The sequence below is a fragment of the Pseudovibrio sp. Ad13 genome (genome assembly GCF_001623225.1).
Lineage (GTDB): Bacteria > Pseudomonadota > Alphaproteobacteria > Rhizobiales > Stappiaceae > Pseudovibrio.
This window is the reverse complement of the sequence record NZ_LMCC01000012.1, coordinates 57,672-115,342: the sequence shown is the minus strand read 5'-3', so window position 1 is coordinate 115,342 and position 57,671 is coordinate 57,672. Positions and strand designations below refer to the sequence as shown.

Sequence of the window (57,671 nt, the reverse complement as noted above, 5' to 3'; positions counted from 1 at the left end):
ACCTCCTCTGTGAACCCTATAGACCCGCTGAATTTTAATGAGACTGCGGCCTCACCACCAGCTGACACGCCTTCCCCGGACAATCTTGTACTGCCGGACATTGATCCCTTAGTCCTGCCAGAAAACGAGCTGCAAGCTCCGGATCTCACCGGACCTGCCGGACAGGTTCTGGATCCATCCCTGTCAGAGCTGTCTGAGTTGGAGCAAACCATCCGGGATCTGATCTTTTCTGAAGATGAAATCGAGCAAGCTGGTTTTAGTTCGCGGCAAGTGGATGCCCTGGCAGAGGCTTACTCCTTACGCAACTTCCGCCCTGTCTGGTTTGAAGACCAGTCTTTGACGCCGCTTGCCAACCGTTTGATTGACGAGATTCGCAAGGCCCCAACCCATGGGCTTGATCCGCAAGCCTATGGTGTCCGGCAGCTGGCTTCCATTCTGGATGTGATGGAAGCGTCCAACGCAACGGCCACTTTACGTGAGATCGCTGTTGTTGAACTGCAGCTGACCCACGTTTTTGCCAGTTACGGCGCCCACCTTGCTGGCGGCGTTGTGCGCCCGACTAAGGTGCTGAAGAATGTATTTATCACCCCGCAGGTTCCAAAGCTGAATGACATGCTTACTCAGCTGGAAGAAACCCGGTCTGTTGAGCAGTTGTTTGCCAGCCTTGAGCCAGAGGCCCCGTCCTACGATCTTTTGAAAGACCAGCTGGCCCGATATAACGCGGCCCTCACCTCTGATTACCCTGTCTACATCGAAGATGGCCCGAGCATCCGGCCCGGTGACACAGGCGCACGGATTTCGCAGCTGGAGAAACGCCTACAAGCCGAGGGCTATGCACCCTACTATTCCGGATACTCCGGAACGAGCGAGCAAGAGGTGGCACCCGCCTATTACAATGATGACATGGTCGCGCTCGTAAAAAGCTTCCAAAAGCGTCACGGTCTGAGTGTGGATGGGGTTGTTGGCAAGAAGACCCGGGCAGCATTGAATGCCTCACTTACAGACCGCCGCGATCAAATCCTTGTTAATCTGGAGCGCATGCGCTGGGATGATCCGCTTCCTTCTGGCCGCTATGTAAAAGTCAACGTGGCTGAACAGATTGTTCGGGTGATGGAAGGCACGGACGTGCTTTATGAAACCCGCACGGTGGTAGGCAAGCCTCGCCATGCCACGCCTTTGTTCTCTGATACTTTTGAGTATGCAGAGATCAATCCCACCTGGGGGGTGCCATGGTCCATTGCCACCAACGAGTACCTACCCAAGCTGCGCAAGAATGCGTCTGCCTTGTCTGGCAGCGGGATCAATGTTTACAAGAATGGCCGCCGGGTTGATCCGACAGCGATCAACTGGAATGCGGTCAGCAAACGTAGGTTCGGGTATCAGCTCCGCCAGAAGGCTGGACGGAAAAACGCTCTCGGTGCGGTGAAGTACATGTTCCCGAACAAGCATAATATCTATCTGCACGACACACCGTCCAAGCGCTTGTTTAACAAGGATCAGCGTGCGTTTAGCCATGGCTGCATCCGGGTGCAGGATCCATTTACATTCGGGGAGGTGCTGCTTTCCGGTTCCGGCCATAGCCGCGCAAAGATGGAGAAGCTGCGCGCCCGGGGCAAAACCGTTCGCCTGAAACTGAAAGAGACCGTGCCAGTGCATCTGCGCTACTACACAGCTTTTGCCGGAGATGATGGGGAACTTCAGTTCCGGGAAGACATCTACAAGCAGGACAAAGCGATTCTGGAGGCTCTGCTCACCTCGCAAGATGCATTCAAGATAAAGATGGCCTCAACTTACTGACCTGACAAATATGCGCAAATTGCCACGTCCCTTATCAGGGATATGGTTAATAGTGCATATTTGAATTAGCTGTGCTAATATATCCCCAATAGAACTGCATTTCATAATTCAAACGGGGGTTGATTATGCTGAAGCAGGCTATGGGTGCAATGATTGTGGCAAGTGCTATCTCAAGCCCGATCATTTTCCTTGCGGTTTACTTGTTTATGAACTCTGCATGAGTTCATACCCATCGATTCAGATGGTGCTGACGAAATCGAGAGTTCCCAAAAATCTAAGGGCAGCGCTTGGCGCTGCCTTTTTCTTTGCGTGAATATCACTCATCTAAAAGAGTTAAATCGGCAAGCTGGTCGTTTTGTGTTTTTGGCAAGGTGATGTTGGGATGACGGTGGCGGCTCTGTGGGGCAGCACTTCAAGCGGCAGTGCCTCTTGCCGTCATGCCGGATGGAGCGACGCGGAGATCCGGTATTCAGTGCTATACGTGACGAGGTGGGAAGCTGGTTCCCGCATCGCGCTTCGCTTGCACGGGATGACGACTTGGGGTAACCGCCTACGCCTTACAAAACTTATCCCCCTCACCTAAAAGCTGCCTTACTCTGTGTCTTGTGCCCACGCATTCGGGCAGGAGTGGACCGTCCATTCCGCGGCGTGGGTGGGGTTGGGCTGCTGGTACGAGGTAACGTATCGTGTCAGGAGGTCCGGTGAAGCGCCATACCCTATTGAGACCACAGTGGTAGTAGGGAGTTTGGGGTCGTTCCGGAGGGCGTCCGGTGGTGACAAGAAATTGTCGATGACAGGGAAACCTGTCAGTGACACGGGAACGTGTCATTCACGTCTGTCCGAGAGGGAGCCCGCGTGTTCATGATAAAAGGCCCGGGCGAGGCGAACAGCTGATGCCGAAGAAACATATCTAACAAGTAGCGCAGGCAAAGCCTGTTCGCCTTGCTCCACCCGTTTAACGGGATCCTCAAACACAAACACCGCCGGGATTGCCCAGCGGTGCTCAAAGTGCTTGAGGCGCAGATGTCAAATCTACGCGTATTCTTATCCGAAAACCGGAGCCGCTTTTCAGAAACAGGCTTTAGTCATCCAGATAGTCAGCACACTTTTCCGGAACCTGATCGCCCCACGGCATAATCGGTACGGTAGACGTAGAGTTCTTAGGACTGCCTTCTACGAGCTTGTCGGAATAGACCAGATAGACCAGCACGTTTCGCTTTGCGTCACAGCCACGGACAATGCGCATTTTTTTGAAGAACAGGGACCGGCTCTGGCGGTAGACTTCATCGCCTTGCTCAAACTTGCTTTTGAACTTGATGGGTCCAACCTGACGGCAGGCCAATGAGACATCGGAGGTTTCTTCTTCCAGTCCGAGCCATCCGGAGAAGCCACCTTTTTCAGGAACGGTGAAATGACAGGCGACCCCCTCTACTTCCGGGTCATCCAGTGCATAGGTCGCCAGCTTGTGGTCCGGGCTCAGGAACTTCCAGACGGTTGACTTCTTGAAGATCAGATCCGGCTCCTGTGCCTGTGCAGCGGTGCCAAGCATCCCCAGCGTTACTCCAAGAACGACCGTCGCGGTGCTCACCATTTTCAGGACTGATTTTCCAAGCGCAGAGATCTGCACGGCTCCCCTCCATTTTCAAAAGAACAAATCAAATCACTCCCGATATAGGAGGTTTTTTGGCAACTACCAGCAAGAGAACCAGAGAATTTTGTAAAACCTACCGGAATCCGTTGGTTTTGCCCCAATAAGGCCATAGAATAGCTTATCTCTAAGATTTCTCTGAGGAAACCAGTATTGCGGGCTATGACCATTTCCAGACTCCCCTTCGCGCACTCATGCGCAGCCGTGGCTCTTGCCCTTGGCGCCTCCCTTATTTGGACCGGCAGTGCGTTTGCACGCCCTCAGGTGTGCGACAGGCTTGAGACGGAGTTTATCGAACTTTCTGAGCAGGTCGAAAGCAATGGCAGCTCCAACAGCTGGCAAACGGCCTATGAAGAGCAGCTGGTTCATATCCGCAACGTACAATTTCAGATGTCCAACTTCGGCTGTGATGGCTCTTTTGGTCCTGCACAATGTCAGCAGCTGAGCTCCTCTCTTCAGCAGATGAATGAGAATCTGACCTATCTGGACAGTCAGAGACAGCAGGAACTGTATTCCAGCGTTTTGCAGGACCGGCTTACTGAAGTGAAGCAGGCGCTGGTTGATCTTAATTGTTCTGATCGTTCTGACCAGCAAATCCAACCACTGACACCGCCACCAGCGCAGGCCAATCAGCCTTTGCAGCTGGAGCCTCGTTCGACCGCTGGTTTCTCCTCTGGTGGTCAGCAATATGCGACCATGTGCGTGCGCAAGTGTGATGGCTACTACTTCCCGATCAATCCGAATTCCAGTGCGGAAGATCTGGCGGAAGATGGAGAGATTTGTCAGGCACTGTGTCCAAGTCAGGACACTGAGCTGTATGTCTTCCAGGTTCCTCAGGAAACACCTGCCCAGATGCGGTCTTTGTCCGGTGCGCCTTATACGTCGCTTGCCAATGCCTATCTGTTCAGACAACAGAATAACCCGGCCTGTTCCTGTGATGCAGCGGGTGGTCAGCCTGGCAATCTGGAGCCGACACCTGCGATCCCACCTCTGGAGCAGGCACTTCCGGGTAATCAGCTGGAAGATCTGACACCGGGTGCAACAGCAACATACCCTGCCATTCCGAACCAGAGTGAGCTGCGTCAGACCGTAGATGCAACAGAGGCCCAGAGTGATATCTCCGAGCCTCCACTTGTTCAGAAGAAATTTGTGCCGCGCGAGGTTGAACCGCGCACAGGCCCTATCAGGAAAGTCGGTCCAAAGTTTTTTCCCGACCGATAAGAGGTAGCATGTTCTTCAGGTCTGGACCGTGTGCCAGACCTGTGATTGCCTTGCGCAGTGGCATAAACAGACCTTTGCCTTTGCGGCCTGTCTCGGCTTTGACAGCTTTGGTCCACTCGCCCCATGTTTCCTCGGTCCATGGCTTTTGCGGCAGCAGAGCCTTGGCCTGAGCGATGAAGTCCTTGTCTTCCTCGGCAATGTCTGGCGTGGCGGACCCAACGATCAGCTCCCACCATTTTTTCGCATCGCTTACGGTGGAGCAATTCTCTTTAACGGCTGCCCAGAACGCGTCATCCCCTTCAACGCCATCTGCTTTCAGGCGGTCGGCGACATCAGCAAAGCTCATGGCATGGACGAGTTTTGCAGTCAGGTGACCCACATCTTCCGGGTCAAACTTTGCAGCTGACTTGGAGATGCCAGAGAAGTCGAGCATGTCTGCCAGAGCTTCCATGGTTGGAGCAGGTTCAACTGCGTGGCTGGTGCCTGTCAGCACTGCAAGGGAGCAGACTGCCATTGGCTCATAGCCCTCTTCCCGCAGTGAGCGGATAGACAGGGCGCCAGAGCGTTTGGAGAGCCCCTCACCTGAGGCAGTGGTCAGCAGGTTGTGGTGACCAAACTCAGGAACTTGTGCCCCCAATGCCTGGAATATGGCAATCTGAACACCAGTATTGGCAATGTGGTCTTCCCCGCGAATGACGTGCGTGATGCCCATATCCGCATCATCCACGATGGATGGCAGCGTGTAGAGGTAGGTTCCATCTGCACGGATCAGCACAGGATCAGACAGGGAGGCAAGATCAACGGTCTGACGACCACGGATCACATCATCCCAGTGCACTTCTGTTCTGACAGTGGAGAATGCATCATTTTCTGCATGGTTTGGCAGTTTGAAGCGCCAGTGTGGTTTGCGGCCTTCTGCTTCATATTCAGCGATCTGCTCATCCGTGAGCTTCAGGCCAGCACGATCGTAAACAGGAGGACGGCCCAGAGCACGTGCACGGTTACGGCGGCGTTCCAGCTCTTCCGGCGTCTCGTAGCATGGGTACAGGAGGCCTGCGTCTTTCAGCTTGGCAGCTGCTACATCATACAATGCAAACCGCTCGGATTGTTTTTCCACGCGATCAGGGTTGATACCCAGCCACTTCAGATCTTCGGCAATGCCCACTGCATACTCTTCTTTGGAGCGTTGCACGTCGGTATCGTCATAGCGCAGAACGAAATTGCCGCCCTGCTTTTTAGCAAAGAGATAGTTGAAAAGCGCCGGGCGCACATTGCCGATATGGATGTGGCCAGTCGGAGATGGCGCGAAGCGAACAGTAACACTCATGGCTGAGCCTTCTCATCAATAAACAAGTTTGACACTCGGGTATCGCGTTGGCTGGTACGGGTCAACCAGCCAATCTCCGATACCTACGGAATATCTCGGGTTTTAGGTTCAGTTACCGGCTTTTGCTGAATTCAAGCTGGAGAACGAACCAGCATCAGCTGCGGCTTTACGGCAAACAAAACCAGGCCCAGGCCGAAGCAATAGAGGCTGGAGAATGCAAACTGAGTGTCCAGCTCAATACCGTTATCCAGCAGAACGCCCATCAGTCCGGGAGCCAGCGCGGAGGCGAAGACCATCATGGCGGAATATACTGCACGGATGGACCCCAGATGAGCTGTTCCATAAAGTTCGGCCAGAACAGCAGAGGCAATCGCCCCCCAGGAGCCAACGGTTATGGCGAGGATGATCATCGCAATCGGCACAAAGTACTCTTCGCCGCCAAAGGCAAACACGAGCACACTCACACCAAGAGGAATAACAGAAAGCGGGAGCAATGAGACGGCAGAGAAACGGTCAATCAACATACCAGCAGTCATAGAGAACACAGCACCAGCCGCTGCATAGAGTGGCAGATAGGATGGGATCACAGTCCGTGCCCAGCCCTTTGCTTCCATGAAGTGGACCTGATGGAACATGAGGCCCGTGACAAGAAACGGCACAGCGAGCACGGCTGTCATAACCACCCAGAACCGCCAGTCAGACATCACCTGCTTTCTGGTCCAGCTCACAGCAGGACCATTTGAGCCTGAAGACTCAAGCGGGTTTTCCGGTGTCCGGTCTTTCTTGAGGGTCAGATAAGCCAGAGGAAGGAAGAAGACGAGAAGCGTTATGCCCGCAACGGACCAAAGATCCCGCCATGAGAATGCGACCATGAGCGAGACAGCGGCCAATGGCAAAAGCGCTTCGCCTGCCATGTTGCCAAAGGAGGCCAGGCTGAGTGCCTTCCCTCTGGAGCCATGAAACCAGCGCGACATGGCTGTCTGCGAAGTATGGGGGAGCATGCCCTGCCCGAACAGGCGTAGGCCATAGAGGCAAATTGCAAGTAATATGATGGAGTTATGCCAGCTCATTAAGAAACTGAATCCGGCAAGAATAATAATTGCAGCACACCCGACGACCACAGGGCGATAATAATCGACTATCCTGCCCAAGTAGATGAGCGTTGCAGCACTTGCCAGTGTCGCGAACATGTAAATTGAGCCGAAATCACCGTGAGAGAGGCTATAGGTCTCACGGATCTGGGAGGAAAATTGCGCGATGAAGAAGGTTTGACCAAAGCTGGAGCCAAACCCGAGCAGAAACCCGCCCGCGACCCAGCGCAGGTTGCGCTGGAGAAATTGGAAGAAAGTCATAGACTTAACCTAAAAAGCGTAGAAAGTGATTCAGGCAAGGCGTGATGCTTGCCTGAGCACCAGAGATCAAGTCCAGAGCGCGGCTTGCTTGTTCTTAAAGTAAGATCTCAAGCCGCGTGTGGTTCTAGGTTCGATCCCGGAAACGGTTGGTGATTGGGTAGCGACGATCGCGCCCAAAGTTCTTTAGTGTGATTTTAACACCCGGCGCAGCCTGACGACGCTTGTACTCTGCGATGTAAAGAAGGTGTTCGACTCGATGGATGGTTCCTACAGAGTGGCCGCGCTTGGCGATCTCGTCAAGGCTCAACTCTTTTTCAACGAGACAATGCAGGATGTCATCCAGAACATCGTACTCTGGCAAGCTGTCCTGATCGGTCTGATTTTCACGCAGCTCAGCTGTTGGCGCTTTGACGATGATGTTGTTCGGGATCACCTCACCCGCCGGCCCCATAACACCTGCCGGATGGTTTTTGTTGCGCCAGTCAGACAGACGATAAACCTCGGTCTTGTAAAGATCCTTGATCGGGTTGAAGCCGCCATTCATATCCCCATAAAGGGTGGCGTAGCCGACAGACATTTCTGACTTGTTGCCGGTGGTCACAACCATGGAGCCGAATTTGTTGGAAACAGCCATAAGGATGACACCGCGAGAACGGGACTGGAGATTTTCCTCGGTGATACCGCTCTCAGTGCCGGCAAATACGCCAGCCAGCGTCTGCTGGAAGCCCTCGACAGGCTCTGCGATTGGAATGGTATCGTACTTCACCCCAAGTGCATCCGCGCAGGCCTTGGCGTCCTTGATGCTTTCCTCGGAGGTGTAGCGGTATGGTAGCATGATGCAGTGAACACGATCAGCGCCCAGAGCGTCAACGGCCATGGCCGCACAGATCGCACTATCAATACCGCCGGACAGGCCAAGTACAACGCCCGGGAAGCCGTTTTTATTCACGTAGTCTTTGAGGCCAAGGACACACGCAAGCCAGTCTGCTTCCTGTGTATCTGGCATTGGAACGATGCGAGTTGGTTTTGCGAACCACAGACCTTCTGCATCTTTATTGAAGTCGAGGTAATCTGTTTCCTCGGTGAATTGACCGAGTTGCATCACCAATGAGCGATCATGATTGAGGGCGAAGGATGCGCCATCAAACACGAGCTCATCCTGACCACCAACCTGATTGCAATACACGAGCGGAAGGCCCGTTTCGACAACACGAGAGAGCATGATCTGCATGCGCTCATCAATTTTATCGCGGTTGTATGGCGAAGCATTTGGAACCAGCAGAATTTCAGCGCCTGTCTCTTCCAGACATTCGCAAACCTCATCGGACCATGTGTCTTCACAAATCGGAACGCCAATGCGTATACCACGGAAATTCATCGGCCCCGGATTGGGCCCAGCATCAAAGACACGCTTTTCATCGAAAACGCCATAGTTTGGCAGATCGACCTTGTAACGCAGGCCCTCAATGTTGCCGTTGTCGAGCAGTGCGACGGCGTTGTAGAGCTTATCCTCTTCGGCCCATGGGAGGCCAACGAGCAGTGCGGGACCACCATCAGCCGTTTCTTTGGCCAAGCCTTCCAGTTCACGCTTACAGGCAGCTACGAAGGCTGGCTTCAAGACCAGATCCTCTGGCGGATAACCAGCCAGAAACAGCTCAGAATACAAAACCAGATCAGCGCCTTGTTCGGCGGCTAGCTTTCGGTGATGACGCACTTTCTCAGCATTACCGGAGATATCACCAAGGCAAGGGTTGGCCTGTACGACGGCCAAACGGAACTGGTCTTTAATCATCATATAAACTTCAAAGGCTTTAGTGGATGGAAGGGGTGGCCCTGTTTGCTTCGAGCTTTAATAGCTTTGATTCTCGTGTACCGCGTTTTTGTAGCAGAGAAAAGTCGATCCATCACATAGTTGACGGTTGAGGAAAGGATTCACAGGGTGAAAATCAATCTGACGACTTCTTCTTCACCTGCCCAGAATCTTTCGCCTTCGCCATGAGGTCCAGATGCTGTTGCAACCTTGTACCCATTGGCATCTGTGCCATGTCCCTGGCCTGAATAGGCTCATCCCCCTGCATCACGATGGCCTTCAGGCGATCATACAGAATTGCGGGCGCGATTGGTTTGGCAAGGAAGTAATTTACGCCAGCATTGCGCGCCGCCACAACAACGGAACGGCGGGAATCAGCCGTGATGACGATTACCGGGGTCTTGGCAATTTCAGAATCTTCGTCCTGCCTGAGAATACGGAGGAAGTCATTGCCATCAATCGGGTGCATGATCCAGTCGCACAGCACAATATCAGGCCTGCGATCGAGCAGAATTGCGATCGCGTCGGCCCCGTCGCCTGCTTCGTAGATGGAACGCACGCCAAAGCCGGAGATCATAGTGCGCAAGATGGAACGCATGTAGTTGTTGTCATCCACAATAAGGATTGAATAGCCAGACAACAAAGAATCGCTCTGAAGCAACAAACTCTCCCTGAGGGCGAAAAAACCTAGAAAAACATCGGGCAGCGAAAGGCAGGAGGCACATAGTTCCAATTTTCTATGTGCTTCGCATATAAATATTTATCAAAAAAAGAGGGGCTGCACAATGTGCAACCCCTGATCATCATATGATACTCTAGATAGAGTTAAGTGTTCACTGCAAGGCGTGTATCAGATTCTTTTCTGAGGTTCTCTGCGATTTTGAACGCCAGCTCCAGAGCCTGATCCGCATTGAGGCGAGGATCGCAATGGGTGTGGTAACGATCACCGAGTTGTTCTGCGGACAGTGCGCGTGCACCACCGGTACATTCGGTCACATTACGGCCAGTCATTTCGACGTGAACACCACCTGCATGAGTGCCTTCAGCGCGGTGTACCGCGAAGAATGCTTCTACTTCACGCAGAATACGCTCAAACGGACGTGTTTTGTATCCATTTGCAGTGATGGTATTTCCGTGCATCGGGTCACAAGACCAAACAACTTTCTTACCCTCACGCTCAACAGCACGTACCATAGCTGGAAGATGTTCGAACACCTTGTCCTGGCCGAAACGGGTGATCAGTGTCAGACGACCAGCTTCGTTTTCAGGGTTCAGAACGTCGATCAGCTTGATCAGCTCTTCAGGATCAAGAGATGGACCACATTTGAGGCCAATCGGGTTCTTGATGCCACGGAAGAATTCAACATGTGCATGATCCAACTGACGCGTACGATCACCGATCCAGAGCATATGGCCGGATGTTGCGTAACATTCGCCAGTGGTGGAATCGATGCGTGTCAGCGCTTCCTCGTAGCCCAGAAGCAATGCTTCATGGCTGGTGAAGAAATCGGTGGAACGCAGCTGTGGTGTATTGTCGGGATCAACACCGCAAGCACGCATGAAGGAGACAGCGTCGGAAATACGATCGGCCATTTCCTGATAACGATGTGCCTGCGGGCTGTCTTTTACGAAGCCGAGCATCCACTGATGGACGTGATCCAGATTGGCAAAGCCACCTTGCGCGAACGCACGGATCAGGTTCAACGTCGCAGCAGACTGACGGTAGGCTTTCACCTGACGCTCAGGGTCTGGAATACGAGAGTCTTCGTTGAACTCGATACCGTTGATGATGTCACCACGGTAGCTTGGCAGTTCAATATCGCCCTTCTTCTCAATATTGGAAGAACGCGGTTTTGCAAACTGACCAGCAATACGGCCCACTTTTACAACTGGCTGCTGCGCACCATAAGTGAGCGCCACGGCCATTTGCAGGAATGCTCTAAAAAAGTCGCGAATGTGATCAGCGTGATGCTCTGCAAAGCTCTCCGCACAATCACCACCTTGCAAGAGGAATCCACGCCCCTCGGCAACATCAGCGAGCTGCGCTTTCAACTTGCGCGCCTCACCTGCAAACACGAGCGGCGGATAAGTTGCTAGGCGACTTTCAACGTCTGCCACTGCTTCCTTATCTGGATAGTCCGGTACCTGCACGATCGGTTTTGATCGCCAGGAATCCGGTGTCCATTTGTCCGCCATTTTAAAACTCCATCAATACGGAATGCTGCCAGCGCGCCCTATGCGCCTCTCTTTGGCAGCGTTAATTCTTTGAGCTGTTCTCATCATGAGACAAAAGCCCAGAAAGGCTTATACACGCAGCCCGTTTATCTGACTAGGGGGACGTATACGTTGTTTTATCGCTGTAGGTTGAGGATACCTCAAAAAAATCAGGCCCTATGAGAATCCATCAAACCAATCTGCTTTAGAGCTACTATGTTCTAATAAATTAGATCTTGATAGATAATTATTTCAAAGCACCCTTCAAGATCGCAGATGAACACTTGTGTAAAGATACATGAAGCGTTCACACTCGCGAACCATGAACCTAATTTCAGCGATTTAAATATTGAGCATTCACAGATTTCAGCAGATCGTCAATCGTGCCCGCAAGTTCTTTGGACAGAACAATAGCACGCGGATAAAACGGCTCTGCGCGATCATTTAGAATTGGTACACGATCCCAGCCGTCCGTGGTTTCCATGAAGTGCAATAAACCTTCACGACCCCACAGGCGATGGAATCCAGCCATGACGCAGTCAACATAGCTTTGCAGGATTGGGTGCTCGTCATTGCCCCAGTGCGCGTACTGATCCTGCACCTGATAAAGGAACGTGTCTGATGGCATCTGCCTGCCACAATCGGGCACGAAACTATCATCACTGAGGGATTTGCGGTTATAATGCCATTCACGTTTATCCAGCGCAGGCAGGTTTGCTTTTGTATCAAGCACAATCGCACCACGAATGACAGAGCCCTCTTCACGACGGACACCCAATGCGCAGACACCAACGCCTGACATGCGGCCATTGCCTTCTTTGCCTTTGGAGCAGCCACGCCATTCCCGCTTCCAGCCACTCAGCTGTCCAGCAACCACAGTCGTGCCTGCGGGCAATGTTTCTTCATTTACGAGTGAGCCATAACCAAAATAGCAAATCTGGTCCTGTGTGAGGTCAGTCACGAGTATTCCTATCAAAACGAGAAAGATGCCCTGCTCCAGATGCAGGACAAAAAAGAACCGCTAGCAAAGGCCAGCGGTTCTTTGGAAGTCAACTAAAGTTTAATTCTTGCGGATACGCTCAGATGGTTCGCGCATTGTCACCAATTCTTCTGCAGCAGTCGGATGCACCGCAATGGTACGGTCGTAGTCCGACTTGGTGGCGCCCATGGACAGGGTCACGCCGATGATCTGGATAAGTTCGCCAGAGTCTGGACCCATGATGTGAATGCCGAGGATTTTGTCGGTATCCGCATCCACCAGCATCTTAAGGAACATCTTGCCAGGTTTGCCAGAAAGGGTGTTCTTCATCGGACGGAAGGATGAGGAATAGATATCGATGTTGTCGAAGCGCGCCTCAGCTTCTTCCTGCGTCAGACCTGCCGTACCAATCTCAGGCTGAGAGAAGACTGCGGTCGGGATCATAGAGTGATCGACATGCCACTCGTTGCCACCATAGGTGCTGTCTGCAAAGGCATGGCCTTCACGGATCGCAACTGGCGTCAAGTTGGCACGGTTGGTGACATCGCCCACAGCAAAGATACTTAGCACAGAGCTCTGGCTCTGCGGAGTAACGACAATTGCACCTGCTTTGTCGAGTTCAACGCCAGCTTCTTCAAGACCGAGGCCTGCTGTGTTCGGGCGGCGACCGATCGCATAAAGCACCTGATCGGCTTCAATCACTTCGCCGGCGTGGGTGGTCACTGTCAGACCGCCCTCATGCTTCTCAATGGATGCAATGGTGGACTTGGTTTTGACGGTGATACCTTTTTCTACCATCTGCTCATGCAGACCGGTACGCACGTCCATATCGAAACCACGCAGGATTTCTTCACCGCGATACAAAAGCGTGGTCTCAGATCCCATGCCGTTGAAGATGCCAGCGAACTCGACAGCGATGTAACCGCCACCGACAACAATGGTTCGCTTCGGGAACTCGGAAAGGTGGAATGCTTCATTGGATGTGATGGTATGCTCGCAGCCGACAAGACCTGCATCAACGTTCGGCGTTGCGCCAACAGCTACAAGGATACGTTCAGCTGTGATGACTTGATCAGTTGATAGCAAGCGAACAGTATTCGGGCCTTCAATCACTGCGCGGCTGTCGTGCAGTTCAACGCCGGACTTATCCAGGTTGCGGCGATAAATGCCTTCCAGACGGGTGATTTCCTTGTCTTTATTCTCGACAAGCTTATCAAAGTCGAAGGTTGGCGTGCCGTTCAGGCTCCAGCCATACCCGTCCGCGTTTGCGAATTCCTCGGTGAATTTCGATGCATAAACAAAGAGTTTTTTGGGAACACAGCCGCGGATAACGCAGGTCCCGCCATAGCGAAATTCTTCAGCAATACCGACACGGGCGCCATGGGTTGCTGCGATGCGCGCTGCACGTACGCCGCCAGAACCGGCCCCAATAACAAAGAGATCGTAGTCGAAATTAGTCATTACAGCCCACTTTCGTTTGCAATAAACCTTATGCAACGACGTTTCGTTACGCTCTAAGGTCTTGTCTTATAAAAACGTAGGCTCAGATTTGGGCCAGATACGCCCAAATTTCAAGGGGCGTATCTGATCTAACTGTTCATTTTGGATTGCGATTTCGTGATCGCTTATTGAGCAGCCATTTCAGCAAGTTTCTTCCGTGAAATTGCAACCATATCGGTGCTGACTGCATCACTCCACTGCTTTGCAGCACCGATCGTCAATGCAGATAGCGTACCCGACAGGTCAGCAAGACGCTTACCGGTGTCGGAGTTGTAGAAGGTTGCGATTTCATTGAGCTGCTCTTCAGAGAAGCGACGAGCCCAAACTTCGTAGATCACACGATCCAGCTCCTGACGGCGCGGGATAAGTTCAACAGCAGCCTCATTCACAGCGATGTCGATCTCAGCACTCATTGCCGGGTTGGAACGAATAAACAGGGTACGAGTACGCTCTGCAACATCTGGAAGGATGTTATCGAAGTTCTCGATGGATTTTGTTGCACGAACAGCCGCTTTTGCAGCTTCGATGTGGCTTTCAGAAATAGAATTGTCCTGAGCCATAACCGGGCTGGAAATCAGCACACCAGCAACAACCAGTGATGCAACACCTGCAATTGCTGCAGACTTGAACTTAGCGAGCATAAAATGGCTCCCCTATATTTTAATCAGCTGTCCTAAAATGACTGTCGGGACAGCTTAAGGTTCCAAGACACGAATTTCATCAGTACCGGCAACATAGGCCCGCACTGCCATATCAATAAACAACCCGTGCTCAACGACACCTGGAATAACCTCCAGGCGTTTTGCTAGTGACTTCGGATTGCTGATTGCCTGTAGGTGGCAATCAAGAATGTAGTTGCCGTTATCGGTTACAAGTGGCTTTTCCCCTGCCATACGCAGGATCATCTCACCTTGCAGCCCCTCAGCGTCCAAGCTGTTTTGCATCATCTGGCGAGTGGCCTCAAGCCCGAACGGAACAACCTCCACGGGAAGCGGGAACTTTCCGAGGGTATCAACAATTTTGCTCTCATCAGCAATCACAAGCATGCTTCCGGAAGCAGCCGCAATTATTTTTTCACGAAGCAGCGCTGCGCCGCCGCCTTTGATAAGGTTCAGCTGCGGATCAATTTCGTCCGCCCCATCAATAACCAGATCCAGCACTGGCGTTTCATCCAGTGTGGTCAACGGCACTCCAAGCTCGTCGCAAAGAGCTTGGGAATAAGATGAGGCTGGCACGCCGATGATCTCAAAGCCATCCTTCACCATCTCTGCCAGAAGGCGGATCAGTTCATTGACTGTTGATCCAGAACCTATCCCCAGCTTCATGCCGGGCTTAACTTCCTTGAGTGCTGCAGCTGCGGCCTGCGCCTTCAAACTCATTGCCATCTGACTAATTTCTCTTCCCCGGACCCAAAGCTTGTTCGGAAACGTTCACAGACAAGAACAATTCTGCCTAGTTATTGCGCTTGGGTCTACTGTGACATAACTCCTGCTGATTACCATGAGGTGTGTGTCCCGCCAAGCAGCAATCCACCCAACACACTATAGGTTTTCCTCGCAAATTGACTTCACGGTGAATTTCGGTAGTGTGGCGCGGATTTTCTCAACAGAAACGAGCTTAAGTATGACAACACCAGTTCTGGTTTTCGACCTAGACGGTACTCTCCTGGAGACCATGGGAGACCTCACAGCGTCGATGAATCATGTTTTGGTAGAAGCCGGGTTTGAAGCCATTGAGCCTGAACGGGTCAGGAAAATGGTCGGCGCTGGCGTGAAAGTGCTGATGAGCCGTGGGCTCGAGGCGAGCAAGATTGAAGTGACAGATGAAGTTCTGGAACCATTGCTTGCTAAGTTTATTCGCTACTACGAGACTCATATTGCAGATAAGACCCATGCTTTTCCGCAGGCGCTGGAAACAGTTGCGCGGCTGAGAGCTGTTGGCTGGAAAACAGCTATCTGCACAAACAAACTGGAAAAACTGGCTAAACCGCTGGTTCGTGCCATGGACATGGAACACCTGTTTGACGCTGTTGTGGGCGGAGACACCTTCTCCAAGAACAAGCCGGATGCGATGCCAGTCTTTGGTGCAATCGACATTGCCGGTGGCTCCCGCGCAGGCTCCATTTTCATTGGCGATTCCAAGGCTGACATCAGCGCTGCACGTAACGCTGGCCTGCCCGTGATCGCGGTGGATTTCGGTTACACAGACATTCCTGTCCGCGAACTGGGGCCTGATGTGGTGATTTCTCACTACAATCAGCTGGAAGCGGCAGTCAAAGAGTTGAGTGCTGAGAACGCACCGACCTAACTCTCTGATATAGATACAAGATACTCTGCCGCCCCTGTTTGTTCAGTGGGCGGCAGTTTTGTTTACAGCCGCAAATCCGTCTCAATTCCCCCACGTAAATCCCATCAATAAATCACTGCTTGGTTCGATTTTTCGCTCAATGCAGTCACATTCCCCTGCGAAACATTCAGTCAATCGGAAAGCTCTGTTTTCCAGTAAATGAACATCAACACGGGAACACTGCGCCACATCAGGTGCAGGTCAATGGCTGCATGGTTAAAGCTTCACTCGTTTCGCTGTTTGCGATCATTCTGGCTAGTGCGCTTGCGCAACTGGCGAGCTCTGCTTTGCTAACAAGCTTGCCGCTTCAGATCGCCAGCATTGGCGGCTCTGCCTCTCAAGCTGGCCTTGTGGCAGGGGCTTACTCTCTTGGTTTTATGGTTGGGTGTATGCGTGGTGTGCGCATGATCAACCGGATCGGACACATCAGAGCCTTTGCTGGCGCTGCTGGTTTGACAGCTCTTCTCGTTTTGCTTTTCAAGAACACAGAGAGCATCATTTTCTGGACTGTACTCCGGTTCTTCATGGGGGCGGCATTTGCGGTTTTGTTTGCCACAGCTGATGCATGGCTGAATGAGTCTATCAAAGACGAAGTTCGTGGGCGTATTTTATCTGTGAACTCCATTGTGATTGGTGCAATGGCCATTCTCTCACAGATTTTCGTTGCCAAATTCACCGAGGTTCCTTTGCAAATGCTGGAACTGCTCAGCGCTGTACTGCTTGCAGCTGTTGTATTGCTCTGCATGACCCGCTCTGTGCCACCACGCACATACAAAGCCAAGCGCATTAAGTTCAAAGAGATTTGGGCTCAGTCTCCTGTGGCTGTGCTGGGTGCTTTTGCTTCCGGTGCTATTGTCACCAGTCTTTTGACGATTGTGCCCTACTCCCTGTCCAAGGCCGGGGTTGGAGGCAGCACCACAGCTCTTATGATTGCGATGATCTATATTGGCCGCCTGATGTTCCAATGGCCGTTTGGCTCTCTTGCTGACCGCATGGATCGCAGATGGCTCATTCTTGGTTCTTCTGCACTGATCACCGTCATCATGGTTACCTTCCTGATTGCTGATCCGTTCACTGGCTGGAACTCTGGCTTCCTGCGTAATTATCATCTGCTGAGCATGCTGGGTCTGGTGCTGGTTGTTCTTGGAGGTCTCTCCTTCCCGCTGCAATCCATCTGCGTGGCACACGCATTTGAACGGAAACCGGAGAGCAGTGTTGCGTTGTCGACCTATCTGCTTTTCATCTGGGCTGCGGGCAGTGTTGCAGGTCCAACACTCATCAGTATCCTTGCACCAGTACTTGGTTCCAAGACGCCTGATCTCATTTTGATTGGTCTTAGCGGTTCACTTGCTCTGTTCACTGCGTATCGGCTTTATGTGGCGAAGCTGTTCTTTGTTCGTCGTTCGACACGTAAACAACTCCTAAGTGTGAGTAACATGCCTTATGCAAGTTATCACCAAGCTCAACCCTCTGAAAAATATAAGTAATGCGAAGTCATTGGTATCAACAGGACCGCCTCCTGCGATATATTTGGAATTCTTTTGGGAAAAGTTTCTTCAGGGGCTTGCGAGAACCCGTCAAAGGCCCTAAACACCTCCTCACGCCACACGGCGTACCACCCTGCGGGGGCGATTAGCTCAGTTGGTAGAGCGCTTCGTTTACACCGAAGATGTCGGGAGTTCGAGTCTCTCATCGCCCACCATTCCTTCTTATGAAGGCTTTCAGTCTCCCGATTATTCGCGGAGGCTTTTTTATTTTCTTCCGTTGTTTTCCTTGTACATACACTCTGCCTCCCCATATTGCCCCAGAGGGTTTAGAAACATGTTGTGCCTTGGCGTTTTCGTGGTGCACATCACAACTCTTTGTTTTGAAGCAGAAATTCTTTGAAAGTCTGAAACAGTTTTTCTAAGATGGGCTTCTGAAATTTGGGCAGTTTTAAAGATCAGGACCACGTCTATGAACCGGATATTTTTGTTTATCGGCAAGACTTTTGCAGCGTCTGTGATGCTGTTCTTTTTCGTGGTTGTTTTCCAAACCGTGATGTATGGCGGCCCGGCACGTGATGTTGCAGCCTTTATCTCGGGCGCAGGCGGCGTTTCTTACACTTCTTTTGTCGCGATCCGAAATCGGAACGCCTGATTAAACTATTCGATCCGTGTTAAGAAAGGGAGCCGAGCCCCCTTCTCTGTCCTTCTTATATCTTCAGATCTTCGCCTGTACCGAAGTTGTCGGCGACATAATCCAGATCCTTATCACCACGCCCCGACAGATTGACGAGGATTGTCTCTCCCGGACACTCCTTGGCGAGCTTCATCGCATATGCGACTGCGTGAGAGCTTTCCAGTGCAGGAATGATCCCCTCATAACGCGAGAGTGCCCAGAAGGCTTGCAGGGTCTCATCATCGGTCGCTGAGCTGTAGTGCACCTTACCGATATCATGCAGGTAGGAGTGTTCAGGTCCGACACCTGGGTAGTCCAAACCAGAGGCAATTGAATGCACTGGCGCAGGGTTGCCTGCTTCATCTTCCAGAACACGGCACTTGAAACCATGGAGCATGCCCGGCTTGCCGAACGTCATGGTTGCTGCGTGCTGTCCAAGCTCAGGCCCTTTGCCCATTGGCTCGACACCATGCAACTTGACTGACTTATCCTGAATGAAGCCAGAGAAGAGGCCCATTGCGTTTGAGCCGCCACCAACACATGCCACAGCATGGTCTGGCAGATTGCCGGTCATCTCGGTAAACTGCTCACGGGCCTCGATGCCTACGATCTGCTGGAAGTCACGTACCATACGCGGGAATGGGTGCGGGCCTACCACAGAGCCGATTGCGAACAGCGCCTCATCGGCCTGCTCCAGATAGGATGTGAACGCAGAGTCCACTGCCTCTTTCAGCGTGCGACCGCCGAAACCAACCGGTACGAGCTTTGCACCCAATAACTGCATGCGGACGACATTTGGATGCTCTTTCTCGATGTCCACTTCACCCATGTGAATTTCGCAGTCTAGCTCAAAGTAAGCTGCAGCTGTTGCTAAGGCCACGCCGTGCTGGCCTGCCCCGGTTTCTGCAATGAGCTTCTTCTTGCCCATATGTTTTGCCAGAAGTGCTTCTGCCATGCAGTGATTGAGTTTGTGGGCGCCGGAGTGGTTCAGGTCTTCCCGCTTTAAGTAAATGTTCGCGCCTGAGCCAATCCGGTTGGACAGGTTGCGTGCATGCGAGATGGGGGTTGGGCGGCCCTGAAAGTGCTTGCGGATGTAGCGCAGCTCATTGATGTAGGAGGCATCGCCAGAGATCTTTTCGTAGGCTTTCGCGATCTCTTCGAACTGAGGCACCAGCTCAGGCGGCAGGAATGCACCCCCATACTCACCGAAGTAGCCTTCTTTGTTCGGGAACTCTTTTAAATAATTGTCCATCAGCTCACGCTCTCCCAGCCCATTATCTATATGTATGGGACTGATGCTACTTTAAGCCGTGCGGGGCAATCCATCTGGTAATTGGAACTAGTCACTGATTTCTTGGCAGATAAACAAGCACTTAAAGCACCGCATGGCCTTCCATGCAGTGTTGGAACAGAATTCCCGGAAGCCGGGATGAGCAAGGCGGCAGGCAATACCTGCGCTGTTTGTTAGTAATGTTTCTTCGGCATTGGCTACACGCCTTGCCCGGGCTTTCTTATAATGAACAACGTCGCCTCTTTTGCCTATAAGGCACGATAGTCAGTTTCCTGAAAAGACAATGGCTTACCCAGACACGTTTCCATGCCCGAACAGTTCCCCTGTCTTTGACAAACGCATCTGCAAAAGCAGGTTTTACTGCCGGTACATCGCATCTATCACCGCGTGATACCCTATAGTCCTGGGCCCTTCCCCTCAAACCATGCGGTCACGTTTGAAGTTCGGTTCACCGGACCACTGAAAGGTGCGTTACGTCTTCCAATAGCCCCGCCCAACCTACGACAAACTGACGGTCGCTCCGCCAGCAGCCCGTTACGTAGGCATGCGCTTAGTATGGGCATGGTTTTGAGCCAGGGGGATAAGTTTTTACACACCCGCATACAAAAACAAAAAAGCCCCAGCACATGGCCGGGGCTTTTCGCATTCCAGAGAGAACTCTGAATTACTTCAGGTCAACGCCGTAGAAGATGTGACCACCGAATGGATCGATCTTGTAGTTTTCGACCTTCACAGAAACTGGCTCAGAAACAACAGAGTGAGCGATGGTTGCCCATGGAGCTTCACGCTTGAAGACCACCTGTGCCTGCTCATAGAGCTTGGTACGCTCAGCAACGTCTGCAGTTACTTTCGCTTTTTGGATCAGGTCTTCAAACTCAGCGTTACACCATTGAGCGCGGTTTGAACCACCAACGCCGTCACAGCCAAGAAGAACTGCAAGGAAGTTGTCCGGGTCACCATTGTCACCAGTCCAGCCCAGAAGAACAGCACCGTCACGGTCTACCTCTTTAGAGCGCTTCAGGTACTCACCCCACTCGTAGGAAACGATCTCAACGTCAACACCAGCCTTTGCGAAGTCGCCCTGAATAACTTCAGCCATACGACGTGCGTTCGGGTTGTAAGGACGCTGAACAGGCATCGCCCAGATCTTCATCTTCAGATCTTTAACGCCTTCCGCTTCCAGAGCAGCTTTTGCAGCAACCGGATCGTACTTGTCATCCTGAAGGTCAGCGTTGTAAGACCAGATAGTTGGTGGGATTGGGTTGGATGCCACTTTACCTGCACCCTGGAACACTGCGTCCAGAATTGCCTGCTTGTTGACAGCCATGTTCAGAGCCTTACGGACCTTCACGTTGTCAAACGGTGCAACCTTGGTGTTGTAAGCCAGATACCCAACGTTCAGGCCTTCCTGCTGCATGAGGTTGATCGATGGATCATCCTTCATTGCTGCAATGTCAGCTGGGTTTGGATAAGGCATTACGTGACATTCGCCAGCTTTCAGCTTCTGATAGCGCACGGACGCATCAGGAGTGATCGCGAATACCAGATTGTCGATTGGTGCTTTGCCAGCCCAGTAGTCCGGGTTTGCTTTATAGCGGATCAACGCATCTTTCTGATAACCAACCAGCTGGAATGGGCCGGTGCCAACAGGGTTCTGATCGAATGCATCCTGATTGTCCATCATCTTCTCTGCGTATTCAGCAGAGTGAATGGAAGCAAAATCCATCGCAAGGTTTGCGATCATTGGAGCTTCTGGACGGGTCAGAACGAACTTCACAGTGTAGTCGTCTACCTTCACGATCTCTTTGATGAGATCAGGCATGGACATGGCGTTGAAGTATTCGTAATTACCGCCGGAAACGCTGAAATATGGGTTTTCTTTGTTGCCCTGACGGTCGAAGGAGAAGATCACGTCGTCCGCGTTGAAATCACGCGTTGGAGTGAAGTCTTTAGTGGTGTGGAATTTTACGCCCTTACGCAGCTTGAAGGTGTATTCCTTACCATCTTCAGATACGTCCCAGCTTTCAGCCAGTGCCGGAGCGATGCTTGTTGTACCGCGCTCAAATTCAACCAGCTTGTTGAAGATCTGGCGGGAAGACGCATCAAATGTTGTGCCTGCTGTGTAGAGCGCTGGTGTGAAGCCCTCAGGAGAACCTTCTGAGCAGTATACCAGTGTTTTGGCCATGCTTGGTGCAGCAAACGCCATTGTTGCAGCCAACACACTGCCCATAAGAATTGATTTTTTCATTTCTCGTGTCCCCAATCACCTAAAGTGAATGCAAAAGCCAAGGCCTTTGATCATTTATCGAAGCTGCTTGATGCAGTTCTTCTCATAGGATTTTGCAGCGCCACACCGCAGGCTCACCTCAAGCCTACGAACCTCTCCTCAAAGAAGAAGCCATGTTCAGAATGATTTCAGGAAGAAATAGCGCGGATAGAGCACAAAATAAGCCCCCCTCCGCTGCATCGTGTCCTCCCCAGCACACCCCATATGCAACAGCTGCAAACGGGAGTACCTTATACGTAATTCTCGGTAAAATCTCCTCTTAATTGCGCATTTTTCAAAGAAATTGTTTCAACATTGCACTGAATTGGGAAAATCGTTAATGAAATGACAAAGGGCGGCTCCCCGATGGGAACCGCCCTTTTATTTTTCAAACTACACAATCAGCTTAGTGAGAAGCAGCAAGCCGCGCTTTGATGTGAGCGATGTCTGCCTGAGGCGTCGCGTTGAACAGTGTCTGTGTATACTCATGCTGAGGATTTCCAAACACTTCGTCGCGCGTGCCGTACTCAACCACTTCGCCATAATACATCACCATGACCTTGTCCGCGATGTAGCGCACTACAGACAAATCGTGGGAAATGAACAGGTAAGTCAGGTTGAATTCATCCTGCAAATCTGCCAGCAAGTTCAGGATCTGAGCCTGAACGGACAGATCCAACGCTGAAACAGGCTCATCAAGAATGAGGAGTGACGGGTTGAGAACCAGTGCACGACCAATCGCAATACGCTGACGCTGACCACCAGAGAACATGTGCGGATAGCGGTTGAAATGCTCAGGACCAAGACCGACCTTGACCAGCATTTCCATCGCCTTGTCGCGGCGCTCGGCTGGAGACATGGTGGTGTTGATCATCAAAGGTTCAGTCAGAACGTCACCAACACGCTGGCGCGGGTTCAAAGACCCATACGGGTTCTGGAACACGATCTGCACCTTGGAACGCATGTCCTTGGACAGCTTTTCCTTTGAGATATCGATCGGGTTGCCCTCAATACGGAGCTCGCCTGCAGTTGCCGGATCGATCAAAGTCAGGATACGCGCCAGTGTGGACTTGCCACAGCCGGATTCTCCCACCACAGCAAGCGTTTTGCCGCGTTCCAGACTAAAGCTGATGCCCTTCAGAGCACGGTTAACATGCTCTTTTCCAAAGATACCTTCTTTGGTGCGATATTCGCGAACCAGATTACGCGCTTCGAGGATGATATCGTCAGCCATTATGCAGCTCCTTCATCGCCGAGGTGAAAATCAGAGACCGTTGGCAAACGATCACCTGTTGCGTTTTCAGGAAGCGCGGAAAGCAGAGCCTTGGTGTACGGGCTCTTCGGGCTTTCAAAGAGTGAGAGAACATCTGACTCTTCCATCTTCTTGCCTTTGTACTGAACCACCACACGGTCAGCCGTTTCAGCAACCACTGCCATGTCATGAGTGATCATGATCAGGCCCATGCCGCTTTCTTTCTGCAGATCAAGGAGCAGATCAAGGATCTGCTTTTGAATGGTCACGTCGAGCGCAGTTGTTGGCTCATCAGCGATCAGCAGCTTTGGCTTACACGCAATCGCCATAGCAATCATCACACGTTGACACTGACCACCAGACATCTGGTGCGGGTATTTTTTCAGCGCCTTCGCGGACTCAGGCATCCCAACAGAGTCGAGCAATTCAATAGCCCTTTCTCTTCGAGAAGTTCTGCTAAGCTTGGTGTGCTCTTTGAGGGTCTCATCAATCTGAGCACCGACAGTGAAGCATGGATTCAAGCTTGCAATTGGCTCCTGGAAGATCATGGAAATGTCTTTACCAATGATCTCGCGGCGCTTTTTTGCAGACATGGTCAGAAGGTCATAGCCTTCGAACTCCAGCTTGTCCGCCCACAGATGACCGTTGTTGGCCAGCAGGCCCATAACAGCCAACATGGCTACAGATTTACCAGATCCACTTTCACCAACAACAGCAAGAACTTCACCTGCGTCAACGGAATAGCTCACGCCATCCAGAGCCCGGAAACGTCCATCAACCGTGTCGAATTCAACCGTTAAGTTTTCAATTTCAAGAAGGGCCATCGTCAGCTCCTCTTCAGTTTAGGATCGAGAGCATCACGCAGGCCATCACCGATCAAGTTGATTGCCAGCACTGTGGTTAAAATCGCAATACCTGGGAAGGTGACAACCCATGGCGCACGCAGGATGAACTCGCGAGATTCAGCAAGCATTGTGCCCCATTCCGGCTGAGGTGGCTGAGCACCCATACCGAGGAAGCCCAGAGCCGCTGCATCAAGGATCGCGGTGGAGAAGGAAAGCGCTGCCTGCACGATGAGTGGAGCCATACAGTTTGGCAGCACAGTCACGAACATCAAACGCAGAGTACCAACACCGGAAACACGCGCGGCCATCACATACTCACGGCTCATTTCGGACATCACTGATGCTCGGGTGAGACGCACATAGTATGGCTGCTGCACGATTGCGATCGCGATCATCGCGTTGAGGAGCGATGGGCCGAGAATAGCAACAAGCACCAAGGCCAGCAGCAAGGACGGGAATGCCAGAATGATGTCCATGATACGCATGATGATGGTATCAACCCAACCACCAAACGTACCGGCCACCAGACCGAGACACACACCAACAACAAGCGCAACAGATACAACCACCACACCAATGAATAGCGAGAACTGGCTGCCGTAAATCAGGCGAGACAGCAGGTCACGACCCACAGCATCTGTGCCAAGAACGTAAGACCAGCTTCCACCTTCCTGCCATGCTGGTGGCAGGAGCAGCGCATCGCGATACTGCTCGATTGGTGAATGAGGTGCAATAAAAGCTGCTCCCACAGCAATCACAACAAGCGTCAGGAAGAAGATCAGACCCGCAACAGCCCCTTTGTTGGTGCGGAAATGTCTCCAGAAATTGACGATAAGTTCAAACCGGGTATCCGGTCCGGAATTTTGTGTCACGTCAGCCATGATTTACTCCGTATGCCGAATTTTCGGATTAACCAGACCGTACATCAGGTCCACAATCAGGTTCACGATCATGACGATTGCAGCAATCATCAAAAGACCGCCCTGCACAACCGGGTAGTCACGACGGAAAATACTATCAACCATCCACTTGCCGATTCCCGGCCAGGAGAAGATGCTCTCTGTCAGGATTGCGCCGCCAAACAGCACGCCGATCTGCAAACCAATAATGGTGATGACCGGAATGAGCGCATTACGCAGAGCATGAATGCCGACCACGCGGAAGTTGGAGAGACCTTTTGCACGTGCAGTACGCACATAATCTTCATCCAGAACTTCCAACATGGCAGAGCGCGTCTGACGCGCAATAACTGCCAGTGGAATAGTGCCCAGAACGATGGTTGGGAGAATCAGATGGCTTACAGCCGAGGTGAATGCACCTGGCTCATCTGAGAGCAATGTGTCGATCAACATGAAGCCTGTAACAGGCTCAATCCAGTACAACAGAGAGATACGACCTGAAACAGGTGTCCACCCCAAAATGCCGGAGAAGAAGATGATCAGCAGCAGGCCCCACCAAAAGATTGGCATGGAATAACCGGCCAACGCTGTCGTCATAACAGTGTGGTCCAGCGCCTTACCGCGCTTTACAGCTGCGATAATACCAGCAGGAAGCCCGACGACGATTGCAAACAGAATTGCACAGAGGCCAAGCTCTACCGTTGCCGGAAAGAGCGTCATAAACTCCTGAAGAACAGGCTGTTTTGTGACGATAGATACGCCAAGATCGCCTTGAACCAAATTGCCCAAGTAAGTGAAATACTGTTGCCAGATCGGTTCATTGTAGCCGAACTGCACCATAAGTTCTTGATAGCGCTCAGGGCTTACACCGCGTTCGCCAGCCAAGAGCAGAATTGGATCGCCTGGCAGCAGGCGAATGAAGAAGAACGAGGTCAGAGTAACCCCGATAAAGGTCGGGATGAGCAAACCCAGTTTTTTTAATATGAGACGAAGCATACTTCAGTCACACCAATCAGAGGATTGTTTATCCGCAAGCCACCACTTGCGGTATGGAAGACTTTTCCAAAAAAGTATCCCGGCGAATACATCGCCGGGATACAAATTGTCCAGCGGAAAATTATTTCTACTTCAGATCTACGCCATAGAAGTAATGGCCACCAAACGGATCAATCTTGTAGTTTTCAACACGAACACTGATCGGCTCAGAGACAAGAGAGTGCGCAATAGTTGCCCAAGGCGCCTCACGTTTGAATACTACCTGAGCTTCCTCATAAAGTCTTGTGCGTTCATCTACGTCAGATACCTGTTTGGCTTGTACAACAAGATCATTAAATTCATCATTACACCACTGCGCACGGTTGGAACCGCCCACTGCATCGCAAGACATCAGCACTGCAAGGAAGTTGTCCGGGTCACCATTGTCACCAGTCCAACCCAGCAGAACTGCGCCGTCACGATTGATGTCAGAAGAACGCTTAAGGTACTCGCCCCACTCGTAGCTGACGATCTCGACTTTAACACCGATTTTCGCGAAGTCTGCCTGAAGGACTTCAGCCATACGACGTGCATTCGGGTTGTATGGACGCTGAACAGGCATCGCCCAGATCTTCATTGTCAGATCTTTGACGCCCTCTGCTTCCAAGGCTGCCTTTGCTGCTGCCGGATCATATGGGTCATCAACGATTTCGTTGTTGTAGGACCACATTGTCGGCGGGATCGGGTTTTTCGCGATCTGACCTACGCCCTGGAACACAGCATCCAGAATAGCCTGCTTGTTGATAGCCATGTTCAGCGCTTTACGCACTTTTGGATTATCAAACGGTGCCTGCTGAGTGTTGTAGGCCATGTAGCCAACATTCAGACCTTCTTGCTGCAGAAGGGTGACGTTTGGATCTTTGGACATTGCATCCAGGTCAGCCGGATTTGGATATGCCATCACCTGACATTCACCTGCAGCAAGCTTTTGATAGCGCACAGATGCATCTGGTGTGATTGCAAAGACCAGATTGTCGAGCGGCGCTTTGCCATTCCAGTAATCAGGGTTTGCTTTATAGCGGATCAGAGCGTCTTTCTGGTAGCCAACGAGCTGGAAAGGACCGGTACCAACTGGCTTCTGATCAAATGTGTCCTTGCTGTTCACCATTGCGTCTGCGTATTCAGCAGACTGGATGGAGGCGAAGTCCATCGCCAGGTTCGCAATCATTGGTGCTTCTGGACGGGTCAGCTTGAATTTGACAGTGTAGTCGTCAATCTTTTCAATGCTGTCGATCAGGTCAGGCATGTCCATGGCGTTAAAGTACTCGTAGGTACCGCCAGACACGTTATGATATGGGTTTTCCTTGTTGCCCTGACGGTCGAATGAGAAGATCACGTCATCGGCATTGAAATCACGGGTTGGTGTAAACCACTTTGTGTCGTGGAATTTTACACCCTTGCGAAGGTGGAAGGTGTATTCCTTGCCATCCTCAGAAACTTCCCAGCTTTCAGCCAGTGCCGGAGCAACTTCGGTTGTGCCAGGCTTGAACTCCACCAGCTTGTTGTAGATCTGACGCGAGCTTGCATCAAATGTGGTGCCTGCGGTGTACAGAGACGGTGTAAAGCCTTCCGGAGATCCTTCAGAACAGTACACGAGAGTTTTTGCCATTACAGGGCCAGCCACAACTGCTGCTGCGAACAGGCTACCACCAAGCAAGAGGCTTTTTTTCAAGGACATTGGTATTCTCATTCCGTTTTATTGCTTGTTCCAGTTGTTCTTCAACACTGCTTATTGCTGCAGTTTATTAAGGGATTTTGGCTTTGAGAGACTACTCCGGCAACGGAAGGATGGAAGGCCGTCTTCTCCACATAAAGATGCATGACGCGGTTTCCCTGCGAGATACACTCTTCAGGTTTTTCGATTTCGGCTTGCACGTAATTCCGCGACGAGATTACCCACTCATAGCTCAAACCAAATCAACGACATCGCACAATCATATGCGATTAATTCTTCGATGGTCGATTTTAGAACATTAAGTTTCGTTTCTGACTTCGGAAATAATTAAAAATTTCAGAAGCACTGTCTAATCGGTACGACTACCTAGAACTGCATCCTCAGGTTGTTTTATTCCTTCTTACTTACCTGAAATTACATAGGTATTCTTACCACATATTTGCGGTGTCGTAATTATACTTTAGAATCGAACTTGATTATTTAAACAGTTTTTGCACAATACTATCAGGAGCTTATACGAGTTCAGGCCTGCAGATACGCGTTTTGCGTGTCACACAAGCCTGTTATCCAACTGGTTATGGAGTGTTTTTATTCTTCTGAAAGCTTAGCCATACATTCGTCATGTATGGACTGAATTTCGGAGATCGTGACTTCCAGCGCTTCTTTTCTCGCGCTCAGCTCTTTCAGCACTTCCCCGGTTCTAGATCCAAGGTACTCAAGCTGCTGGCGGTGCCCTTCCCCGTGCTGACCATAAAGGTCCAGGAAGTGTTTGATCTCGGAAAGAGAGGAACCAATCGCCTTACCGCGCAAGATCAACGCCAGGCGCGCTCTGTCTTTGCGGTTATAGATACGCACACCATTGACGCGCTGAGGTGAGATCAGACCCTTACTCTCATAAAACCGGATGGATCGGGTAGAGATCTCAAACTCTTCAGCCAGATCGCCAATTCCAAAAAGTTCCTGATCGGCGTGACCCGTTTCTTTTTCCGCTTCCGCGAGAGGGTTCAGCGTTTCTTCTCTTCTCTCAGACATGCATCCCCCTAACATTGAAGAACTTGATTGACGTTACCTAACGTCGCCGTAAGGCATTACCATAACGGCGACACTATATCACCAAATTGTCATTGCGTTTACGGCTTCTCGTTTTCTTCCTAATCTTTACCTATAGGATAACCATCAGAAATCAACACAAATTGCAATTAGCCAGATAGGTAATATTGCGAGATATCGATAGCGCCTTGTAAAAAAGAACGGGATAAACCCACAAGAGATACCATAGAACATCCGTATCCTGCGTGTTTTTGAATTTTTATTGCGCTGCCGCATTCCCCAGACTTGACAAGTTTGAGGTTTTGGAAGACCCCTGCCCCTACGACGCCTACTGAAGCAACTTGCCTTTGGCTTAGGTCATTTCAGTTATTTGTATGCGTATCCTCTTTTGCGAACCGATTGGCTCTTCAAGGAGATACGCTCTAGGATAAGTTATGAGTAAGAGTCTTGAGGAACGGGTCGACGAACTGGAAATGCATATCGCACACCAGAACGAAACGATCGAAACACTCAATGATGTGGTCTCCAATCAGGCACAGGTTCTCGACCGACTCGTCTCAGCAATGGGACAGATGAAGGACCACCTGCTTGATATTCAGGATCTGGTTGAACAAACACCTGCGAACCAGAAACCTCCACATTACTGAGCAAACAGGCTTTTCCTATACTAAGAGGAAACTATTTTCCTGCTGAACATCAGCAAAGATAGGTATACTCAGGTAAGGGGAAACCTGATATTAAGAGATGACAGGTCTGCTGTGCTTGAACGCAGGCCCTTTTTTCGTGGATCACTCAACGTTACGAGAGTGAACAATACAATTTTCTGTTCCGCCGCCTATAAGGGCTGCCACTGCTGTCCTTTTTTGAACAGCACCTGAGAACAAAAAAGCCTGGATGAGAAAGAAACCCAATGGCTATTGAGCAGATACTGGCGACCCATAAAAAGGAGAGCCTTGCCGATAAAGCTTATCGTCTGATTGAAGAGCTGATCGTCAACCTTGACCTTGCGCCTGGCATGGCGCTGACTGAAGGTGACCTTTGCGAACGGACCGGCATCGGCCGGACTCCAGTGCGCGAGGCCATCAAACGCCTTTCAACCGAAGGGCTGATCGTTATTCGCCCACGCAAAGGCCTGTTTGTTTCTGAGATTGAGACTTCCGAGTACGTTCTGGTTCTGGAAACCAGAAAGCCTTTGGAGCAGCTTCTCGTCGCTTCCGCTGTTAAGCGTGCGACTGCAGAAGAGCGCGAAGCTCTGCACCAGTGTGCTGAAGAAATCCTTGCGCAGGCCCGTGCAGGCGATGTGAAGGGCTATCTGCGCGCGGATAAGGTTTTTGATGAAGTGCTCTGTGCCGTCTCCCGGAACCCGTTTACAGCTCGCGCTGTGGCTCCGCTACAGACTATGAGCCGCCGGGCCTGGAGTGCTTTCCGCGGTGCTGAGAAACTCGAAGATTCTGCTATTCGCCATCATAAGCTTGCTGAAGCTTTGGCAAACAACGATGCAGAGAAGGCAGAAGCGGCAGCTGTCGAGATGATGGACCATCTGACCAACTTTGCAGTCAAGCAAGCTGAAAAGACTGGCGACAACGCTTAGGTTCAGAGATCTCAATCAATAAGCAAAAAGCGGAGCCTGTGCTCCGCTTTTTTATTGCTCAGTTTTTGGCATTTTAAAGGTATCGATCCGGGCGTTGCGCCCGCTTGCCCCGAGCAGAACCAAATATGGTTGATCTGTTTGAATTACCGGTCGCTTTGCACCGTAAATGCCTGAGAGCCGCAAACGCACCTCACCGTGAGGTGTCATTCCTGTAACCATCCCCGCAGACATCTGAGAGAGCTTAATAGGAGCGTAAAGGATCTCGTAGGAGGGAGGGGCAGCTCCAGGGCGCATGACGACCACAGCGTTGGCTCTGATATCACGCCCCTCGTCCTGTACGTCGACTACTCCAACGGCTCGGTGCAAAATTTTATACTGGCAATTCATCTAGATAATCATCGTCGTCGATACATTATGAAGCCGCTGCCTGTTTGGCAGCATTTTCAACAATGTTGTCCCTCAAACTCGCAGGCACATGGAATGTAAAGTCCTGAATGAGGACGTCCTGCACGATATCTGTCGCGAAGCGTTCGTTGACGCGGTCACGGACCTCGTCGGTCAACTCCTTCAGGTCAGATTTTTTCAGCTGGGCGAACTCTTTGTCAGCCTTGCTGTAAATGATACGGAAAGCTTCATCGACGATGAACGCATGAGGTGGAACCGCCAGCTTTGCAAGCAGTTCACTATCAACCGTGAACACAAACTGCGCCACAATATAACCGTGGATCTTGCCATCTTCGAGCACCGGAACGTTGATGGTCGGTGTGCTTTGATAATCCAGTCCTTCCAAATGCGCATTCTTTTGCAGCATCGGATCAAAGTCGGTCTTGTACAGAGCTGTAAAGTAGGCCGCACCGACGGTGACGAGACAGATCCAAACTCCGGTTACGAGAACTTTCAACATACGTTTTTACCAGCTTCCAACCAGAGATTCATAGGTGCCATCAGAGTCATGATCCTTCATCACTTGCGACAGGAGACCAGATACTTCTTTGACAGCATTAAGCTGGGTCGACAGCAGCTTCATATTAACTGCAAGCTTTTCCTGAAGTTCCTGAAGCCGGACAACGATCTCGCTTGGCAAATTTTCAGGGCCAACTGCCTTGCCCGCCATATCAAGATCAAGCATCGCGCGGCCTTTGAGATAGGCGCTCTCTTCAAGATCAATGTCACCCTTGCCGATAAGAGCTTCATTTTCAGTCGACAGCAGCTTGTCTACACGTCCGATACTTTTTGAAAGAGCAATGTAGTCTTCCGGCAAGATGTAAGCGTCGGTGTCATCAAGCTGCCCAGTATCCTGAACCACTGGTTTTTCGTCATGTAAAACCAGTTCCTTGTGCTCACTGTCGATCATCTCAGACATTTATGCCTCTTGCTTTGGGAGAGTTGGACGAATGGTATCTGGCAGGAGCATTTCTGCCAGACCAAGAGAACCTGTTTTGGCGAGTTGGTTTGCGAGCTGCTCCGCCATCAAGCCTTTCCACATGGTGCCTGCTGTCCCGCCGCCATAGACGTTTTCAGTCTCCTTTGGCAGCATGGATTTCACGAAGGTCTGCAAGACAGCACTTTCCAGCTTCTCACCGAGATCAGCTGTCTCAAGTTTCTTGGAGTAGCGGTTGGCCATTGATTTTAAGCTCTCAACACCCTCCTGCCCTCTTGCCTGAGCCGTGCCGGATGCATTGTCAGCTTCCGCCATAAACCTGGAAAAGCTGCTTGAGGCCCATGATGGCTCAGAGACGGGCAAATCCTTTGAAACGACGGCGGGAGCTTTAAGAGAGCGCGTGGCAGCTCTAACCTCAAAAGGGTCTGCTTGATTTATTACGTCCAGAACAAGATCGCTGACAGGCTGAATGGCCATGAGCACTCCCACTAGTCAAAAGAAGGGCATATATAATTGGAAAGACCCTAATTTCTCAGACTTATCTGGGCCTGACCTTCTTAGGCGCCGCCTGTAGCTCGGCGATTTCCTGAAGCTGCTTTTTCTCTTCGGTCCGGTGATAGGACACCAGAGCTTTGCCATGATGCTTTTCAGTCATGGAGGTCTGCCTCTTCTGATCAAGCAACTTGCCGAGCAGCTCGCCCTTGTGCTTTTCCTTCAGAGACTTATTTCTGTTGTTGGTCTCCAGACGCCTGGAGATTGCCCGGTTCATCACTTCACGCAACTCCCCTTCATGACGTCCCCAGTGGCTAACCAACTCCTCGCTCTCTTCGTCGCATCGTTGAATTTCGCTATCAAGAACCGCGATGTCGTACTTGATCATCTGCTCTTTTTGTTCCTGAACCTTCAAAATGCGCCGGAGGCGTGTGATGCGTGCTTTATCCATGGCTTTACTGCAATACCAACCAATCGCCGAGCCCAGCATAGAACAGGCGCAACAGCTCAGTTATGATCTGCCAGAGGATGAAAAGTCCTCCCATCATAACAACAGGCAGCGCTACAAAGTAGACTGGCATCTGAGGCATGAGTCTGTTGGTGAGGCCCAGAGTCAGGTTAATTACAACGCCATAGATCAAAAACGGACTTGTGATGCGTAATGCCAGCAACAGACCCTGCATCAGCTTGGTTGAGAACTGATCTAACGCCGCTGCGGGAACAAATTCTCCCCCCACCGGAATTGTCCGATAGCTCTCAGCAAGTCCAACAAAGACATCAGCATGTGCCCCAGTGATAAACAACATGGCAGTTGCGGTGAGCGTAACCAGAGATGCCAATGGTGGTAGCTGCTGAAATTCTTCGACAATAGTGACAGGCTGGTTGAAGCTGGATGCGTTTGCAGCCGCGCCAATCATCATCTGAAGCATTCCGAAGAAGGCTCGTCCGAATGCTGCGATCAACAGTCCGATCAACAGTTCAACAAAAATGATGCGCAGCAACTCATCCAAAGGCGCAGCTGAGATGATCGGCTCAACCACCTCCAATATGAGAGGAGAGATCGCCAGGGTTGCAGATATTGCTATAAACAAGCGAACACGGATCATCACACGTGGCGACGAAAAACCCGGCATGGCCATGAGACATGCTCCGACGCGGCAAAAGACCACGAAGACACTTAGGATTGCCTCAGGAGCATTTTCCAAGGTCACGAAATTGATCCCAATGCCTCGATATCAACGCCGCGGGCCACTTCCATATGAGAGAGAATTGGCAGTGCGGGGAACATACGTTCAGTGATCATGCGCACGTACTGACGTGCTTCCGGAGCAACGACGACAGCAAATCGCTGACCTGAAGAGATATGCTCGCGAATAACTTCAGCGCTGTCTTTTGCGAATTCTTCAACCTGCGAAGGCTCCATATCGAACTCAATGACTTCACCATTTGCATCGCGGCGAAGTGCCTGATGGAATGCAAGGTCCCAGCGGTTCCCCAGACGGAGCACTTTGAGGCTCCCATCTCCGGCAATATCACCACAAATTTGTGTCGCCATGCGAATGCGAACGTGGTCAGCAATTTGCTCAGGTCTGCGTGCATGAGGTGCGATCTCCGCAATCGCTTCCATGATCAATGACAGATTTCGAATGGAGATACGCTCTGCAAGCAGCAGCTTAAGCACGGCCTGCAAGCCAGAGTATGAGATATGTTGCGGGCAGATATCATCAATCAGGCGAGTGTAAGCCGGATCAAGGCGATCTAACAGTTTGCGCATATCCTTATAGGAGAGTAGCTGCGACAGGTTGTTTCTGATCACTTCTGACAGATGTGTCAGCACAACTGAAAGGTTATCGACGGTCGTATAACCTTGACGTTTTACTTCATGCTCAAAAGCGGTCGGGATCCACATAGCCTGCATACCAAACGCAGGTTCGCGGGTTTCGGTTCCCGGAAGAGCTGGCAGCTCCCGATTGCCACCGATCACCATCAGTTCACCAACTTTGATGTTCTCAGAAGCGACAATCGTACCGTGGATACGGAACTCGTAACTCTTCGGCTCCAGATTGAGGTTATCCGTAACCTTGATCTCCGGAACCACAAATCCGTATTGCTCAGCAAACTTCTTACGCATCTTGTTGATGCGGTTTCCAATCTCAGGCTTTGCTGCCAAAAGACGGGCTGTGAGCTGCTTGCCAAGACGCATCTCAATCTCAGAAAGTTCAAGACTGTCCTTCACGGACTCTTTCTTGACTTCCTTCTGCATCTCAACCTTTTGCAGCTCGGCTTTCGCGAGCTCCGCCTTGGCTTCCGCTGCCTTTTTGGGAATAACGTAGGCAGAAAACCCAAGCACACCGCTCAAGAAAACAAACGGCAGGAATGGAAGCCCCGGAAGCAGCGACAATAATAAAAGGAGCAGTGACGCGACAGCGAGCGCGCGCGGATACCCTGCCAGCTGCCCCATTACAGCTTGCTCAGCTGACCCTCTGGTCCCACCTTTCGAGACAAGAAGACCTGCTGCAAGAGAAACGATCAGCGCCGGAATCTGTGAAACAAGACCATCACCAACAGACAGCTTCGTGAAAACGTCGGCAGCTTCAGCTAAGTCCATGTTGTAGCGTGTAACGCCAATAACGATGCCACCCAAAATATTCACAACGGTGATGATCAATCCAGCGACAGCATCACCGCGCACAAACTTTGAGGCACCGTCCATGGCACCAAAGAAGGAGCTTTCCTCTTCCAGCTCTGCACGTCTGTGCTGCGCTTCCTTGTCATCAATCATACCAGCAGACAGATCGGCATCAATCGCCATCTGCTTGCCGGGAATACCATCAAGGGTAAAACGTGCACCAACTTCCGCGATACGACTTGCACCTTTGGTGATCACCAAAAAGTTCACCGTTACAAGGATCGCAAAGACGATGAGGCCGATGACAAAGTCACCGCTCATGACAAACTGAGAAAAGCCGTTGATCACATACCCAGCGGCGAGCGGTCCTTCATGGCCGTTTGCCAGAATAACGCGCGTTGTCGCAATATTCAGCGCAAGCCGAAGCATGGTCGCGATCAACAGAATGGTTGGGAATGAAGAGAACTCTAAGGGACGCTGGATCCAAAGCGAAACCATCAAGATCAAAACCGATAATGCAACTGATATTGCAAGACCGAAATCGATCATAAACGTTGGCATGGGAAGAAATAGCACAGACAGAATGAAGATAATTCCGACTGCAAATCCAATATCACGCTTGCTGTTTGGAGCAGCAATTCCCGTCACTGTCTGAGACATTCGCACCCTTCAATTCGGTATAAGCATACTGCGCTACTTAGGCCGAAACATTGGAGAAGGAAGCTTGTGTGAGGGTGGTCTGGAGGGAAATCAGCGTGAGCTATCCCCTCCTTGCTTATTGCGGCAAACCTGAAAAAGCAGGTTTAAAACCCGTATTCGATCCGTCCGTAGACCATCTCGGTCAACGAGAATATCTGGGAGCCGATATACGGGCCAGTCATGGCAATCAAAATAAAGATCACAACAATCTTCGGAATGAACGTAAGTGTCATTTCCTGAATTTGTGTGAGCGCTTGAAACAGAGCGATAATCAAACCAACAAACATGGCCCCACCAACGGCGGGACCAGTTGCTGTAATCACAGTCCAAATTGCGGTACGCACAATATCGAGTGCATCTGCCTCATTCATTGCTTTATGATCTCACTTCACCATTAAGATGTAGCATCAGACTCGTCAGGAGTGTCGGTATCAGCAGGGGTGTCAGTGTCAGTCGTCGCAGCAGGTGCAGGACGCGAAATCTGAATACCAGGCACCAGAGCCACTTTTGTCCCATCTTCCAGAGTTGCAATCGAGCCATCTGTAAGGATCTGAACGGACTTGATTTTACCAGTCATGGTTTCCGTACCATCCGCATTAGGCACCTCAACTGTCGCACCGATCAGATTGTTGGCCTGATTGATGGAGTTCTGCTGAAGCATGGATGTCAGATGCGTGTTCGTTTTAGTGGACTGCTCCACAGCGGAGAACTGCGCCAACTGGCCCATATACTCAGCAGTATCCAACGGATCTGTCGGATCCTGGCTCTTAAGAGACTCCATGAACAGCATTAGAAACGCATTGTAATCTAAGTAAGCTTGCTCACTGCCCTGCGGCTTGAAGACAGGTTCATTGTTTTGAGTAGTATTTGCGGAAGATACTGGATCAACACTCATGTTTTTGTCCTTTAATTCTCGCCAACTGCACGCGCGAACGGCATAACAACTGTTTCGGGCTGATCATCCTCTTGCTTTTCGGACCAGATCGCCATCTCGATCTCAAAAAGCTTCTTCAGCGTGCGAAGTGCATCAAAATAGCGGCGCTTGTTGATCTTGGTGTCGACAACATCAAGACCTTCAAGTAATTCGGCATTCTCTACAGCTTTGCGAATAGATGCCAACAACAGGAGAGCTCGTTGAAGACTGTCTAACTCCGTCTTGGGATCAATCAGCGCGCTTTGAATAAAAAAGTACAACTGCCGTAGAGGTGTTGTTGTCTCTTCGAGCTGCATGACATAAGCCTCAAGAAGAAAACTCGCGTCATTTAGGAGCTTTACCGATGTCTTCTGCTCGAATGACAGAACAGCCCCATTGATAAAGACCTTTTCACCCGCTTTTAGGTGCAAACGCATTAGATATCCTCTCGTTTAAGCTAAGCCGTCACGAACAAGCCCATTGATTTCAATAAGGCTCTCAAAATCATCTGAATTTCCAGAACGAAGCAAATCAGCTTGTTTCACACACCAAATTCCGATTGAAATTAAATCTGCCCTTAAAACTGCAGGAAGTGCATTATCGGGACTTCCTAAGTCATCAATCAAAATGCTCCACAGTCTATGGACAGATATCAATGCTTGCGCAGCTTCACTTGACTTAATTCCAGCCTCTTTAGCTGCCTGTAATTGGGCAATGACCAACGAAAACAATTCACGTTCTTGCCCCCTCCTGTCCTCAGAAGAATCCTCAAGCGTTTCAGCATAAGACATTTGATACATTCAGCACTCCTGCGTGTTTCAGCTAGTTTTCTAAACACCTACAAATACTTCATAATATTCAAATCTTGTATTTTTGCAGTAATCGCATAGGTCGCTTCTAGTTGAGTTTGCGCCAAGCTCAACTCTACAGCCGCTCGATTTTCGTCGATGTTTTCAAGATCATTGATGCGAACGTTTAAGACGTCTTTCTTTGCAAGAATGTCAGAGTTAGTTCGCTCAACGTTGGTCTTGATCGCACCATTTTGTGCTTGAATAGAAATTGTTTTATCTGCTCCAGCGTTTAAACTATCAACCGCGCGATCAGTGATAAATTTTTCCGCTTCTAAGTTCAAATCCAACTTCCCAAACACAGCAACAATCGACAAACCCTTAGCCAGCTCACTAAAAGCTTGCTCATTGGCGGAACCGGAACCGTCTGTAGTCACTCCATTCTCAATTGTTGAAGTCATCTTCTCATCGGTTGCAGAAGACCAGTGCGTAGTCCAGTCAGCTCCAAAAATATCTTTAAAACCAGGGCTTTCTAAAAAGGTCTCCCAGTCCTTACCAGTTGGTTCTCCCGAAGCAGGTATAACCTCAGTTGCGGGATCGTTGATGCTATGCCCGAAGTAAGCTTGAAAAGCCTGCTCTATTTGCACCTCTGGACCACTCGGCAGACTAGTAAAGCCTGAAACTGGTGCTGTTCCAGTATTAATTCCACCAAAAACGTATACGCCATTTACGTTTGAGTTAAGTGTATTCGTGAGCTTATCCAACTCAGTATATGCAAGATTAGAAGCAGTCTTGAGATTACTTGAGTTGCTTTTGAGCGCAATAAGGTCTGCCCCAAACGCAGAACCGCTACTGTGAATGTTATCTAACGCAGTGTCCATTACATCCAGTCGCGTTACTAACTGCCTGTTTGTATCTAGTTGACTTTCAAGCAGATCATACTCAGAGCGAAACGAAGTCGTCATTCCAGTCTGGGCACCCAAAGTTAGTCCTATATCCGCATGTTTTTGGGATGCGTTCTCGATCACCGCTTTATCTAAACGTGCGCGATGATCAATAAGATAATCTGACAGACGAAGTGAACTCGATAACGTCGAAACTGAATAAACCATATTTATCTCACTGCCCCCAGTAGCTCTTGGAACATTTTATCAACCGCAGTCATCAAACGTGCCGAAGCAGAATATGCCGTCTCAATCGTCAAAAGGCGTTGCATTTCCGTATCGATGTTAACGCCTGTTTTATTGGACAACATTTGTGCGTTCGAATTGAAAGCAGACGCATCAAGAGTGGAACTCTCCGTCGCCATTTTTCGTTCAGCACTAAACCAACTTACGGTGTTGGCCGCAAAATCTTTGAGTGTAGAAGTTGGATTAACACCTGATGCCGGATCGAAAGTACGCTCTTGATTGAACGCCGTTTCGTAACTCTTCAGAAGATCAGAATATCCAGCATTATCAGCAGTATTATGTTTGTAAGTTGCACCGTTGATTCCGCCGTCACGCAGGAGCTTTACATCTCCGCCTCTGGCTGGATCGACTGCACTGTTCACCTCTAAACGGCTAACAAGATCACCTGCGCCTGCAACAAATGTAAACAGACCATCACCAACCCCTGCAGCAGGAGCTGGCTCATGTTCCTGGAAGATATCAACGAGTGCTTTTGCGGTTTCATCGAGCTGCGTTTGCATTGTTACAAGCGCATCATCACGAACTTTCGCATACCCTGCTATCGCTCCGCCAGTAACAGGTGCTGTAGCACCTGGGCCTGCGACGGCAATACCATCCACGAGCACATTCTTACCGACCTCTCCCGAACCTAAAGAAAGAGAAGTGTCAAATGAGACTTCGCGAGGACTTTTTTCAAACAAAGTGATGCCGCTATCGGTATAGACAGCCACACCATTGTTGTCTTGATCGAGAACTTCGATACCAATCTCTTCAGAAAGCACCTTCAGCATTTCATCGCGCTGATCCATGAGTGCATTCACGTCTTTACCAGCAGCAGATCCCGATACAATCTTATTATTCACTCCTTCCAGATCGGAGAGGAGTTTATTAATATTATCGACTGCACGCCCCATTGCAGCATCAGCTTCAAGACGTGTGCTTTTCAGACTTTCTGCTGACTGCTTAATATCATTGACTACAGCATTTGCAGAATTGATTGCAGACTGACCGAGGACCTGATTAGATGGATCGTTGCCGTACGCAACCAATGCCTCATTCAATGACCCTATGCTCGAAGCAACACTCATACCAAATGGCACTTGTCCAGAAGGATTGAGCTGATCAAGCATATTTGCATATGAACCAGAAGCGATTGCAGCACTCCCGCTTTTCAACGTCGCCTTAAACGCCGCCTGATTCACCATACGAGAAGCATGGGAAACATAAACAACCGAACCTGTGTCGCTTACAATATTCTGAACTACCGCTTCTTGCCGCGCATAGCTTGGATTATTGACATTAGCGACATTGCGGGACGCAATTGCCATCTCAGCTGAGCGAGCTGCGATGGAAGATTGCGCCGTAAGCATTGCAGAGGTAAGAGACATATCAGAGCCCTTAGCGCAGGTTGTTCAGTTCTTGGAGCAACTCAGAACTCGCATTAAACACTTTTGTGTTTGCGCTGTATGTACGCTGAGCCTGAACCATCTCCGTCAGTTCAGCTGCAAGATCAACGTTTGATCCTTCAACTGCACCTGAATAGAGAGAGCCGAATCCATTATCGCCCGGGAAGCCCACCGCCGGATCACCAGAAGCATCAGTTGCGGCATAAACGTTTCCGCTTTTCGCCTGCAGGCCATCAGGGTTAGAAAAGTTTACAATCTGGATCTGATCAAGAAGTTTCTCAGCACTACTACCGTACACGCCAAACACGCGTCCATCAGATTCAATACGAATATTTTGAATTGTTGATGGCTTATAGCCGTCAACATCCACTTTATTGACACTGAACTTTTCACCGGCAGTCACTGTCTTACTTAGATCAAGCGTAACATTCCCACCGTTCGGCACCTTAAAGTTAAAGTCTGAGGGAGAGCCCGTGACAAGCTTACCTTCACCTGTAAACTCCAGCTCAAAAGGAGCTGCCGGTGGCGCTGGCACGGATATATCATCGCCAGCGGCGTTCGAAGCCTGCACAATCCACTTTGAACTAACGACATCACTTGTCGGATCAGTTGGATCAACATGCGTCTGCTCTGTTTTGGTATAGACAATATCAATCTTTACCGCATTACCATTCTGATCAAACGTTGTAATCGACGTCTTATAGTCGCCATCAGGAAGACCGGTTACTGGAGGTGCAGTAGGCGTAGGCGTACTAGAGGCCAAGTTAACACCGAGCTCACCCTGCGAGCTCGCCTGCCAAACAGGAGTGCTAAGATCAACGGTTACGGGCGTTCCACCTGCTGAAAGCAGTTTGTAGCCGCCGGAGTTTACCATCTGACCGTTCTTATCGAGAACGAAATCACCAGCACGCGTGAAGTAGGTACCGCCCTGAGAGTCCTCTACTTGAAAGAAGCCATTCCCATTGATCGCAAGATCAGTACCGCGGGAGGTGAAGTTGAAGGCGCCTTGTTGGCGGACGGACTGAACAACGGTTGTGTTCACGATGCCGGATTCATGACCAGAGCTACTACCAGAACCAACAAGGGAGGAGAATGCTGTTTTGTAGCGTTTGTAGCCTACGGTGTTCGCGTTTGAGATATTGTCTGCGACAGTTGAGAGTTTGTTCGACTGCGCGTTCATACCTGACACGCTGGTATTCATAATTCCGTAGAGGCCCATGGTGTGCTCCTGGCTACATCAATTGCAAAATTAACTCGTGGCAGTAAAGCTTGTTAATCTTGTCTGAGCCTGACCCGAAACCTGTTGAATTATTTACAAAATTTTAATGAGTTCGGCGTCCAGCGCCCGTAACCGGACGCGACGATATTTTTGATCACGCGGCATACATAACGCTTTTGTGCAGGGTTGTTGTTTGGCCCGGCATGGTACCTGGCGACGGCCATGGTCCAGCTCTTCTCGCGCTGCTTCAACTCGGAGAGGAATCTTGCTGCATAAGCAACATTTTGCGAAGGATCGAGCATTGCACGAAGATCGGAGAACTTGCTGAGATGGTAGTAAATGTTGATCTGCATACAGCCAACATCAATCAGTTTCACACCCCGATTTCGCGATCTTTTTATCGCAGCGAGCGCTTCTGTTGCGCTGTCGGCGAAGTAGGCCTTGCCAGCGATATTGAGAGCATAGGGATGTAATGAGTTTTTGCGGCCTGTCTCAGTCAGACCAACCGCATAAAGGATCCCAAGCGGCACGTTGTATTGCTGTGCTGCTTCCTGCATCTGACGCTCACACAGGCGGATGGCCTTCTTCTTTCCAGCCGCCTGCGCAGAGAGTGCTATCAGACTACAAATAGATGCCGCTGCGAATATCTTGAGCGTCCGCTTCATTCTGCCCTACCCCGGCATGATCCGCATGTGGTTGGTCGTCCCAGTTTTGCTGAGCCCCAGCTTCACCGCTATCTCCATCAGAGTTCTCTCCCCGACCGAACCGTTCCTGATTTTGCCCAGGCTGACGCATTTGATCAGAGACTTCCTCTTTGAAATTGACGGTGATGTTTTGTGTCTCAGTGCGATAACCAGCATCTTGCAGAACACGTGCCAATGCCTGTCGATCACCCTTCAGCATATCCGCAGCTTCCCGGGTGTTCGTGACAAGAGAGATTTCCAACTCACCACCGCGCATTTGGATATTTGCACGAACAGCACCAAGATTGTCCGGCCGCAGCTGGATCTCGAGCGATTTAACAGGCTTTGCCGCTTTTGCATCAGCAGCTTGAGCTGCCAACTCCTGAGCTGTATTTGCTGCAGATGCCGCCTGAGAGAGTTGCTTGGACAAAGCACTGGCGACCTGTTGCGCAGGACGTCCCAACTCAGCAGGTGGAAGGTGCGTCTCAAGACTCACCACTTTAACTTCACCGCCCACTGCAGGCTTGCCAGCATTCTGGTTTACAGAGGTGTCTGGTTGCGATTTGCCTTGCTTTAGCAGAAAGTCAGCTGATAGCTTCTTAGCTCCGGTTGCGTTTCCTTCTGCCTGAGGCAAGTTGATTGCACCGCTACCTTCAAGCTTTGGGCCAGCATTAGTAGACTTGAGACTGCTTACTTCTGAGGTACCCTGCCCCTGAGCAGTTCCACTCGTTTTCGCGGTACCCGATTTCGCATCGGCGTCGCCATTCAAGGCCTTCAACTCTTTTGAACTTAACGCGTTCAGAACCTGAGCCATCGTCCCATCTCGACTGGTGACGGCGGATCCGCTCATATTAGCAAGGCCGGTCATTGAACTCATCTGCAATCCAGCTTTTTGCTCAGCTGTCATTGCTGCATTGACAACAAGCTGCTTGGCCAACAACTCATCCGTAAGCAATTCTGCAGCGCTTGAAGCCTTTTGAGCGGCTTCAGCCTCACCTTTCGCAACAGTATCGTCAGCTCCGTCGGCGTCAGATGAGCCTGCACCAGCCTTTTTCAAAAGGTCTTTGAGAGCTTCTGAAGCATCAGACTCGCTTTTATCAGACTTACTCTCTGTTGATGCATATTTTGTATCTTTTTTCTCGTTAGAAGTATCTCGGCGATCCGGGACTTTTTTGTCATCGCGAACTTTATCGATGACCTTATCAAACCCGTTCGCACGGTCATCTTTTTCGGAACGAGCGGACTCTTTACGAGTATCTGTTGCATCTTTAGCAGAAGCACTACGATCTACATTGGGAAGAGTTGCATTCATCAAAACTCGGCCTCTTTCAGTGCTTCATCTGCATCGTTTAGTGCGTTTTTAAATGGGACTAACACTTCAGTGTCATAAAGCTTCTCATCCAGCCCAACGTGTGGAACGTAAGGGACATACTCGGAGGCAGCAGGCGTTTCTGGCTGTGGCCATTCTCGAATAGTATTTGCCATAGCGATTGCAGCAGCCTGGATCAATTGATTGCCTGCACTTAAGTCTGCAGCCTTTACCTCAACCAAACCAGAGATTGCCTGTTCCCACTCTTCACCAGAAGCTTTGGCGGCTGAAAGGTAAAGCTTGGCTTCACTCACACGCTCTGCATCATCTGAATTCAGCTCAAGAAATGCGGCGCTTCCTTTAACTGCAAAAGCGGTATTACCACTGATCAAAGCAGCTTTGGCTAGGCGAAGGAGAAGGATGCTTTGAGATTCCTCGTCAAACTCCGATACCAGTTGGAACACGCGGTCCCACTCGTCTTCTTGCTTTAAGTAATCAGAACCGCTGATCACATCAGCGACCGTGTCCCGAAATTCAGAGGCAAATACAGAGGAGCTATATTGGAACAGATACCGACGAGACAGTCTCTCGAACTTTTCTGTATCGCCCAGCTCTGCAACCATTGGCGCTTGCCTGCGTAATGCACTCTCTTCCACAAGCGTCCCAGGCATCATCAAGCGGGCAAGATCAAAATAGCGCTGTGCGCCTGCCGAGTCATTATTGGAAATCAAGATCGCCTGCGCCAGAGCCACCTGACCTGCAACAGCTACCGGAAGCGTTATTGGATCAACCTTTAACAACAAGTTCAACGCCATTTGGCGATTGCCTTGCGAATAGGCCATGGCGCCGGCAAACAGGTTTGGATCACCTGTGAACGTTACACCTTGAACCGCAAGCTCCTGAAAAACTGACCCAGATCCGCCACTGAGCATAAATGAAACAGCAGCACGCGAGTTTTTCTCCAACTTCCAAATCTCAGGATCCAGCCGAAGGAACCGACGACCAATCACAATGAGAGAAGGTTGTAGCAAGTTGTAAGCTTCCAGATTCCCCTTAATGATCTCATCTTGAAGAATCTGCAGCTCCAGAACCATAAGATCAGGATCTGCTGTCGACACCATCTGGGCTGATGCTGGCTGAAGATTCATTGCAACAGGACTTGCGGCTAAAATCAGCGCAGTGGACAGTAGTCCAGATCTCAGCAGAGAAGTTCCAGCTTTTCTTGCAGCGCTAACCAGCATCAAGCCTTCCCTTTCATCAGCATAATTTCAATACGGCGGTTCTGAGGAGCGTATGGCTCTTCGACATCCTTCAGACGGCGGTCTGCATAGCCTTCAATGCCTACGATACGGTTTTCATCCAAACCACCCCGAGTGAGCATGAAATAAGCCATGTGGGCACGAGCCGTTGACAGACGCCAGTTGTCATTGCGCTTGGATTTAAATGGCCGTGCATCTGTATGACCGCGAATTACGATCTCACCGTTCTCTTCTTCAAGAACCTTCGCAATCTGCTCCATCGCTTTCACAACATCCGGATGAGGCTCAGAGGACCCGACAGCGAACATTCCAAAGTTGTCATTGTCCATGATGCGAATCAGAACGCCATCTTGAGAATGCGTGAATTCAATGCTCGCTCCGGTTTTCATTCCTTCAAGTGCTTCACCAACGGAGTTCGCCAGAGAGACGAGCTGTTTATTGCCTTCGTCGTCCTCATCATCACCAGATTCGGACTTCTGAGATGGCTCTGTAGGCTTTGCGGCAGGAACTACTGCGACAGTTTCAAGCTTCGCATCAGCCGGTTCAACTGGCTCTGTAACAAGATCAGGCTGCTTTATATCAACCTTCATGCTTGCGTTTTTCTGAATTTCCTCAGCGTCTTCGATCAGTGTCGGAACACCCTGCTCAGCATCGTCAACGGCTGTTGTTCCTGCTTTCACTTCAGCGAAAACAAGGCGCGTCATCACAGCATCTTCGCCATCTGCCTCTGCCTGGCTCTTAGCAAGCTGGTTCAGAATTTCTCCCTCAGCAAAACTCTCACCTTCACCGTCTGGAGCATCACCGATTACAATCACAGAACTCTCTGCGGATGCCTCACCCGACACTGCCGGAAGGTTCTTACCTCCACGCGCCAGTTCGGAAGCTTCTTCCAAGACTTTGATTTGCTCTGCGGTCAACTCATTCGCCGGAATACCTTCTTCTTTTTCATGAAGGATCGGAATTTGAGCGAGCAAAGGAGCATTGCCTGGCAGTTCATCTTCTTGCCAACCAGAGGGATCGAACGGATCGCGGAAACTGGTTCCGTCAGCCAAACCTTGTCCATCCGGATCACGGTTAGGAAGTGCGAAGAGAACTGGGGTCTTCGCCATCTTGAGCGAGCCTAAACCACCTGTGCCAGGGGAGCCGTCTGTCTCGACAGTAGATTCTGCTTCTGCAGCGAGCGCAGCAAGGATTGCATAAGGATTGTCAAAAAGCTGCGCTTCACTGTAGCGGGCATCACGCTCATAATCACGACTAATGGCATTGATTGGCTTAACACCACCATCTTCCGCGTTTGCACCAGCGAGTTTTGAATTCTCACCGGTCTCGCGATCGGAAACAGGTTCTGGCCTGTTCGCACCACCGCCCGATGTAGGGCCTTTCTTTTCGATACCGCCAGCGCCAACGGGTTTGCCGTTGTCTACACCCTCTTCACTCTCAAGAGGAGACGGTATTTCTTCAGGGTCCCGAATACCTTTAGGACTTGCGGTAGAATCTACTAATTTGATCGGATTGAAGTAGCTTGCAATACCGCGCTGTGAAGCCTCATCAGATGCATTAACCAACCACATGAGAAGGAAGAATGCCATCATCGCCGTTGCAAAATCTGCATAGGCAATCTTCCAAACACCTGACTTAGGGACGGTGATCATGTCGCTGTTACGCCTGCGAACGATAATCAGTTCTTGTGGTTCCAACGCCATGGCTACTACTCTCCCAGCGTACTGCGAAGCTCCTCGCACCATTCCGATAGGCCGGTGGAAAGCGCCATGTCAGACACCTTCACCACAAGATCAGTGCTGGAGTTTTCAGAAAATTTAATTGTGTTTGAAAGTTCGCCAGTTTTTTTGCCGAACAAATCAAATAAATGTTCGGGCCCAGTTACCTCAAGCACGACTTCAGGCGTTTCAGAGAGTTGTCGACGTACGACCTGCACCAATGAGGTCACAGCACGATCCCGTGCGCTCTCTTCGATAAACGGAACCAGAATTTCGGAGACTGACTTAGACAGCCTGTCTTCAATTTCGACGAGAGACTGCTGAAAAGCTTCCTTTAACTTCTCGCCCTCCCCCTCTTTGAATGCTTTTTCTCGCTCGATCAGCTCTACGTCTAATTCATCACGCATCTTCTTGACGCGCTCATCTGCACCCGACTTGGCAGCCTCTTCCCCTTCTGAGAACCCATTTTCATAAGCCTCGAAGACACGGTTAACCCAGTCCCCACCTTCGCCATACCCCTTCGGAAGCATGGAGATCACTTCCTGCATATCCTGAAGGTCTTTGGTGGTAACGCCTATATCTGTCGTAAAGTCTGCTAGATAGTCGTTGATGCCGCGTGTCATCCAGCACGCTCCTGATCATACATCCACTGCTTCAGGATAATTGCAGCCTGCATGTCATCCATCTCGACAGCACGCTCAAGCTTGCGAAGATTATCACGGTTCACAACGGTCGCATCAACGCCTTCACCAGACATGCCGTCCCCGTTTGTGTAATCTGGCAACTGACCATCTTCGCCTTCAATCTCACCATCACGAACAGCGTTGGAGTTAGCACCAACTGGCAAACCTTCTTCAACCTCTTCAGATTTAGGAATAAGGAAGGCGACAGCTGGGCGCAGACCGAACCAGATAATCATCAGCGTAACAATAAGAATTGCGCCAGCGTTGACCACTGACCCCATATTGCGTATCAACACGTCCTGCCAGGTCCGTTCAGGGATAGCGGCAAGCTGCTCACCAGCGAGAACAAAGTTCACGGCGGAAACAGACACTTTATCGCCCCGCGCGACATCAACACCAGCTGCTGTTGCGATAATTTCTTCGATCTCCTCGACCTTTTCGGTCAAATCCGCTTCAGCGCCATCAACAACAGCATCGCCTTTTTGCCCCTCGACACGACGCGCTAATTCTTCAACAAGGCGATCACGATTCACAAGCACAGCGATACTCATGCGATCAATGCGATAATCATCAAAAATGGTTTCAACGGTACGAGAGGAAATTTCGTAGTTCGTCAACTCTTCACGGCGCTCATTCTCCTCAGAAGAACGCTCACCTGATTGCGATGACACAGCTTCCTCAGGAAGATTTTGTTCAACAGTGGTTGGATTTTCCAGACTCGCATTCTGAGCGCTCCCATTTTCGCGCACAACGCGGAAAGACCTCTCAACACGTGTCTCAGGATCATAAGAGGTTTCAGAGACACGTTGATTGTCTGTATTCACAGAGGCAGAAACGCTGACTTCAAAGTTATTTACACCGAGATAAGGTGCCAACGCCTGGCGGATGGCATTTTCCTTGCGCGAAGCTAAGTCAGCTTCCAACATCGCTTTACGACCAGTGGACGCGCTTTGCGCATCTTCACCCGCGGCAAGAAGCTGCCCCTCGGTATCAAGAACTGTCACCGCTTCAGCAGTAAGCCCCGGAACGGCAGCCGCAACAAGATAACGGATAGATTGCGCAACCGAGTTTGTCTGAACACCTTCGGTCCGAATAAGGACGGAGGCTGTTGGTTTTTGATTCTCACGACGGAAAGTTGCCTTTTCAGGAAGAACCAAATGCACGCGAGCAGCTTTAACACCCTGCATACTTTGGATTGAGCGAGCAACTTCACCTTCAAGCGCACGGACTTTGGTCACGCTCTGCATGAAGGACGTCAGCCCCAGGGAACCCATTTCATCAAAGAGTTCATAACCTGCACCCGACCCACGTGGCAGACCCTTTTCCGCCAGTAACATACGAGCACGAGCAGTCGCACCGACCACAACGGAAATCGATGTACCGTCCGCATTTACATCAAACGGAACGCCACTGGCCTGCAATGCCATGCCGATTTGAGTGACATCGTCCCTCTCCAGATTAGCGTAGAGAATTTCCTGTTCCGGACGGGACAAGAGATATGCTGCTGCGCCAATCGCAACAAACGTAAATAACCCAATAAAAGCGAGCACCATCAGGCGCTTTGCACCTAACTCGGCCAGATTACCATAGATTTTTTCGGCGTTTTCACGAGCTGCCATTGCGACCTCTGCAGGTGTATCAATGGCGCTACCTTCGCTTTTCAACCTTGCGCGAACGTGATCAGGATTTACATTGGGCGAAAATCCACGGTTTCTCCGAGGCAATACAAGCTATTTTTAGAGAAAACCAAGCGTATCAAGTATATGCATCTGCGCGGGTGATGCGCTGGATGCTAGGCAGACCATTCACAGTCAAGCCACAACTCTGCCCTTTCAAACGCTTACTCACCCGATCAGCCGTCGCATTGATTGCTACAATCGTATTTGCACCGCACTCGATTTGACGAAGCTGCCCTTCTTGCTCAAAAAGCACATCTCGCGCCAGCGCAACAACAGAACTCCAGAAGCGCTCATTGCCCCGCAATGCAAACGTTAGACCCTCAAGTTTTTGCTCAGATGTGAGCACAGAAAGGTCGACTTGACCCACCTCCTGATCACCCAACCTAGAGATATTCAATTGATTACTTAACATCAAGCACCGCACAACTCAAAACAACCCAACACGAGATAAAGCTTAAGAAAGCTTATCTCAAATACTGGTATATTTTATCGAACTTGCGCTAACCTGACTTGTAACAATTTTATCTAAAATTTTATCATAACCAAAAACAAAGGCCCCGGGGATAACCCGGGGCCTTAAAACTTCTAAGGTTCTCAGAGTTTTCCGACTTAACGGAACAGGCTGAGGATACTCTGGGACCCGGAGTTTGCAATAGACAGAGCTTGAATACCAAGCTGCTGCTGGGTCTGAAGAGCCTGCAGACGAGTGGACTCAGCATTCATGTCCGCATCAACCAGCTGACCAACACCACGTGTAACAGCATCAGACAGATTCTTAACAAACTCAGTCTGCATGTCGATGCGAGATTTTGCAGAACCAAGATCGGTCGCTGCATCGGTCATTTCAGTGAGTACACCATCAACACCGGTAATCAAACCAGACAGCAACGCGAGGTCAGCCGCTGAGTCAGTTACCGCAGTGATAGTGAAGTCGAGCATGTTCGCACCACCAATAACACCACCAACACCAGCAAGCGCTTTATCAAGCAGACCTGTATCAGCACCACCATCAACCAAGAAAACGCCAGAAGTATCGATAGTGATATTCTGGATGGCAGCATTCCCAAGAGCATCACGAGTAAACCCACCAACAACAGTTTTGTCAGTGTTAAAGCCCGCTGCAGTTGAATCTTCTGCCAACCAGTTCTCACCATTAAAGGTTGCTGACTCAGCAATCGTAGTCAGCTGGCTCTGGAGCTCAGTAATATCTGACTGGATTTTTGCGCGATCAACACCTGGAGCAGTAGCAGCAACGAGCTTTGCCTTAATTTCACTAACTACATCAACAGCCTGATCCATCGCAGTGAACGCCACATCAACAGTCGCAGCGCCTAGACCCAAGGAATCCTGAACAGCAGACAGAGCATCGTTATCAGATTTCATTGTCGTTGCAATGGACCAATACGCAGCGTTATCAGACGCATCAGCCACACGCATACCAGTAGAAATGCGGCTCTGTGTAGTAGCGAGATCATCGTTAATGTTGCGCAAAGTAGAAAGAGCAACCATTGCGGAGGAGTTTGTCAAAAGAGAAGACATAATTTTTGTCCCTTAAATTTGAAGAATTGGGACATTCCGGATTAAATTCCCGGAGTTACAGAATTGCATCATGCACTTTGAAGGTCAAAGCCTGTAACAGAACTTAAGCATGTCTCACAAAGCTTACGCCAGACTGACTCATCGACTTAGGCAAGAAAAAAACCCCGAAACGGGGCTTTCATGGTTAAGTTTAAGTAAACGACCTTATCAAACCGCCCGTTAACAAGTACCACCCATCAATCAAGACGAAGAACAGCACCTTGAAGGGGAGTGAGATTACTGTTGGGGGGAGCATCATCATGCCCATGGACATTGTTAAGGTAGCAACGATCAAGTCGATAACAACGAAGGGCAAAGCGATGAGGAAGCCAATTTCGAAGCCGCGTCGTAATTCTGAAATCATAAAGGCCGGAATGAGAACGCGGAGGTCGAGTTCTTCGATGGGAGCATCTTTTTCGTAGTTGAATGCACTCACTGCCAGATCGTCGAAGAGGACCAGATCTTTTTCGCGGACGTTGTCCAACATGAACCTCCGGAACGGCTTTGTCATTTCCTCGTAGGCGACTTCTTCTGTGATTTGCTCTTTGATCAGCGGCTGCAGGCCATTTTTCCACGCCGTATCGAACGTTGGCGCCATGACGTAGAAGGTCATAAACAATGCGAGGGAAATGAGGATAATGTTCGCTGGTGTTGTTTGAAGACCGATACCGGAACGCAAGAATGACAAAGCAACAACGAAGCGCGTAAAGCTTGTTACCATAATCAGGATCCCTGGCGCTAACGAGAGCACCGTCAGGATCATGACGTATTGGATAATCCGGCCACTTGCAGACGCCTGCCCTGCTGGAAGCAGATCACTCAGGTTAATATCCTGAGCCGAGGCCGGAACGACCCAAAACAACGCAAATAAACTCAAAAAACTCGTAAGAAACGCAAAATAACGCATTACTGAATCACCACAGATTCAAGGACGAGTTCCCTGACAAATTTGCCACCACGCATCTTCGCGCGTTCATTGAGATCATCACGCAAACGCAGCAAACCACGAGTGCCTTCGAGCTGCCGCGGCCCCAGGGTCCGGGCGTAGAGCAACAGATCCTGCTCAACCTGCTTGACCAGCAAGGAGTGATCTTGCTCTTCTATACCGCGCTGCATCAAAACAACTGAGGCTTCAATACGAATCCAGTTCTTAGAGGAAGACAACAGGTTGGTCACGATTGGCTTCAATGAGACAATCTGACTGCTTTCTGTATATTCCGGATTGATCAGAGCGCCGCTGTTAGCTTTTTGCTCTTCCAAATATTTACCGTGCACCTGATCGACCAGCGTAGAGCCGATCCCCATTCCACCAGCACTTGCAACGGCAGTCACGACAATGGCCGCGACTGCGACGCCCATCCAAGAATTCTCGGAGGCTGGCAACTGTGACTTTGGCAACTGTGGTTTAAGAGCCATAGAAGCCTCCTTTAGAGCGGGCTAATGATATCAATGATTTGCTGACCAACGCTTGGCTGCTGCACTTCCGTCACGCGGCCACGGCCGCCGTAGGAAACACGCGCTTCAGCGATCTTGTCATACTCAATGGTATTTCGACCTGTGATGTCTTCAGGACGCACGATGCCAGCAACTGACAGGACGCGAACCTCATAGTTCACTCTGACTTCCTGTTGCCCGGAAATGATCAGGTTGCCGTTGGCAAGTACTTTGGTCACGACTGCTGCGATGGAAAGTTTGATCTCTTCACTGCGGTCGATTGCGCCCTCACCTTTGCTGCTGGTCGCGCCTGTCCCTGAAATGCTTGCGTCGGCTTCTCCTGAATCAACACCTGCCCAGGAGAATGCCCCCTTCAAACCGGTAGATCGGGAGGAGTCGCGCTTTCTCTCGCTGGAATTGTCCAGCTTGGCCTTATCGTTGATTTTGATCGCAACAGTAAGAACATCGCCAATTTGCTTTGCACGTGGATCGCGGAAGAAATCCTGCTCACCGTCGGCCCAAAGCCCGTGATAAGCGCGACTTGAACGGCCGCCACTTTTCGCTGGAGTTGCCGGCAGGTTTGCAACATTTGGCTGAAGCCCCTGCCCCAGCGGGGTCAGATGCGGCTCCTTGCCTACGTTTTTCATAGCATTACAGCCAGTGAGCGTAATTGCGGCGAGAATGCATACCAAAGTGCGCTTCACTGTGAAACTCCCATACTTTGCTTGGCGGCCTTTCGAGCTGTAAGTTCTGCCATCAGATCAGTAAGATACGCTGCGCGCTCCGAGGCCAACTCAGCAAGCACCGAACTGGCTTTCCGCGCCTTCATCTGGAGAAGAATTGAAACTGCTGTTTCATCATCCAGAGACGTTAACTGCAGCGCCGCTGCATCCGGACGCATGTTGGCATAGATGTTAACGACATGCCCTTCCGCTCTCTGCAGGATTTCATCACGACGTTTCACCCACATGCGCAACTCAGCAATCTTGGCGTCGAGTTCCGTAATCTTGGCTTTCATCTGATGCTCAACATCAAACAGAGCACGCATTTGCCAAGCAATCCGAGCGTCTTTTGCCTGATCAGCAATCGCTTCGCAGTAGTTCTTGGCTTGCTCAATTGCGGCACTCAGTTCTTCTGTCTCGGCCTCGTTCGTTTGGGCACTTGCGCTTACAAGCGACATGCACAAACCGAGAGATACCGCTGCACACTTAAGGGGAAAGAATTTCTTCTTAGAGAGCTTTAAGAGAGGCATTACAACTCAGTTCCAATAGGTTTAGCGGTACAGTGAAGCCACAAGCTTGCCCGTGGCTTATCCAATTGCCGTGCAGTCTTATTTGACCACGAGAGTTGCCTGGAGAGCCCCTGCCTGCTTAATCGCCTGAAGGATTGCAATGATTCCACTTGGCTTCAGACCAATACGGTTCAATCCTCTGACCAGAGTTTGCAAATCAGTTCCACCAATCAACTGCAACTGACCATCTTCCTGAACCACATCAATATCCGTGCGCGGTACAACAGTCGTTTCGCCTTGTTGTGCGAACGGTGATGGCTGTGAGACTTCAGGCCGCTCAGAAACACGAACCGTCAGATTGCCGTGCGTCACAGCAACCGTTGAAATCCGCACATTCTGACCGATTACGACGGTACCAGTACGCTCATCCACAACCACTCGTGCTGGCGTGTCTGGCTGAACCATCAGGCCTTCGATCTGAGAAATGAAACGGACTGAGCTGATACCTGCAGGGCGTTGAACCTGAACGGATCTATAATCAAGCTCACTCGCAAGCTTCAAACCATAGCGGTTCAGTGAAAATGCGTTGATTGCATCCGTCACTCGTACAGCGGTCTTAAAGTCTGGATTTTTAAGTTCCAGCACCAGCTGTGGTAGCGAAGAGAAATAATCAGGCAGTGTTTTTTCTATTAATGCGCCATTCGACACACTTCCGGCGGTTGGAACACCTTGTGTCAAACTACCAGCATCACCTGCAGCCGCGAAGCCAGATACAGAAACAGAACCCTGAGCAACCGCATAGACGTTGCCATCAGCCCCCATCAATGGCGTCACAAGAAGCGTTCCGCCCTGTAACGATGCGGCATCGCCGAGTGACCCGACAGAAACATCAATACGGGCGCCATTCCCAATGAAGGGAGGCAACTCGGCAGTCACAACAACTGCCGCTACGTTTCTTGATCTTAAGTTAGACTCTCGAACGTTCACTCCCATGCGCTCAAGCATGGATTGCAAGGACTGTTCAGTGAACGGAGAATTCCTCATGGTATCGCCTGATCCATTCAGACCAATCACAATACCATAACCGACAAGCTGGTTAGAGCGCATTCCGCGCAGATCAGTTATATCCTTGATACGGACAAGTGCGGAGGCACTGTCAAACGATAAAAACAAAGCAAGAAAAGCAAGATATATTGCCCCCAGAGAACGGCTTACAGAACGCACGGTATTATTCCCCTTCAGCCAGCAAAGATCCGTTTTCTTGCACTTTGCCTAAAACACTTAAACCTGTATCAGGGTTCTTAGCCCTGATATTTGCACCAATTGCCCCGGACTCCAGCGCCTCAACAATGGCGCGGATTTCCAAGCCCTCTTCTTTAAAAACCAACAGAACAGACGAGCCACGTTGTACAACAACTGGATCTTGAACCGCATTTTTTGGAATTGGCTTTCCTGGAAAAAGGGTACGGCGCGCTTCCAGCCCAACCACATCTTGCATTCGACCTACAATCGAAAGCTGCGCAACCGATTTCTTGAAGAACCCGTGCTCACGAAGCATCCCTTCTTCGATCTTATCACCCGGATAAATCATCATGGCCGGCACTGGAAGCTTTACAACTTCGCGCCGACCCGCCGCTGATGCCGCTGTCAAAAACAACGGCACGCAGCACACTAGCAATGCCAGGCTATGCAGGCGCTTGGAAGCACTCATCACCGCACCCTAGCGAATGCCTTTGGAGACAGTTCCAGCCATGTCATCAGCTGCCTGAATCACTTTGGAGTTCATCTCGTATCCGCGCTGCGCGCTGATCAAGCTTGTGATCTCTTTAACAGGATCGACGTTAGCGCCTTCGAGATACCCTTGACGAATAACACCAAGCGCACCCTCACCGGCAATACCAGTATTAGGTGCTCCAGAAGCTATTGTTTCGCGGAACAGGTTGCCACCAATCGCCTTTAGGCCGGCATCGTTCACAAAGTTAGTCAGGTTCAGCTGACCAATGCTCGTAGCCGGGTTTCCGTCAGCATAAGTAGCGAACACTTCGCCGCTTTCATTGACAGTAACTTTAACAGCCTCAAGCGGAACAGTGATACCAGGTTGAACCTCATAACCATCAAGAGTTACAAGAGCCCCCTCACCGTTCACGTTGAATGCACCCGACCGCGTAAAGAGCGCTTCACCTTCAGGGCCGATAATTTCAAACCAACCCTGACCATCGATCGCCAGATCAAATGCGTTATTGGTTTGCTGTAGTGCACCTTGAGAATGCAACTTACGAACCGCTGCGGTTTTCACACCAAGACCTTGCTGAATTCCCTCAGGAACAGGTGCAGCACCACCACGATTGGACACGCCAGCCGCACGATCAGTTTGATAAAGCAAATCGGAGAACTCAGCGCGAGATGCCTTAAAGGCAGTCGTATTCATGTTCGCGATGTTATTGGAAATAACTTCGAGATTTTTCTGCTGAGCAGACATACCCGTCGCAGCGATAGCAAGAGCCTTCATAGGAAAAACCTTTTTTCAAACAATTAAATACTCATACGAGAGAATTCTTGATAGGCCTCAACAACCTTGTCACGCACAGCTACTGCGCTCTTCAAGGAAAGTTCTGCCTTCATCACAGCTTCGACCACTTTTTGAGCCGAAACCTCACCACGTACTGCCGCAACAGATGTTGCTTCAGCCGTTTTCAAATCGCCTGCAGTTTCACGAACCACATCAGCCATAGTATCAGCAAAGCTGCCCTGAACCTCTTGGGTCGCCTGCGCATTCTGCGCTCCGCCTACCAAGTACTGACGAGTACGAGCAGTAGACGAAACATCGTTTACCCCACTGGTAAACGTTGAAACACGCGACACTGAACTCAACGCCGAAAGATCCGCCATCACCTACTCCTCAACAAATCGATTGTACGGGTAATCATTTCTCTGGATTTGACCATCATCTGCAGACCAGCTTCATAAGAACGCGAAGCTTCTCGCATGTCCGCCAACTCAATCAGAGTGTTTACGTTTGGATATTTTACGTTGCCATTCTCATCTGCCGCTGGATGCGACGGATCAAATTCAATACGGTAATCACCTTTATCCGTACCGATATCCTTAACCTCAACGAGATTGGCACCAAGCGCGCGATCAACCTCACTTTTGAAGGTAATCGTTTTACGCTGATAAGGATTTGCCCCAGGAGTGTCGCCTGTCGACTGAACGTTGGCCAAGTTCTCAGAGACAACGCGCATACGCTGTGACTGAACTCTCAGACCTGAGGAGGAAATCTTTAATGAAGCGACAAGTGGATCAATCATAATCTTTATCTTCCTAAGCTGCTCTTCATCAAGCCATAGAAGGACCCAACAAGCTGAGTATTGAGTGAGTGCTGACGAGCAACCTCACCTGACTTAATCAACTCTTGCTCTAGGGAAACGGAATTATCTGAGACGGTAACTTGCCACGCCTCACCGTCATTCACCCGCACACGACGGGCATTCGTTCCATCTTCGCTGATATGACCTGACTGGGTAGCAGCCATCTGAATGCTGGTTTTATCCAGAATGTCCTTAAAAGGCTCGACATCCTTACTTGCAAAACCAGGAGTATCAACGTTCGCAATATTTTCGGAAATTGTTGATTGCCGCACTGACAACCAAGAATTTTGCCGCGAAACCAAACTAAAAAGATATACGGGCTCCAAAAAATCCACTCCGCTACAAAAACTGCTAAAAGTGGATAGCAGTGCAATCTTGTCCGTAGCTGGCGGAATCAATATTTCCGAAAAAAGCAAAAAAGATATACTTGGTTAGTCAAGTATATCTTTTTATCTTAAAATTTTAGGTAAATAAATAATTAATATATTGCTTAAGAATTAACAGATGCGTTCGCGAGCGCAGTTTCCAGCCTCTTTGTATTTTCCTGCGGGTCTTCAGAAGGCTGCTCAAATGCAATGAATTTGACATCGACTGCCGAGTTTAATGCAAGCAAAAACAAATGAAACATGACACTCACACCGTCATTTACGAACTTCATATGCAAGCAAACTGTAACATCGCCATTCCAGTTCAAATCGATTGACGACGTACCAGCATAGGTGAGTGTGTCGGGCCTAAAATAAAGTTCCGACGAAGATTCCAGCAAATCTGTGAGATTGGCTGCTTCGTTTGAGAGAATATGGCGAGCTAAAGAAGACAGATCGCATAACCGTAACTCGGCTGCGATGGGCTTCATAGCGTTTGCAATCAATGCCTCGCGCAAAACATCTTCAGATTTTGCAGGCAGGTCGTTTTTCTTCAATGCGGTCTTTGTAGACAAAATACCCTCTTAAGGCAGAAACGCGTTTCGACAAAGTCTTTAGCGCTTTAAATAAACATATGAAATAATTTCTGCTACCGCTCGATAATATTCCTCTGGAATACTCTGATCTATCTCTACGGCGGCATAAAGTGAACGCGCGAGTTGTCGATCTTCTACAACTGGAACATCATGAATATAGGCCAGTTCTTTGATTTTCAGTGCAATCAGGTCCTGCCCTTTTGCAACAACACGCGGCGCTTGTTCGCCCTCACGCTCATAATACAGCGCAATGGCAAAGTGGGTGGGGTTCGCAACAACAACAGTCGCATCCTGAACAGATGACATCATGCGCTTGCGAGCCCTGTCACGAGCAAGAGAGCGTAAGCGCGCCTTGATAAGCGGATCGCCCTCTGCCTGCTTAAATTCGTCCTTCAGCTCCTGGTGAGACATACGCAAGTTCTTGCGCCACTGGAAACGCGCCAGAACCAAATCAAAACCAACAAGGAAAATGGTTGCGACGCAGATACCGGAAAGCAAAGTCATTGCAACAGACAAAATAAGCTGAGGCACTTGACTTGGGTCGCTGTACATCGCTGTCAACGCAACCGCTTGCTGCGATTTCAATACAAGCGCGGCAACGACGATCACAGTTACCAGTTTGAAGAGAGACTTCACAAACTCCATGGCGCCATTGACGCTAAAAAGCCTGCCCAGTCCCTTTTTCAAGGAAATCTTGCTGAGCTTCGGTTCAATTCGGTCCAACACCAAACGTGGCGTATTTTGCATGAAAGAGGAAGCCAAGCCAAAGAAAATCAAGACAGAAACGATAGGGCCAAGAAACCAGACAAGCTGA

58 protein-coding genes and 1 tRNA gene (2 of these 59 cut by a window edge) are annotated in these 57,671 nt (G+C 50.3%); 8 read left to right on the top strand and 51 right to left on the bottom strand.

From position 1 onward, the window contains the following. Positions 1–1,797 carry the 3' portion of a L,D-transpeptidase family protein gene (locus PsAD13_RS13690; protein WP_063318496.1) on the top strand. The gene continues 84 nt to the left of window position 1, outside the view, so the window shows 1,797 of its 1,881 coding nt (coding positions 85–1,881); the start codon falls outside the window, past its left edge; it ends in the stop codon at positions 1,795–1,797. A gap of 1,081 nt (positions 1,798–2,878) precedes the next feature. Here the strand turns inward: PsAD13_RS13690 and PsAD13_RS13685 are convergent. Then, on the bottom strand, positions 2,879–3,388 hold the full coding sequence (locus PsAD13_RS13685; protein ID WP_063288411.1) for a CreA family protein: 510 nt from the start codon (positions 3,386–3,388) through the stop codon (positions 2,879–2,881). A 219-nt stretch (positions 3,389–3,607) separates the two neighbouring features. Between PsAD13_RS13685 and PsAD13_RS13680 the strand changes: the two genes are divergently transcribed. Next, complete coding sequence (locus PsAD13_RS13680) at positions 3,608–4,666, top strand: DUF2865 domain-containing protein (RefSeq protein WP_063318495.1); 1,059 nt, start codon at positions 3,608–3,610, stop codon at positions 4,664–4,666. On the opposite strand, the gene gltX is transcribed toward PsAD13_RS13680, so the two are convergent. The 9 genes from gltX to rpiA form a co-directional block, all read right to left on the bottom strand. Then, positions 4,629–5,993 carry a glutamate--tRNA ligase gene (gene gltX, locus PsAD13_RS13675; RefSeq protein WP_063318494.1) on the bottom strand — a complete coding sequence of 455 codons (1,365 nt, stop codon included), beginning with the start codon at positions 5,991–5,993 and terminating at the stop codon, positions 4,629–4,631. The two genes, PsAD13_RS13680 and gltX, sit on opposite strands and share 38 nt — an antisense overlap. A gap of 131 nt (positions 5,994–6,124) precedes the next feature. Next, complete coding sequence (locus tag PsAD13_RS13670; protein WP_063318493.1) at positions 6,125–7,345, bottom strand: MFS transporter; 1,221 nt, start codon at positions 7,343–7,345, stop codon at positions 6,125–6,127. A 124-nt stretch (positions 7,346–7,469) separates the two neighbouring features. Continuing rightward, positions 7,470–9,137, bottom strand: a complete 1,668-nt coding sequence (locus PsAD13_RS13665; protein WP_153040893.1) for an NAD+ synthase — start codon at positions 9,135–9,137, stop codon at positions 7,470–7,472. Between the two features lie 154 nt (positions 9,138–9,291). After that, positions 9,292–9,816, bottom strand: a complete 525-nt coding sequence (locus PsAD13_RS13660; protein ID WP_208860384.1) for a response regulator — start codon at positions 9,814–9,816, stop codon at positions 9,292–9,294. 164 nt (positions 9,817–9,980) lie between these two features. Continuing rightward, positions 9,981–11,351 (bottom strand): 3-deoxy-7-phosphoheptulonate synthase class II, encoded by a 1,371-nt coding sequence (locus PsAD13_RS13655; RefSeq protein WP_057466053.1) that lies wholly within the window; start codon positions 11,349–11,351, stop codon positions 9,981–9,983. Positions 11,352–11,703: 352 nt separating this feature from the next. After that, positions 11,704–12,330, bottom strand: coding sequence for a gamma-glutamylcyclotransferase family protein (locus PsAD13_RS13650; RefSeq protein ID WP_063318491.1), 627 nt, complete (start codon positions 12,328–12,330; stop codon positions 11,704–11,706). A gap of 99 nt (positions 12,331–12,429) precedes the next feature. After that, on the bottom strand, positions 12,430–13,809 hold the full coding sequence (gene gor, locus PsAD13_RS13645; protein WP_063318490.1) for a glutathione-disulfide reductase: 1,380 nt from the start codon (positions 13,807–13,809) through the stop codon (positions 12,430–12,432). 164 nt (positions 13,810–13,973) lie between these two features. After that, positions 13,974–14,489, bottom strand: coding sequence for a DUF2059 domain-containing protein (locus PsAD13_RS13640; RefSeq protein WP_057466051.1), 516 nt, complete (start codon positions 14,487–14,489; stop codon positions 13,974–13,976). A 54-nt stretch (positions 14,490–14,543) separates the two neighbouring features. Continuing rightward, complete coding sequence (rpiA, locus tag PsAD13_RS13635; protein WP_063293129.1) at positions 14,544–15,233, bottom strand: ribose-5-phosphate isomerase RpiA; 690 nt, start codon at positions 15,231–15,233, stop codon at positions 14,544–14,546. Positions 15,234–15,471: 238 nt separating this feature from the next. Here rpiA and PsAD13_RS13630 point away from each other — a divergent pair, with 238 nt between their 5' ends. From PsAD13_RS13630 to PsAD13_RS13615, 4 genes are all read left to right on the top strand, one after another. Continuing rightward, positions 15,472–16,155 carry an HAD-IA family hydrolase gene (locus PsAD13_RS13630; RefSeq protein WP_084404417.1) on the top strand — a complete coding sequence of 228 codons (684 nt, stop codon included), beginning with the start codon at positions 15,472–15,474 and terminating at the stop codon, positions 16,153–16,155. A gap of 251 nt (positions 16,156–16,406) precedes the next feature. After that, positions 16,407–17,681, top strand: a complete 1,275-nt coding sequence (locus PsAD13_RS13625) for an MFS transporter (protein ID WP_063293130.1) — start codon at positions 16,407–16,409, stop codon at positions 17,679–17,681. A gap of 139 nt (positions 17,682–17,820) precedes the next feature. Beyond that, positions 17,821–17,896, top strand: a tRNA-Val gene (locus tag PsAD13_RS13620). 254 nt (positions 17,897–18,150) lie between these two features. Next, on the top strand, positions 18,151–18,333 hold the full coding sequence (locus PsAD13_RS13615; RefSeq protein WP_057466048.1) for a hypothetical protein: 183 nt from the start codon (positions 18,151–18,153) through the stop codon (positions 18,331–18,333). Positions 18,334–18,388: 55 nt separating this feature from the next. On the opposite strand, the gene trpB is transcribed toward PsAD13_RS13615, so the two are convergent. The 8 genes from trpB to PsAD13_RS13575 form a co-directional block, all read right to left on the bottom strand. Further along, positions 18,389–19,606, bottom strand: a complete 1,218-nt coding sequence (gene trpB, locus PsAD13_RS13610) for a tryptophan synthase subunit beta (protein WP_063288359.1) — start codon at positions 19,604–19,606, stop codon at positions 18,389–18,391. A 703-nt stretch (positions 19,607–20,309) separates the two neighbouring features. Next, entirely contained in the window at positions 20,310–21,893 is a 1,584-nt protein-coding gene (locus PsAD13_RS13605) for an ABC transporter substrate-binding protein (RefSeq protein WP_063303776.1), read from the bottom strand. Positions 21,894–22,317: 424 nt separating this feature from the next. Then, the gene (locus PsAD13_RS13600; RefSeq protein WP_057466047.1) at positions 22,318–23,145 is read right to left on the bottom strand and encodes a dipeptide ABC transporter ATP-binding protein; all 828 of its coding nucleotides are present in this window, start codon (positions 23,143–23,145) and stop codon (positions 22,318–22,320) included. Then, complete coding sequence (locus PsAD13_RS13595; protein ID WP_057466046.1) at positions 23,145–23,987, bottom strand: ABC transporter ATP-binding protein; 843 nt, start codon at positions 23,985–23,987, stop codon at positions 23,145–23,147. The genes PsAD13_RS13600 and PsAD13_RS13595 overlap by 1 nt, the downstream gene beginning before the upstream one ends. 2 nt (positions 23,988–23,989) lie before the next feature. Beyond that, entirely contained in the window at positions 23,990–24,889 is a 900-nt protein-coding gene (locus PsAD13_RS13590) for an ABC transporter permease subunit (RefSeq protein ID WP_063288355.1), read from the bottom strand. A gap of 3 nt (positions 24,890–24,892) precedes the next feature. After that, positions 24,893–25,903 (bottom strand): ABC transporter permease subunit, encoded by a 1,011-nt coding sequence (locus PsAD13_RS13585; protein ID WP_057466044.1) that lies wholly within the window; start codon positions 25,901–25,903, stop codon positions 24,893–24,895. Positions 25,904–26,030: 127 nt separating this feature from the next. Continuing rightward, positions 26,031–27,620 (bottom strand): ABC transporter substrate-binding protein, encoded by a 1,590-nt coding sequence (locus PsAD13_RS13580; RefSeq protein WP_275078134.1) that lies wholly within the window; start codon positions 27,618–27,620, stop codon positions 26,031–26,033. 585 nt (positions 27,621–28,205) lie between these two features. After that, complete coding sequence (locus tag PsAD13_RS13575; RefSeq protein ID WP_057466043.1) at positions 28,206–28,649, bottom strand: MerR family DNA-binding transcriptional regulator; 444 nt, start codon at positions 28,647–28,649, stop codon at positions 28,206–28,208. Positions 28,650–29,101: 452 nt separating this feature from the next. Between PsAD13_RS13575 and PsAD13_RS13570 the strand changes: the two genes are divergently transcribed. Both PsAD13_RS13570 and PsAD13_RS13565 read left to right on the top strand, forming a co-directional pair. Continuing rightward, positions 29,102–29,314 carry a SlyX family protein gene (locus tag PsAD13_RS13570; protein WP_057466042.1) on the top strand — a complete coding sequence of 71 codons (213 nt, stop codon included), beginning with the start codon at positions 29,102–29,104 and terminating at the stop codon, positions 29,312–29,314. 263 nt (positions 29,315–29,577) lie between these two features. Then, a complete protein-coding gene (locus PsAD13_RS13565; protein ID WP_063288353.1) occupies positions 29,578–30,258 on the top strand; it encodes a GntR family transcriptional regulator in 681 nt (226 codons plus the stop codon). Between the two features lie 412 nt (positions 30,259–30,670). On the opposite strand, the gene PsAD13_RS13555 is transcribed toward PsAD13_RS13565, so the two are convergent. The 33 genes from PsAD13_RS13555 to flhB form a co-directional block, all read right to left on the bottom strand. Next, entirely contained in the window at positions 30,671–31,162 is a 492-nt protein-coding gene (locus PsAD13_RS13555; RefSeq protein WP_057466040.1) for a flagellar basal body-associated FliL family protein, read from the bottom strand. A 6-nt stretch (positions 31,163–31,168) separates the two neighbouring features. Further along, complete coding sequence (locus tag PsAD13_RS13550; protein WP_063293137.1) at positions 31,169–31,621, bottom strand: hypothetical protein; 453 nt, start codon at positions 31,619–31,621, stop codon at positions 31,169–31,171. After that, the gene (locus PsAD13_RS13545; RefSeq protein WP_063293138.1) at positions 31,622–32,116 is read right to left on the bottom strand and encodes a rod-binding protein; all 495 of its coding nucleotides are present in this window, start codon (positions 32,114–32,116) and stop codon (positions 31,622–31,624) included. A gap of 61 nt (positions 32,117–32,177) precedes the next feature. After that, on the bottom strand, positions 32,178–32,582 hold the full coding sequence (locus tag PsAD13_RS13540) for a hypothetical protein (RefSeq protein ID WP_063288350.1): 405 nt from the start codon (positions 32,580–32,582) through the stop codon (positions 32,178–32,180). Between the two features lie 4 nt (positions 32,583–32,586). After that, complete coding sequence (locus tag PsAD13_RS13535; protein ID WP_208986621.1) at positions 32,587–33,342, bottom strand: flagellar biosynthetic protein FliR; 756 nt, start codon at positions 33,340–33,342, stop codon at positions 32,587–32,589. Continuing rightward, positions 33,339–35,420 carry a flagellar biosynthesis protein FlhA gene (flhA, locus tag PsAD13_RS13530; protein ID WP_063318489.1) on the bottom strand — a complete coding sequence of 694 codons (2,082 nt, stop codon included), beginning with the start codon at positions 35,418–35,420 and terminating at the stop codon, positions 33,339–33,341. The genes PsAD13_RS13535 and flhA overlap by 4 nt, the downstream gene beginning before the upstream one ends. A gap of 143 nt (positions 35,421–35,563) precedes the next feature. Continuing rightward, positions 35,564–35,830, bottom strand: coding sequence for a flagellar biosynthesis protein FliQ (gene fliQ, locus PsAD13_RS13525; RefSeq protein ID WP_063288348.1), 267 nt, complete (start codon positions 35,828–35,830; stop codon positions 35,564–35,566). Positions 35,831–35,853: 23 nt separating this feature from the next. Continuing rightward, positions 35,854–36,354 carry a flagellar hook assembly protein FlgD gene (gene flgD / locus PsAD13_RS13520; RefSeq protein ID WP_208985674.1) on the bottom strand — a complete coding sequence of 167 codons (501 nt, stop codon included), beginning with the start codon at positions 36,352–36,354 and terminating at the stop codon, positions 35,854–35,856. 11 nt (positions 36,355–36,365) lie between these two features. Next, positions 36,366–36,809, bottom strand: coding sequence for a flagellar biosynthesis repressor FlbT (locus tag PsAD13_RS13515; RefSeq protein ID WP_063318488.1), 444 nt, complete (start codon positions 36,807–36,809; stop codon positions 36,366–36,368). A 15-nt stretch (positions 36,810–36,824) separates the two neighbouring features. Continuing rightward, a complete protein-coding gene (flaF, locus tag PsAD13_RS13510; RefSeq protein WP_063318487.1) occupies positions 36,825–37,172 on the bottom strand; it encodes a flagellar biosynthesis regulator FlaF in 348 nt (115 codons plus the stop codon). Between the two features lie 38 nt (positions 37,173–37,210). Continuing rightward, on the bottom strand, positions 37,211–38,272 hold the full coding sequence (locus PsAD13_RS13505) for a flagellar hook-associated family protein (RefSeq protein ID WP_084404720.1): 1,062 nt from the start codon (positions 38,270–38,272) through the stop codon (positions 37,211–37,213). 2 nt (positions 38,273–38,274) lie between these two features. Further along, the gene (gene flgK / locus PsAD13_RS13500; protein ID WP_063318486.1) at positions 38,275–39,717 is read right to left on the bottom strand and encodes a flagellar hook-associated protein FlgK; all 1,443 of its coding nucleotides are present in this window, start codon (positions 39,715–39,717) and stop codon (positions 38,275–38,277) included. A gap of 10 nt (positions 39,718–39,727) precedes the next feature. Then, positions 39,728–40,954: a flagellar hook protein FlgE gene (locus PsAD13_RS13495; RefSeq protein ID WP_063318485.1), complete on the bottom strand. Its 1,227-nt coding sequence runs from the start codon at positions 40,952–40,954 to the stop codon at positions 39,728–39,730. A gap of 89 nt (positions 40,955–41,043) precedes the next feature. Beyond that, on the bottom strand, positions 41,044–41,619 hold the full coding sequence (locus tag PsAD13_RS13490) for a transglycosylase SLT domain-containing protein (RefSeq protein WP_057466028.1): 576 nt from the start codon (positions 41,617–41,619) through the stop codon (positions 41,044–41,046). Then, positions 41,576–42,949 (bottom strand): flagellar hook-length control protein FliK, encoded by a 1,374-nt coding sequence (locus PsAD13_RS13485; RefSeq protein WP_063318484.1) that lies wholly within the window; start codon positions 42,947–42,949, stop codon positions 41,576–41,578. Before PsAD13_RS13485 ends, PsAD13_RS13490 begins: the two co-directional genes overlap by 44 nt. Then, positions 42,949–44,187: a hypothetical protein gene (locus PsAD13_RS13480; RefSeq protein ID WP_063318483.1), complete on the bottom strand. Its 1,239-nt coding sequence runs from the start codon at positions 44,185–44,187 to the stop codon at positions 42,949–42,951. Before PsAD13_RS13480 ends, PsAD13_RS13485 begins: the two co-directional genes overlap by 1 nt. Next, positions 44,187–45,908, bottom strand: coding sequence for a MotB family protein (locus PsAD13_RS13475; RefSeq protein ID WP_063318482.1), 1,722 nt, complete (start codon positions 45,906–45,908; stop codon positions 44,187–44,189). The genes PsAD13_RS13480 and PsAD13_RS13475 overlap by 1 nt, the downstream gene beginning before the upstream one ends. Positions 45,909–45,913: 5 nt before the next feature. After that, on the bottom strand, positions 45,914–46,546 hold the full coding sequence (locus PsAD13_RS13470; RefSeq protein WP_063318481.1) for a hypothetical protein: 633 nt from the start codon (positions 46,544–46,546) through the stop codon (positions 45,914–45,916). Beyond that, positions 46,543–48,225: a flagellar basal-body MS-ring/collar protein FliF gene (gene fliF, locus PsAD13_RS13465; protein ID WP_063318480.1), complete on the bottom strand. Its 1,683-nt coding sequence runs from the start codon at positions 48,223–48,225 to the stop codon at positions 46,543–46,545. The genes PsAD13_RS13470 and fliF overlap by 4 nt, the downstream gene beginning before the upstream one ends. A gap of 136 nt (positions 48,226–48,361) precedes the next feature. After that, positions 48,362–48,652: a hypothetical protein gene (locus PsAD13_RS13460; RefSeq protein ID WP_208986620.1), complete on the bottom strand. Its 291-nt coding sequence runs from the start codon at positions 48,650–48,652 to the stop codon at positions 48,362–48,364. 242 nt (positions 48,653–48,894) lie between these two features. Continuing rightward, positions 48,895–49,824, bottom strand: a complete 930-nt coding sequence (locus tag PsAD13_RS13455) for a flagellin (RefSeq protein ID WP_063318478.1) — start codon at positions 49,822–49,824, stop codon at positions 48,895–48,897. Between the two features lie 190 nt (positions 49,825–50,014). After that, positions 50,015–50,770, bottom strand: coding sequence for a flagellar type III secretion system pore protein FliP (fliP, locus tag PsAD13_RS13450; RefSeq protein WP_063318477.1), 756 nt, complete (start codon positions 50,768–50,770; stop codon positions 50,015–50,017). After that, on the bottom strand, positions 50,770–51,279 hold the full coding sequence (locus tag PsAD13_RS13445) for a flagellar basal body-associated FliL family protein (protein ID WP_063318476.1): 510 nt from the start codon (positions 51,277–51,279) through the stop codon (positions 50,770–50,772). The genes fliP and PsAD13_RS13445 overlap by 1 nt, the downstream gene beginning before the upstream one ends. Before the next feature lie 11 nt (positions 51,280–51,290). Continuing rightward, a complete protein-coding gene (flgH, locus tag PsAD13_RS13440) occupies positions 51,291–52,001 on the bottom strand; it encodes a flagellar basal body L-ring protein FlgH (protein ID WP_063318475.1) in 711 nt (236 codons plus the stop codon). Continuing rightward, on the bottom strand, positions 51,998–52,477 hold the full coding sequence (locus PsAD13_RS13435) for an MgtE protein (protein WP_208980743.1): 480 nt from the start codon (positions 52,475–52,477) through the stop codon (positions 51,998–52,000). Before PsAD13_RS13435 ends, flgH begins: the two co-directional genes overlap by 4 nt. Before the next feature lie 150 nt (positions 52,478–52,627). Continuing rightward, positions 52,628–53,752 (bottom strand): flagellar basal body P-ring protein FlgI, encoded by a 1,125-nt coding sequence (flgI, locus tag PsAD13_RS13430; RefSeq protein ID WP_063318474.1) that lies wholly within the window; start codon positions 53,750–53,752, stop codon positions 52,628–52,630. Positions 53,753–53,756: 4 nt separating this feature from the next. Continuing rightward, entirely contained in the window at positions 53,757–54,239 is a 483-nt protein-coding gene (gene flgA / locus PsAD13_RS13425) for a flagellar basal body P-ring formation chaperone FlgA (protein ID WP_208986619.1), read from the bottom strand. A 9-nt stretch (positions 54,240–54,248) separates the two neighbouring features. Continuing rightward, complete coding sequence (gene flgG / locus PsAD13_RS13420; RefSeq protein ID WP_063296411.1) at positions 54,249–55,037, bottom strand: flagellar basal-body rod protein FlgG; 789 nt, start codon at positions 55,035–55,037, stop codon at positions 54,249–54,251. Positions 55,038–55,060: 23 nt separating this feature from the next. Next, complete coding sequence (locus PsAD13_RS13415) at positions 55,061–55,417, bottom strand: flagellar hook-basal body complex protein FliE (protein ID WP_057466014.1); 357 nt, start codon at positions 55,415–55,417, stop codon at positions 55,061–55,063. Beyond that, entirely contained in the window at positions 55,417–55,833 is a 417-nt protein-coding gene (flgC, locus tag PsAD13_RS13410; RefSeq protein ID WP_193757797.1) for a flagellar basal body rod protein FlgC, read from the bottom strand. The genes PsAD13_RS13415 and flgC overlap by 1 nt, the downstream gene beginning before the upstream one ends. Positions 55,834–55,841: 8 nt before the next feature. Further along, a complete protein-coding gene (flgB, locus tag PsAD13_RS27340; protein ID WP_082830624.1) occupies positions 55,842–56,222 on the bottom strand; it encodes a flagellar basal body rod protein FlgB in 381 nt (126 codons plus the stop codon). 164 nt (positions 56,223–56,386) lie between these two features. Continuing rightward, entirely contained in the window at positions 56,387–56,818 is a 432-nt protein-coding gene (locus tag PsAD13_RS13400; protein WP_063318520.1) for a hypothetical protein, read from the bottom strand. Positions 56,819–56,875: 57 nt separating this feature from the next. After that, a protein-coding gene (gene flhB / locus PsAD13_RS13395; protein ID WP_063318473.1) for a flagellar biosynthesis protein FlhB crosses the window boundary here: on the bottom strand, positions 56,876–57,671 show its 3' portion. It continues 266 nt past the right edge of the window; only the last 796 of its 1,062 coding nucleotides appear in the window; its start codon lies beyond the right edge, outside the window — the gene reads right to left on this strand; its stop codon occupies positions 56,876–56,878.

Coding starts and splice junctions, on each gene's coding strand:
- PsAD13_RS13685 (WP_063288411.1), bottom strand. CDS start 3,388: ATGGTGAGCACCGCGACGGTCGTTCTTGGAGTAACGCTGGGGATGCTT.
- PsAD13_RS13680 (WP_063318495.1), top strand. CDS start 3,608: ATGACCATTTCCAGACTCCCCTTCGCGCACTCATGCGCAGCCGTGGCT.
- gltX (WP_063318494.1), bottom strand. CDS start 5,993: ATGAGTGTTACTGTTCGCTTCGCGCCATCTCCGACTGGCCACATCCAT.
- PsAD13_RS13670 (WP_063318493.1), bottom strand. CDS start 7,345: ATGACTTTCTTCCAATTTCTCCAGCGCAACCTGCGCTGGGTCGCGGGC.
- PsAD13_RS13665 (WP_153040893.1), bottom strand. CDS start 9,137: ATGATTAAAGACCAGTTCCGTTTGGCCGTCGTACAGGCCAACCCTTGC.
- PsAD13_RS13655 (WP_057466053.1), bottom strand. CDS start 11,351: ATGGCGGACAAATGGACACCGGATTCCTGGCGATCAAAACCGATCGTG.
- gor (WP_063318490.1), bottom strand. CDS start 13,809: ATGACTAATTTCGACTACGATCTCTTTGTTATTGGGGCCGGTTCTGGC.
- PsAD13_RS13640 (WP_057466051.1), bottom strand. CDS start 14,489: ATGCTCGCTAAGTTCAAGTCTGCAGCAATTGCAGGTGTTGCATCACTG.
- rpiA (WP_063293129.1), bottom strand. CDS start 15,233: ATGGCAATGAGTTTGAAGGCGCAGGCCGCAGCTGCAGCACTCAAGGAA.
- PsAD13_RS13630 (WP_084404417.1), top strand. CDS start 15,472: ATGACAACACCAGTTCTGGTTTTCGACCTAGACGGTACTCTCCTGGAG.
- PsAD13_RS13625 (WP_063293130.1), top strand. CDS start 16,407: ATGGTTAAAGCTTCACTCGTTTCGCTGTTTGCGATCATTCTGGCTAGT.
- PsAD13_RS13615 (WP_057466048.1), top strand. CDS start 18,151: ATGAACCGGATATTTTTGTTTATCGGCAAGACTTTTGCAGCGTCTGTG.
- trpB (WP_063288359.1), bottom strand. CDS start 19,606: ATGGACAATTATTTAAAAGAGTTCCCGAACAAAGAAGGCTACTTCGGT.
- PsAD13_RS13605 (WP_063303776.1), bottom strand. CDS start 21,893: ATGAAAAAATCAATTCTTATGGGCAGTGTGTTGGCTGCAACAATGGCG.
- PsAD13_RS13600 (WP_057466047.1), bottom strand. CDS start 23,145: ATGGCTGACGATATCATCCTCGAAGCGCGTAATCTGGTTCGCGAATAT.
- PsAD13_RS13595 (WP_057466046.1), bottom strand. CDS start 23,987: ATGGCCCTTCTTGAAATTGAAAACTTAACGGTTGAATTCGACACGGTT.
- PsAD13_RS13590 (WP_063288355.1), bottom strand. CDS start 24,889: ATGGCTGACGTGACACAAAATTCCGGACCGGATACCCGGTTTGAACTT.
- PsAD13_RS13585 (WP_057466044.1), bottom strand. CDS start 25,903: ATGCTTCGTCTCATATTAAAAAAACTGGGTTTGCTCATCCCGACCTTT.
- PsAD13_RS13580 (WP_275078134.1), bottom strand. CDS start 27,620: ATGTCCTTGAAAAAAAGCCTCTTGCTTGGTGGTAGCCTGTTCGCAGCA.
- PsAD13_RS13575 (WP_057466043.1), bottom strand. CDS start 28,649: ATGTCTGAGAGAAGAGAAGAAACGCTGAACCCTCTCGCGGAAGCGGAA.
- PsAD13_RS13570 (WP_057466042.1), top strand. CDS start 29,102: ATGAGTAAGAGTCTTGAGGAACGGGTCGACGAACTGGAAATGCATATC.
- PsAD13_RS13565 (WP_063288353.1), top strand. CDS start 29,578: ATGGCTATTGAGCAGATACTGGCGACCCATAAAAAGGAGAGCCTTGCC.
- PsAD13_RS13555 (WP_057466040.1), bottom strand. CDS start 31,162: ATGTTGAAAGTTCTCGTAACCGGAGTTTGGATCTGTCTCGTCACCGTC.
- PsAD13_RS13550 (WP_063293137.1), bottom strand. CDS start 31,621: ATGTCTGAGATGATCGACAGTGAGCACAAGGAACTGGTTTTACATGAC.
- PsAD13_RS13545 (WP_063293138.1), bottom strand. CDS start 32,116: ATGGCCATTCAGCCTGTCAGCGATCTTGTTCTGGACGTAATAAATCAA.
- PsAD13_RS13540 (WP_063288350.1), bottom strand. CDS start 32,582: ATGGATAAAGCACGCATCACACGCCTCCGGCGCATTTTGAAGGTTCAG.
- flhA (WP_063318489.1), bottom strand. CDS start 35,420: ATGTCTCAGACAGTGACGGGAATTGCTGCTCCAAACAGCAAGCGTGAT.
- fliQ (WP_063288348.1), bottom strand. CDS start 35,830: ATGAATGAGGCAGATGCACTCGATATTGTGCGTACCGCAATTTGGACT.
- flgD (WP_208985674.1), bottom strand. CDS start 36,354: ATGAGTGTTGATCCAGTATCTTCCGCAAATACTACTCAAAACAATGAA.
- PsAD13_RS13515 (WP_063318488.1), bottom strand. CDS start 36,809: ATGCGTTTGCACCTAAAAGCGGGTGAAAAGGTCTTTATCAATGGGGCT.
- flaF (WP_063318487.1), bottom strand. CDS start 37,172: ATGTATCAAATGTCTTATGCTGAAACGCTTGAGGATTCTTCTGAGGAC.
- PsAD13_RS13505 (WP_084404720.1), bottom strand. CDS start 38,272: ATGGTTTATTCAGTTTCGACGTTATCGAGTTCACTTCGTCTGTCAGAT.
- flgK (WP_063318486.1), bottom strand. CDS start 39,717: ATGTCTCTTACCTCTGCAATGCTTACGGCGCAATCTTCCATCGCAGCT.
- PsAD13_RS13495 (WP_063318485.1), bottom strand. CDS start 40,954: ATGGGCCTCTACGGAATTATGAATACCAGCGTGTCAGGTATGAACGCG.
- PsAD13_RS13490 (WP_057466028.1), bottom strand. CDS start 41,619: ATGAAGCGGACGCTCAAGATATTCGCAGCGGCATCTATTTGTAGTCTG.
- PsAD13_RS13485 (WP_063318484.1), bottom strand. CDS start 42,949: ATGAATGCAACTCTTCCCAATGTAGATCGTAGTGCTTCTGCTAAAGAT.
- PsAD13_RS13480 (WP_063318483.1), bottom strand. CDS start 44,187: ATGCTGGTTAGCGCTGCAAGAAAAGCTGGAACTTCTCTGCTGAGATCT.
- PsAD13_RS13475 (WP_063318482.1), bottom strand. CDS start 45,908: ATGGCGTTGGAACCACAAGAACTGATTATCGTTCGCAGGCGTAACAGC.
- PsAD13_RS13470 (WP_063318481.1), bottom strand. CDS start 46,546: ATGACACGCGGCATCAACGACTATCTAGCAGACTTTACGACAGATATA.
- fliF (WP_063318480.1), bottom strand. CDS start 48,225: ATGGCAGCTCGTGAAAACGCCGAAAAAATCTATGGTAATCTGGCCGAG.
- PsAD13_RS13455 (WP_063318478.1), bottom strand. CDS start 49,824: ATGTCTTCTCTTTTGACAAACTCCTCCGCAATGGTTGCTCTTTCTACT.
- fliP (WP_063318477.1), bottom strand. CDS start 50,770: ATGCGTTATTTTGCGTTTCTTACGAGTTTTTTGAGTTTATTTGCGTTG.
- PsAD13_RS13445 (WP_063318476.1), bottom strand. CDS start 51,279: ATGGCTCTTAAACCACAGTTGCCAAAGTCACAGTTGCCAGCCTCCGAG.
- PsAD13_RS13435 (WP_208980743.1), bottom strand. CDS start 52,477: ATGTCGCTTGTAAGCGCAAGTGCCCAAACGAACGAGGCCGAGACAGAA.
- flgA (WP_208986619.1), bottom strand. CDS start 54,239: ATGAGTGCTTCCAAGCGCCTGCATAGCCTGGCATTGCTAGTGTGCTGC.
- flgG (WP_063296411.1), bottom strand. CDS start 55,037: ATGAAGGCTCTTGCTATCGCTGCGACGGGTATGTCTGCTCAGCAGAAA.
- PsAD13_RS13415 (WP_057466014.1), bottom strand. CDS start 55,417: ATGGCGGATCTTTCGGCGTTGAGTTCAGTGTCGCGTGTTTCAACGTTT.